Origin of the sequence: Pseudomonas sp. GM_Psu_1, assembly GCF_026544185.1 — a bacterium.
GTDB classification, from domain to species: Bacteria; Pseudomonadota; Gammaproteobacteria; order Pseudomonadales; family Pseudomonadaceae; genus Chryseomonas; species Chryseomonas oryzihabitans.
Map to the genome: position 1 here is coordinate 1 of NZ_JALNUX010000007.1, position 57129 is coordinate 57129.

General features: G+C 65.7%; 49 protein-coding genes and 1 tRNA gene (1 of these 50 only partly in view). 15 read left to right on the forward strand and 35 right to left on the reverse strand.

Features of this window, described 5'->3' with window-relative positions:
• Positions 1-46: 46 nt before the first annotated feature.
• Entirely contained in the window at positions 47-1276 is a 1230-nt protein-coding gene (gene entS / locus OXS31_RS13730; RefSeq protein ID WP_007160302.1) for an enterobactin transporter EntS, read from the reverse strand.
• Positions 1277-1402: 126 nt separating this feature from the next.
• On the opposite strand from entS, the gene fepD reads away from it, so the two are divergent.
• Genes fepD through OXS31_RS13745 form a run of 3 tightly spaced genes read left to right on the forward strand, consistent with a single transcriptional unit; the run spans position 1403 to position 4187 of the window.
• A complete protein-coding gene (fepD, locus tag OXS31_RS13735) occupies positions 1403-2398 on the forward strand; it encodes a Fe(3+)-siderophore ABC transporter permease (protein WP_144959306.1) in 996 nt (331 codons plus the stop codon).
• Positions 2395-3393 (forward strand): iron-enterobactin ABC transporter permease, encoded by a 999-nt coding sequence (fepG, locus tag OXS31_RS13740; protein WP_144959308.1) that lies wholly within the window; start codon positions 2395-2397, stop codon positions 3391-3393. The genes fepD and fepG overlap by 4 nt, the downstream gene beginning before the upstream one ends.
• Complete coding sequence (locus OXS31_RS13745; RefSeq protein WP_042133240.1) at positions 3390-4187, forward strand: ATP-binding cassette domain-containing protein; 798 nt, start codon at positions 3390-3392, stop codon at positions 4185-4187. The genes fepG and OXS31_RS13745 overlap by 4 nt, the downstream gene beginning before the upstream one ends.
• Here the strand turns inward: OXS31_RS13745 and OXS31_RS13750 are convergent.
• The 13 genes from OXS31_RS13750 to OXS31_RS13810 all read right to left on the reverse strand — a co-directional run bounded on the left by OXS31_RS13750 (position 4184) and on the right by OXS31_RS13810 (position 20179).
• A complete protein-coding gene (locus tag OXS31_RS13750; RefSeq protein WP_267399598.1) occupies positions 4184-5314 on the reverse strand; it encodes a M20 family metallopeptidase in 1131 nt (376 codons plus the stop codon). The two genes, OXS31_RS13745 and OXS31_RS13750, sit on opposite strands and share 4 nt — an antisense overlap.
• A gap of 27 nt (positions 5315-5341) precedes the next feature.
• Positions 5342-6097, reverse strand: coding sequence for a glutamine amidotransferase (locus OXS31_RS13755; protein WP_144959312.1), 756 nt, complete (start codon positions 6095-6097; stop codon positions 5342-5344).
• Between the two features lie 20 nt (positions 6098-6117).
• Positions 6118-7203, reverse strand: a complete 1086-nt coding sequence (locus OXS31_RS13760) for a phosphotriesterase-related protein (RefSeq protein ID WP_267399601.1) — start codon at positions 7201-7203, stop codon at positions 6118-6120.
• On the reverse strand, positions 7200-8219 hold the full coding sequence (locus OXS31_RS13765) for an ABC transporter permease (RefSeq protein ID WP_027599920.1): 1020 nt from the start codon (positions 8217-8219) through the stop codon (positions 7200-7202). The genes OXS31_RS13760 and OXS31_RS13765 overlap by 4 nt, the downstream gene beginning before the upstream one ends.
• Before the next feature lie 13 nt (positions 8220-8232).
• Positions 8233-9009 carry an ATP-binding cassette domain-containing protein gene (locus OXS31_RS13770; RefSeq protein ID WP_027599921.1) on the reverse strand — a complete coding sequence of 259 codons (777 nt, stop codon included), beginning with the start codon at positions 9007-9009 and terminating at the stop codon, positions 8233-8235.
• 12 nt (positions 9010-9021) lie between these two features.
• On the reverse strand, positions 9022-9963 hold the full coding sequence (locus tag OXS31_RS13775) for a substrate-binding domain-containing protein (protein ID WP_267399610.1): 942 nt from the start codon (positions 9961-9963) through the stop codon (positions 9022-9024).
• 243 nt (positions 9964-10206) lie between these two features.
• Positions 10207-11223 carry a LacI family DNA-binding transcriptional regulator gene (locus OXS31_RS13780; protein WP_144959314.1) on the reverse strand — a complete coding sequence of 339 codons (1017 nt, stop codon included), beginning with the start codon at positions 11221-11223 and terminating at the stop codon, positions 10207-10209.
• Positions 11224-11336: 113 nt separating this feature from the next.
• Positions 11337-15275, reverse strand: coding sequence for an enterobactin synthase subunit F (locus OXS31_RS13785; protein WP_267399616.1), 3939 nt, complete (start codon positions 15273-15275; stop codon positions 11337-11339).
• A gap of 11 nt (positions 15276-15286) precedes the next feature.
• Positions 15287-15493, reverse strand: a complete 207-nt coding sequence (locus OXS31_RS13790; RefSeq protein ID WP_267399618.1) for an MbtH family NRPS accessory protein — start codon at positions 15491-15493, stop codon at positions 15287-15289.
• 22 nt (positions 15494-15515) lie between these two features.
• Positions 15516-16769 carry an enterochelin esterase gene (gene fes, locus OXS31_RS13795; RefSeq protein ID WP_267399620.1) on the reverse strand — a complete coding sequence of 418 codons (1254 nt, stop codon included), beginning with the start codon at positions 16767-16769 and terminating at the stop codon, positions 15516-15518.
• Between the two features lie 83 nt (positions 16770-16852).
• A complete protein-coding gene (locus tag OXS31_RS13800) occupies positions 16853-19042 on the reverse strand; it encodes a TonB-dependent siderophore receptor (protein WP_197851302.1) in 2190 nt (729 codons plus the stop codon).
• 287 nt (positions 19043-19329) lie between these two features.
• The gene (locus OXS31_RS13805) at positions 19330-19593 is read right to left on the reverse strand and encodes a hypothetical protein (protein ID WP_007160310.1); all 264 of its coding nucleotides are present in this window, start codon (positions 19591-19593) and stop codon (positions 19330-19332) included.
• A gap of 304 nt (positions 19594-19897) precedes the next feature.
• The gene (locus OXS31_RS13810; protein ID WP_027599928.1) at positions 19898-20179 is read right to left on the reverse strand and encodes a hypothetical protein; all 282 of its coding nucleotides are present in this window, start codon (positions 20177-20179) and stop codon (positions 19898-19900) included.
• Positions 20180-20581: 402 nt separating this feature from the next.
• On the opposite strand from OXS31_RS13810, the gene OXS31_RS13815 reads away from it, so the two are divergent.
• Both OXS31_RS13815 and OXS31_RS13820 read left to right on the forward strand, forming a co-directional pair.
• Entirely contained in the window at positions 20582-22567 is a 1986-nt protein-coding gene (locus OXS31_RS13815) for a methyl-accepting chemotaxis protein (protein WP_267399628.1), read from the forward strand.
• A 14-nt stretch (positions 22568-22581) separates the two neighbouring features.
• A complete protein-coding gene (locus OXS31_RS13820) occupies positions 22582-23502 on the forward strand; it encodes a substrate-binding domain-containing protein (RefSeq protein WP_267399630.1) in 921 nt (306 codons plus the stop codon).
• Between the two features lie 100 nt (positions 23503-23602).
• Here OXS31_RS13820 and OXS31_RS13825 read toward each other — a convergent pair whose 3' ends face one another.
• The 3 genes from OXS31_RS13825 to OXS31_RS13835 all read right to left on the reverse strand — a co-directional run bounded on the left by OXS31_RS13825 (position 23603) and on the right by OXS31_RS13835 (position 27725).
• The gene (locus OXS31_RS13825) at positions 23603-26650 is read right to left on the reverse strand and encodes an autotransporter domain-containing protein (protein ID WP_267399632.1); all 3048 of its coding nucleotides are present in this window, start codon (positions 26648-26650) and stop codon (positions 23603-23605) included.
• A 231-nt stretch (positions 26651-26881) separates the two neighbouring features.
• Complete coding sequence (locus tag OXS31_RS13830; protein WP_267399634.1) at positions 26882-27412, reverse strand: GNAT family N-acetyltransferase; 531 nt, start codon at positions 27410-27412, stop codon at positions 26882-26884.
• A gap of 70 nt (positions 27413-27482) precedes the next feature.
• Positions 27483-27725 (reverse strand): DUF1654 domain-containing protein, encoded by a 243-nt coding sequence (locus tag OXS31_RS13835; protein ID WP_100168972.1) that lies wholly within the window; start codon positions 27723-27725, stop codon positions 27483-27485.
• Between the two features lie 447 nt (positions 27726-28172).
• Between OXS31_RS13835 and OXS31_RS13840 the strand changes: the two genes are divergently transcribed.
• Together OXS31_RS13840 and OXS31_RS13845 are read left to right on the forward strand one after the other, a co-directional pair.
• Positions 28173-30089, forward strand: coding sequence for a methyl-accepting chemotaxis protein (locus tag OXS31_RS13840; protein ID WP_077172443.1), 1917 nt, complete (start codon positions 28173-28175; stop codon positions 30087-30089).
• A 183-nt stretch (positions 30090-30272) separates the two neighbouring features.
• Positions 30273-32264 carry a GGDEF domain-containing phosphodiesterase gene (locus OXS31_RS13845; RefSeq protein ID WP_267399639.1) on the forward strand — a complete coding sequence of 664 codons (1992 nt, stop codon included), beginning with the start codon at positions 30273-30275 and terminating at the stop codon, positions 32262-32264.
• Positions 32265-32318: 54 nt separating this feature from the next.
• Here OXS31_RS13845 and OXS31_RS13850 read toward each other — a convergent pair whose 3' ends face one another.
• From OXS31_RS13850 to OXS31_RS13860, 3 genes are all read right to left on the reverse strand, one after another.
• Positions 32319-32717 (reverse strand): hypothetical protein, encoded by a 399-nt coding sequence (locus OXS31_RS13850; protein ID WP_027599935.1) that lies wholly within the window; start codon positions 32715-32717, stop codon positions 32319-32321.
• 224 nt (positions 32718-32941) lie between these two features.
• Positions 32942-33430 carry a hypothetical protein gene (locus OXS31_RS13855; protein WP_267399644.1) on the reverse strand — a complete coding sequence of 163 codons (489 nt, stop codon included), beginning with the start codon at positions 33428-33430 and terminating at the stop codon, positions 32942-32944.
• Between the two features lie 250 nt (positions 33431-33680).
• A complete protein-coding gene (locus tag OXS31_RS13860) occupies positions 33681-34073 on the reverse strand; it encodes a RidA family protein (RefSeq protein ID WP_042133280.1) in 393 nt (130 codons plus the stop codon).
• 315 nt (positions 34074-34388) lie between these two features.
• On the opposite strand from OXS31_RS13860, the gene OXS31_RS13865 reads away from it, so the two are divergent.
• From OXS31_RS13865 to mqo, 4 genes are all read left to right on the forward strand, one after another.
• Positions 34389-36014: a methyl-accepting chemotaxis protein gene (locus OXS31_RS13865; protein WP_267399646.1), complete on the forward strand. Its 1626-nt coding sequence runs from the start codon at positions 34389-34391 to the stop codon at positions 36012-36014.
• 620 nt (positions 36015-36634) lie between these two features.
• The gene (locus OXS31_RS13870) at positions 36635-37543 is read left to right on the forward strand and encodes an AEC family transporter (protein WP_267399648.1); all 909 of its coding nucleotides are present in this window, start codon (positions 36635-36637) and stop codon (positions 37541-37543) included.
• A gap of 96 nt (positions 37544-37639) precedes the next feature.
• The gene (locus OXS31_RS13875) at positions 37640-38035 is read left to right on the forward strand and encodes a cupin domain-containing protein (RefSeq protein WP_044340800.1); all 396 of its coding nucleotides are present in this window, start codon (positions 37640-37642) and stop codon (positions 38033-38035) included.
• Between the two features lie 16 nt (positions 38036-38051).
• The gene (mqo, locus tag OXS31_RS13880) at positions 38052-39563 is read left to right on the forward strand and encodes a malate dehydrogenase (quinone) (protein ID WP_267399653.1); all 1512 of its coding nucleotides are present in this window, start codon (positions 38052-38054) and stop codon (positions 39561-39563) included.
• 314 nt (positions 39564-39877) lie between these two features.
• Here mqo and OXS31_RS13885 read toward each other — a convergent pair whose 3' ends face one another.
• Entirely contained in the window at positions 39878-40801 is a 924-nt protein-coding gene (locus OXS31_RS13885) for a LysR family transcriptional regulator (protein ID WP_027599942.1), read from the reverse strand.
• A gap of 485 nt (positions 40802-41286) precedes the next feature.
• Here OXS31_RS13885 and OXS31_RS13890 point away from each other — a divergent pair, with 485 nt between their 5' ends.
• The 4 genes from OXS31_RS13890 (at position 41287) to OXS31_RS23390 (ending at position 46890) form a co-directional block, all read left to right on the forward strand.
• Positions 41287-42648 carry a dicarboxylate/amino acid:cation symporter gene (locus OXS31_RS13890; RefSeq protein ID WP_267399654.1) on the forward strand — a complete coding sequence of 454 codons (1362 nt, stop codon included), beginning with the start codon at positions 41287-41289 and terminating at the stop codon, positions 42646-42648.
• A gap of 110 nt (positions 42649-42758) precedes the next feature.
• A complete protein-coding gene (gene leuC / locus OXS31_RS13895; protein ID WP_169853535.1) occupies positions 42759-44177 on the forward strand; it encodes a 3-isopropylmalate dehydratase large subunit in 1419 nt (472 codons plus the stop codon).
• An 11-nt stretch (positions 44178-44188) separates the two neighbouring features.
• A complete protein-coding gene (leuD, locus tag OXS31_RS13900; RefSeq protein ID WP_267399655.1) occupies positions 44189-44857 on the forward strand; it encodes a 3-isopropylmalate dehydratase small subunit in 669 nt (222 codons plus the stop codon).
• Positions 44858-45576: 719 nt separating this feature from the next.
• A complete protein-coding gene (locus OXS31_RS23390) occupies positions 45577-46890 on the forward strand; it encodes a PAS domain-containing protein (RefSeq protein WP_276591398.1) in 1314 nt (437 codons plus the stop codon).
• Between the two features lie 583 nt (positions 46891-47473).
• Here the strand turns inward: OXS31_RS23390 and OXS31_RS13915 are convergent.
• The 14 genes from OXS31_RS13915 to OXS31_RS13980 all read right to left on the reverse strand — a co-directional run.
• Positions 47474-47549 (reverse strand) — tRNA-Lys (locus OXS31_RS13915).
• Between the two features lie 59 nt (positions 47550-47608).
• Positions 47609-48283, reverse strand: coding sequence for a 7-cyano-7-deazaguanine synthase QueC (gene queC / locus OXS31_RS13920; protein WP_042133038.1), 675 nt, complete (start codon positions 48281-48283; stop codon positions 47609-47611).
• Positions 48284-48285: 2 nt separating this feature from the next.
• On the reverse strand, positions 48286-48936 hold the full coding sequence (queE, locus tag OXS31_RS13925; protein ID WP_145248312.1) for a 7-carboxy-7-deazaguanine synthase QueE: 651 nt from the start codon (positions 48934-48936) through the stop codon (positions 48286-48288).
• Between the two features lie 71 nt (positions 48937-49007).
• Positions 49008-49835, reverse strand: a complete 828-nt coding sequence (gene ybgF / locus OXS31_RS13930) for a tol-pal system protein YbgF (protein WP_042133036.1) — start codon at positions 49833-49835, stop codon at positions 49008-49010.
• A 6-nt stretch (positions 49836-49841) separates the two neighbouring features.
• Positions 49842-50363 (reverse strand): peptidoglycan-associated lipoprotein Pal, encoded by a 522-nt coding sequence (gene pal, locus OXS31_RS13935; protein ID WP_007160328.1) that lies wholly within the window; start codon positions 50361-50363, stop codon positions 49842-49844.
• 59 nt (positions 50364-50422) lie between these two features.
• Positions 50423-51721, reverse strand: coding sequence for a Tol-Pal system beta propeller repeat protein TolB (gene tolB, locus OXS31_RS13940; protein ID WP_027597944.1), 1299 nt, complete (start codon positions 51719-51721; stop codon positions 50423-50425).
• Positions 51718-52824 carry a cell envelope integrity protein TolA gene (gene tolA, locus OXS31_RS13945; RefSeq protein ID WP_027597945.1) on the reverse strand — a complete coding sequence of 369 codons (1107 nt, stop codon included), beginning with the start codon at positions 52822-52824 and terminating at the stop codon, positions 51718-51720. The genes tolB and tolA overlap by 4 nt, the downstream gene beginning before the upstream one ends.
• A complete protein-coding gene (gene tolR / locus OXS31_RS13950) occupies positions 52821-53267 on the reverse strand; it encodes a protein TolR (RefSeq protein WP_007160331.1) in 447 nt (148 codons plus the stop codon). Before tolR ends, tolA begins: the two co-directional genes overlap by 4 nt.
• 11 nt (positions 53268-53278) lie before the next feature.
• Entirely contained in the window at positions 53279-53971 is a 693-nt protein-coding gene (gene tolQ / locus OXS31_RS13955; protein WP_007160332.1) for a protein TolQ, read from the reverse strand.
• A gap of 2 nt (positions 53972-53973) precedes the next feature.
• The gene (gene ybgC / locus OXS31_RS13960) at positions 53974-54423 is read right to left on the reverse strand and encodes a tol-pal system-associated acyl-CoA thioesterase (RefSeq protein WP_027601708.1); all 450 of its coding nucleotides are present in this window, start codon (positions 54421-54423) and stop codon (positions 53974-53976) included.
• Between the two features lie 51 nt (positions 54424-54474).
• Complete coding sequence (gene ruvB / locus OXS31_RS13965; protein ID WP_007160334.1) at positions 54475-55527, reverse strand: Holliday junction branch migration DNA helicase RuvB; 1053 nt, start codon at positions 55525-55527, stop codon at positions 54475-54477.
• A gap of 4 nt (positions 55528-55531) precedes the next feature.
• Positions 55532-56134, reverse strand: coding sequence for a Holliday junction branch migration protein RuvA (gene ruvA / locus OXS31_RS13970; RefSeq protein WP_007160335.1), 603 nt, complete (start codon positions 56132-56134; stop codon positions 55532-55534).
• Between the two features lie 46 nt (positions 56135-56180).
• On the reverse strand, positions 56181-56741 hold the full coding sequence (gene ruvC, locus OXS31_RS13975) for a crossover junction endodeoxyribonuclease RuvC (RefSeq protein WP_007160336.1): 561 nt from the start codon (positions 56739-56741) through the stop codon (positions 56181-56183).
• A protein-coding gene (locus tag OXS31_RS13980) for a YebC/PmpR family DNA-binding transcriptional regulator (RefSeq protein ID WP_007160337.1) crosses the window boundary here: on the reverse strand, positions 56741-57129 show its 3' portion. It continues 358 nt past the right edge of the window; the window shows 389 of its 747 coding nt (coding positions 359-747); the start codon falls outside the window, past its right edge; its stop codon occupies positions 56741-56743. The genes ruvC and OXS31_RS13980 overlap by 1 nt, the downstream gene beginning before the upstream one ends.

Consider the following 57129-nt stretch of genomic DNA (forward strand, 5'->3'; position numbering starts at 1 on the left):
TGATCGCCGTATGCACCCGTTAGAAACGCCGTGGCGGTTTTACACGCTAGGCGCCCAGGCTTTCCGCTCGACGCAGACCGCGGGCCAGCGCCCAGCAGAGGGCAGCCACCCCGGTGGCGACCAGACCGAAGACGCAGGCCGCCTGCGCCGGCAGCATCAGGCTGGCCAGACCGCCGAACAGCGCCGCGCCGATGGCCTCGCCGCCGATGTTCTGCGCCGTCCACAACGCATTGATCCGCCCCAGCAGGCGATCCGGCGTCAGGCGCTGGATCAGCGCGTACTGCACCAGGGAATTGAGCGCGCCCAGGTAGCCGAACAGCACCAGGCACAGCGCCGACAGCCAGAAGCCGGGCAGCAGCGCGAACACCGCCACCGCCAGAAAGGTCGCCACCGCGGTCATCAGCAGGGTACGCCCCGGGCGTGGCGCCTGGTTCAGTCGACCACTGGTGAGGGCGCCGATGGCCGCGCCCAGGGGCGCGGCGGCATAGAGCCAGCCCAGGTGGCCGGTATCCAGCCCCCAGTCCTCCCCCAGCGACGGATAGAGCACCCGCACCGCATTGGCCATGGTGACCAGGGCGCCGACCAGGGCGACTGCGCCCAGCAGGCGATTCTCGAAGAGGAAGGCGATGCCGCCGCCCAGCGCCTGCCAGGGCGTCTCGCGTGGCTGTTCCGGCGGGGGCAGCGGCGGCAGGCGCAAGAGCACCAGCAGGGTGATCAGGGTACCGCCGGCGGTCAGGCCGTAGTTCCAGGCCACGCCACTCTGGGCGATCAGCAGGGTGCCCAGCGGCGGGGCGACGATGGCCGCCACCCGCACGCTGAGCATGTTCAGGGCGCCGGCCTGCACCATGGATTCGCGGCCGACCAGGATCGGCGTGACCGCCAGCAGCGCGGTGACGCCCAGGGCGCCAAAGAAGCCGTCCCACAGCGCCAGCAGGTAGATGGCGGTCAGCGACGGCTCGGGCAGGCTGGCGTTGACCGCCAGCCCGATGAAGCCCAGGCCGCAGATGGAACGCGCGGCCAGGATCAGCCGGCGCCGCTCCAGGCGGTCGGCCAGCACCCCACCGGTGAGCAGGCCGACGAACATGCCGATGCCGGCCATGCTCAGTGCCAGGCCCACCTTGAGCGGCGAGTCGGTCAGCGCCTGGACCTGGATGGGGATGGCCACGGCCAGGAGGCCGAGGGACAGCACGGAGACCAGGCGGGCGATGAACAGGGTGCGAAAGGCGGCGTGGGACCTGAGCAGGCCGAAGTCGAGCAGGAAGGACGTCTTGGACATGAATCACCGGAAAAACACAGGGGACGCTATCGAGCCGCCGGGGCAAGGCTGTTAGCATGTAATACAGACTATCATGTGTTAATACGCCTTGTTCTCATCCACTCCCCTCGCCGTCGGTCGTCGCGGATGACCCCGCGCCGCCTCCTCATCCTCGGCTGCGCCGCCGTCCTGCTGCTCCTGGTGATGGCTGCCAGCCTGGCGCTCGGCGCCACCGCCATCCCGCTGGCCGATGTCTGGCAGGCGCTGGGCCAGGGCTGCAGCGAGCCGGCCTGCCTGATCGTGCGCGAAGCGCGGCTGCCACGCACCCTCGCCGGGCTGCTCGCCGGGGCGGCGCTGGGCGTGGCCGGCACCCTGATGCAGGCGCTGACGCGCAATCCCCTCGCCGATCCGGGCATCCTCGGCGTCAATGCCGGTGCCAGTTTCGCCGTGGTGCTGGGCATCGCCCTGTTCGGCGCCAGCGGTCCCGAGCAGTACCTGGGCTTCGCCTTCGGCGGCGCCCTGCTGGCCAGCCTGGTGGTGCTGCTGGCCGGCATCGCCGGTGGCGGCGGCTTCAACCCCATGCGCCTGGTGCTGGTCGGGGTGGCCCTGGGCGCCATGCTCGAAGGCGTCAGCTCGGGCATCGCCCTGCTCGATCCCCAGGTCTACGATCAGCTGAGATTCTGGCAATTCGGCTCCCTGGACGTGCGTCAGGTCGATCTGCTGCGCAGCGCCAGCCTGCCGGTGCTGGGTGGCGTGGCTATCGCCCTGCTGCTGGCCCCGGCGCTCAATGCCCTGAGCCTGGGCAGCGATCTGGCCGTGGCCCTCGGCACCCGGGTCCGCCAGACCCAGTTGCTCGGCCTGCTGGCCATCACCCTGCTCTGTGGCGCCGCTGCCGCGGCGGTCGGCCCTATCGCCTTCGTCGGCCTGATGGTGCCGCACCTGGGTCGCTGGGCCATCGGCGAAGACCATCGCTGGCTGCTGCCCTTCGTCCTGCTGTTCACCCCCAGCTTGCTGCTGACGGCCGATATCGTCGGCCGCCTGCTGGTGACCAACGAGTTGCGCGTCTCGGTGGTGACCGCCTTCCTCGGCGCGCCGCTGCTGATCTGGCTGGCGCGCCGTCAGCGCCAGGGAGGCCGGGCATGAACCGTCCCGGTCGCCTGCGCCTGCCCGGCGTGCTGCTCACCCTGCTCGGCGGCGCCCTGTTGCTCGCCCTGTTCGCCCTGGGCAGCGGCAGCCTGGCCCTGAGTCCCGCCCAGGTGCTGGCCGCCCTGCTCGGGGAGGCACCCCGCGGCATCGAACTGGTGGTCACCCAATGGCGCCTGCCGCGGGTGGCCCTGGCGCTGCTGATCGGCGCCGCCCTGGGCCTGAGCGGGGCGCTGTTCCAGTCGCTGCTACGCAACCCTCTCGGCAGTCCGGACATCATGGGTTTCAACACCGGTGCCTACAGCGGCGTGCTGGTCGCCCTGGTGCTGTTCCAGGCCAGCATCCTCTGGAGCACCACCGCCGCCCTGATCGGCGGCCTGCTCAGCGCGGCCCTAGTCTATGCCCTGACCTGGCGCGGCAGCGGCGTGGATACCCTCAGACTCATCATCGTCGGCATCGGCGTACGCGCCCTGTTGATGGCGCTCAACACCTGGCTGATCGTCCACGCCTCCCTGGAAGCCGCCTTCAGCGCCGGCCTGTGGAGCGCCGGCTCGCTCAACGGTATCACCTGGGCCAAGGCCTGGCCGGCGGTGGTCTTCATCCTGCTGGCAGGTGTAGCCAGCCTGGCGCTGAGTCGTCGGCTGTTCCTGCTGGAGATGGGCGACGACACCGCCTGCGCCCTGGGCGTGCCGGTGGAGCGCACTCGGCTGTCGCTGCTGGGCCTGGGCGTGGTGCTCACCGCAGCCGGCACCGCGGTGGCCGGACCGATCTCCTTCATCGCCCTGGCCGCGCCGCAGATCGCCCGCCGCCTGACCGGCACCCAGCGCCTGGCGCTGCCCGCCGCCGCCCTCACCGGCGCGGTCCTGCTGCTGGGCGCGGATCTCATCGCCCAGCGCCTGTTCCTGCCCTATGTCCTGCCGGTCGGCCTGGTCACGGTGAGCCTAGGTGGGCTCTACCTGATCGGCCTGCTCATCTGGGAGTCCCGCCGCTCATGAACGACGCCCCCGCTTCGCGCCTGCACGCCGAGCGCCTGACCCTGGGCTACGGCCGCAAGCTGATCGCCGAAGACCTGTCGCTGACCATCCCCGATGGCGAGCTGACGGTCATCATCGGCCCCAACGGCTGCGGCAAGTCGACCCTGCTGCGCACCCTAAGCCGGCTGCTGGCGCCCAGCCAGGGTCAGGTCTGGCTGGACGGCCAAGCGATCCAGAGCTATCGCACCAAGGAGGTGGCCCGCCGCCTGGGCCTGCTGCCACAGAGCTCCCAGGCCCCGGGCGACATCTCGGTGCGCGACCTGGTGGCCCGCGGACGCTATCCGCACCAGACGCTGTTCGGCGGCGTGCGCGCCGACGACGAGCGCGCGGTGACCCACGCCATGCAGGCCACCGGTGTCTTCGAACTGGCCGACCGGGCGGTGGACACCCTCTCCGGCGGTCAGCGCCAGCGGGTCTGGATCGCCATGGCTCTCGCCCAGGAAACCCCGCTGCTGCTGCTCGACGAGCCCACCACCTGGCTCGACATCACCCACCAGATCGACCTGCTGGAATTGCTGGAAGACCTCAATCGCCAGCAGGGCCACACCCTGGTGATGGTGCTGCACGACCTCAACCACGCCTGTCGCTACGCCACCCACCTGGTGGCCATGCGCGACGGCAAGGTGCTGGCCACCGGCCGCCCGCGCGACGTGGTCACCCCCGCGCTGATCAAGGCGGTCTACGACCTGGACTGCCTGATCATCGACGACCCCGTGGCCGGCACCCCCATGGTGGTACCCCTGGCGCGGCGCTAGCGTCCGGCGAGCATCCAGTCCCGGAGCAACTGCCCGTAGAGCTCGGTGCCCTCCTCCAGGCGTTGCACCTCGCAGTATTCGTCCACCTTGTGCGCCATGCTCGGTTCTCCCGGCCCCAGGATCAGGGTGGGCGGATCGTTCAGCGCGGGCAGCAGCACGGCGGCATCGGTGAAATAAGGCACCACGCTGGCGGGCAGCGCCTCGCCGTGCAGGGTGGCGCAACGGTCGAAGACCTGCCGCACCCAGGCGTCGCTCCTGTCGGCACAGACCCCGGGTAGATCCACCAGGACCTCCAGCTCCAGATCGCTGCCCAGGTGCTCGGCCAGACGCCGCTGGATGTCGGCATGCGCCAGGTTCGGTGCGGTCCGCAGATCGAGGGTGAAGGCTGCACGATCCGGCACCGAGTTGATGTTCAGCCCACCGCTGACGGTCCCCACGTTGAGCGTGGGTTGGCGCATGAGCGGATGCGGCGGGCCGACGGCGAAGGTGCGCGCCTGGCCAATGGCCTCGGCCAGGCGGTAGATGGCGTTTTCCCCCTCCTCGGGCATGGCGCCGTGGGCCGTGCGGCCATGGGCGGTGCAGCGGAGCCAGAAGGCGCCCTTGTGTCCCAGCACCGGCCGATTGGCGGTGGGTTCGCCCACCAGCAGCGCGCCCAGCTCGCCGAGCAGGTGCGGCGCGTCCCGGCACAGCGCCCGGGCGCCGTCACAGCCGGTTTCCTCACCGCCGGTGAGCAGCAGCCGGACGCCAGGCCCCTGGGCGATGACTTCGCGATTGCGCTGGCAGGCGACGATGAAGGCGGCGATGCCCGCCTTCATGTCGCTGGCGCCGCGGCCATAGAGGCGCCCTTCGGCCATCTCACCGGCGAAGGGCCCGTGGCGCCAGATGCCATTGCCCAGGGGCACCACGTCCAGGTGCCCGGTAAAGCCCAGCGGCTTGCCGGCCCCGCGCCCCGGTAGCCAGGCCACCAAGTTGCAACGTCGTTCGCCGAAATGCTGCAATTCGCAGTGGAAGCCCGCCTCGCGGAGCGTCGTGACCAGGAACTGCGCACAGGCTTCTTCATCGCCCGGCGGATTGAGCGTGGGAAATCCCAGCAGCGCTCGGGTCAGGGCCAAAGGATCGTCGAGCATGGTGATCTCCAGTCGGACTGCGGGTGATCAGGCGCGCCGCGAGAGCCAGTCCAGGCAGTTGAGCCAGAAGCGCCGATAGGCATCGCCGGCCAGGAAGTCGTCGGGCATCCAATGCATCGACATGTCGCTGGTCCAGACCAGGGTACGCCCCTGGCCGACTTCCCGGGTCGCCAGCAGCGGATGACCGCTGCCCGCGACGCTCGCCACGAGCTGGGCCTCCGGGTGCAATTCCACCTCGTTGTAGCCCAGCAGATAGGACCAGTCCTGGGGCAGGCCACGCAGCAACTCATGCTCGCCGTGCACCTCTGGCGTGAAGCCCTCGGGCACCTCGATGCGGTCGTCATAGGGCAGGCAACGCACCGGCAGCACCTCTTCCACCGCAGTTCCGCGATAACGGGCACCCCCGTTGATGCCCTGGAAGCTGTAGTAGCCACCGACCATCATGAGCGCGCCACCCTGCAGCACGTACTCGCGCAGCGCCGTCAGGCGATTCGGTGTGCGGCGGCTACGCAGCCAGGTATCCGGATGCAGCAACAGGCTGTTGGCACCGATATCCGACAGGATGATCACCTGGTAGTCGCGCAGCGCCTCCAGCGTCGCCGGAAAGTCGGTTTGCGCCTGGTCGGCGCACATCTGGGTGACGGCATAGTCGCTGTCGGCCAGTGCGGTCAGCAGGCGCTGGGCGCCATTGTGGGCGGTGACGGAGGCGAACTGGTCGAAGCCTTTGATATGGGTCGCGGTGCTGACCCAGGATTCGCCAGCGAGCAGAACGGACTGTTTCATAGGTTCTCCGGTTGCGGACGTTAGGCCGATCGAATGCGCTGGAAGACGCGGCGCGGGTTGTCGATCAGCAGGGTTTCCAGTTGCGCCCCCGTGACGCCATGGCGGCGCAGACGCGGGACGAAGTGCTTGAGCAGGTAGCCATAGCCGTGGCCGCCGTAGCGGGTGAGCATGGTCTTGAGAAAGACGTCCTGGGACAGCAGCAGGCGCTCGCCGTAGCCGGCCTCCAGCAGACCGACGAGGGCGCGGGCGTTGTCTTCGTCGGACGGCGACTGGGCGGCCTCGTCGGCGAAGTAGTAGCCCATGCCGATCATGTCGTATTCGAGGAAGGCGCCCCGCTCTGCGAGTCCGTGCTGGTAGTCCAGGTCGCGATGACTGGGATTCATGTGGCAGAGCACCACGTGGTGCAGGTCGGCGCCCTCGGCGGCGGCGATGTCCAGCACCCGGTGACCCAAGCGTTCCCAGCCGGGCAGATGGACCGCCAGGGGCACCCCGGTGAGGCCGCTGGCCCGGGCGGCGGCGCGCAGGGATTTTTCCTCGCTGGCGGTAAAGGCGGCCGACACCCCGATCTCGCCGATCAGCCCGGCGATGACCTCCGGCTTTTCCGCCGCTCCGCCCACGTCGTGGACGATCTGGGCGGTCAGTTCCTCCACCGAGCGCTCCCTGACATAGGCCGGGTGCGAGGGCTCCAGGTAGAAACCGGCACCCATGATGATGTTGAGACCCGTGAGCCGCGCGATGCGCTGCAGCGCCTGGGGATCGCGACCGATGCCGAGGTTGGTGGGATCGACCACCGTCTCCCCGCCCAGGGCGCGATATTTCAGCAACTCGGCGCAGGCCAGCTCCACGTCGAACAGCTGGCAGTTGTCGCGGCTGACCAGCGGATTCATATGCAGCTCGCCGAGCAGTTCGATGCTCACCGGCTGCTCGGCCAGGTGTCGCTCGCCGCAGCAACGGGGTGGCACCCATTTGCCGGAGGCGTCGAGCAGAATGTGCTCGTGCATCAGGGTCACGCCCAACCGGTCCACCGGCAGCGGGCCAAGCACCGTCATGGCATGGCCGCTGTCGACCCCGACCGGAAGCGGCTCGGGATGGCGAAACAGACTCATCCGCCTACCCTCCCCAGCGGGCGGCCGGTCTTGAGGATGCGGGTGTTGAGCCAGATGGCCAGAAGCACGATGGCCCCCGTGGCGATCTGGGTATAGAAGGGCGACACATGGGCGAGGATCAGGCCGTTCTTGATCACCGCCATGGTCAGCACGCCCAGCAGGGTGCCAAGGATGGTGCCGAAGCCGCCGAACAGACTGGTGCTGCCCAGCACCACCGCCGCGATGACCTCCAGTTCGAAGCCCTCCCCCTGGTTGGAGGAACCACTGCCCAGTCGGGCCGTTACGATCATCCCGGCCAGCGCCGCCGCCATGCCGCTCAGGACGTAGACGCGCAGCAGCACGCCGCGGGTATTCACCCCTGCCCGGCGGACGCTTTCGGCATTGGCGCCAATCCCCGTGAGATAGCGCCCGAAGCGCATCCTGCCCAGCAGCAGCATGCCGCCCAGCACCGCGAAGAGCGCGAGCCATACCGCCAGCGGCAGTCCGAGCACCCAGCCGCGACCGAGCGCGAGAAAGGCGCTGAATTCACGGGGAACCGGAATGGAATAGCCCTGGGTGATGAGCAGCGCCAGGCCGCGAATGATGGTCAGGGTCGCCAGGGTCACGATGAACGCCGGGATTCCCGCGTAGGCGATGAAGTAGCCGTTCAGCGCACCGATCAGCGCCCCCACCAGCAGGCCGCCGGCCAGCACCACCGGCCAGGGCAGCTGCCAGGTGTTGAGGCCGAGGGCGGCCAGGGCGCCCACCAGGGCCAGGGTGGAACCGACCGACAGGTCTATGCCACCGGTGGTCACCACCAGGGTCATGGCCACGGCCACGATCAGCAAGGGCGCGTTCTGGCGAATGACGTTGAGCAGGTTGCCGCTGCTGAGGAAGTTGTCGGTCACCAGCGCGAACAGCAGGCAGCAGAGGGCGAAGAACAGCGCGATGCTGGCGACGCCGGGATAGTCGTGCAGCAGGCGGCGCAGCGGTGACTGCACCACCACGCGCTGTCGGGTCAGGTCGAGGGTATTCATGAAATCCTCCGATTCAGGCGCAGGCGGAACGGGCGGTGAACTTGTGGCCGACGATCAGCTCGACGATCTCGCCCAGACTGGTGTCGGCCACCCGGCGCTCGGCCAGGTTCTGGCCCTCGTACATCACCATGATGCGATCGCAGACCAGGAAGAGATCCTGCAGCCGGTGGGTGATGAGGATGACGCTCACCCCCTGGCGGCTGATGGTGCGGATCAGCTCCAGCACGGCCTCGACCTCGGCCACCGCCAGGGCGGCGGTCGGCTCGTCCATGATCAGTACCCGGGGTTCGAAGGCCGCGGCGCGGGCTATGGCCACGGCCTGGCGCTGGCCGCCGGAGAGGTGGCGTACCTGGGCGCGGGTATCGGGCAGGCTGATGCCCAGCCCCTCGAGGATGCGGCGCGCATCGGCGTGCATCTTGCGCTCGTCCAGCAGCGGCAGCCCGAGCAGCCGGCGGCGGGGCTCCCGCCCCATGAAGAGGTTGCCGGCCACGTCCACGGTGTCGCACAGGGAGAGATCCTGATAGACCATCTGGATCCGACAGCGCTGGGCATCCGCCGGGCCCTGGAACACCTCTTCGCGGCCGTCGATGCGGATGCAGCCACTGGTGGGCAGCACCGCGCCGGAAAGAATCTTGGTCAGGGTCGATTTGCCGGCGCCGTTGTCGCCGACCAGCCCCAGGACCTCGCCGGGCTGCAGGGCGAGGTCGACGCCGCGCAGGGACTGGATGGAGCCATAGCTCTTGGTGATGCCGGTCATGCTGACCCGGGGAACCGTCGTCGCAGTGTCCATGCTCGGTCTCCGCTACTTGAAGTCGGCGCGATAGGCATCCAGGTTTTCCCGGGTGACCAGGGTCACCGGGATATCCTGCTGCTTGGTGACCTGCTGGCCGGCGAGCAGCGCCAGCGCCGCCTCCACCGCCGCCTTGCCCATGCCGCGGGTGTTCTGCTGCACCACCACTGCCACGGAGCCGTCATCCAGGCCCTGGACGGCCTGGGGCGACAGGTCCCAGCCAAAGATCCGGGTGCGCTCGCCGCTGCCCTGGGCGACGCTGGCCGCCACGGTGCCAATCAACGCCGGCTCGCCGGTGGCATAGACGATCTGCAGATCCGGATTGGCGGTGAGCAGGTTTTCCGCGGCGCTCTGCGCGGTGTCCTGCACGTTGTTGCCATCCACGGTACCGACGATCTTCGCCTTGGGCGCGCGCTGGGCCAGCCCCTCGCGGAAGCCGTCCAGACGCAGGTTCTGCACGTAGGAACCCAGGGCTCCCACCACCCCGACCTCGGCCTCGCCACCCAGCTCTCGGGTGATGTAGTTGCCGGTGTATTCCCCCAGCTGGCGAGCCGCGGCGCGGTTGTCGACGCCGACCTGCACCTGGTTGTCGCCATTGAGCACGGCGTCGATGGCCACCACCGGGATACCGGCCTGGACCGCCGCCGAGACCGCCGGCTTGATGCCGTTGACGTCGATGGCACAGACCAGGATGGCGTCCACCCTGTCCTGGATGTAGGCCTCGATGGCGTCGTTCTGGGCGGAGGGGTTGTCGTTGGCGTTGAACACCACCAACTCGGCGCCCGCCGCCTTGGCGGCGGCCTGGGCACCCTGGGTGATCTGGGTGAAATAGAGCGCCTGCTGATTCACCTGGACCAGTGCCAGCCGCTTGGCCGGTGCCGCCTGGGCACTACCGGCCAGGCCCAATCCGAACACCATCAGCATGGAAGCGAACGTCTTGCCGAATCGAAGCATCTCCATCCTCCTCTACCCTGCCAACGGATATGGCAGCGGTTAGTAAACCGGTTTACTAAATGGGCCAAAAAATAGAACCGGGAAGGTTCTGCTGGAAAGGAAACAGCACAAGGCGTGCCAGCAGCGACTGGAGGACCTTCTTCCACTGCCAATTCAAATGGTTACTCAAACCCCCTGCACAGAGCCTCTGGCCGGACAGCCACCGGAGTGCTCCACGACTGGGCAGAATGGAAACGCCAAGTGCTACCTTGGGGCAGGCGCTGGGGCGACCGAGCCGCGTTCCACCAGGGTCACGGCGACCCGCTGCTCCCCGACTACCGGCTGCCCGGCAAGCACCGCCAGCAGGGCTTCGATTCCCTGGCGACCCAGGTCCCGCGCCGACTGGCGCACGGTACTGAGCGGCGGCGTGAGCAATTCCGCGTAGGGCGCGTCGTCGAAGCCGACCAGGGACAGGGCACCGGGAACTGCCAGGCCGCGTTCGCGCAGGGTATCGAGCACCCCTACCGCGATGAAGTCGCTGGCGGCGAAGATCGCCTGAGGCGGCTCCGGCAGATCCAGCAGGGTCGCGGCCGCCTGACGCCCGAAGTCGCGGCTGTACTCCCCCAGCAGCAGATAATCGGGACGCAAGGGTATTCCGGCCGCGGCCAGGGCCAGCTCATAGCCCTCGCGCCGCTCCCTCACGCTCATCACCGCTGCCGGTCCGGAGACATGGGCGATGCGCCGATGCCCCTGGCGGATCAGATGCTCGGTGGCCAGTCGGCCGCCGGCGACATTGTCGGCGAAGACCTTGGGCATCGAGGTACCCGGGACATCCTCGTCCAGCAACACGATCTCCCGGTAGGCGCCCAGTTGCGCCGCCAGCGTCCCGTCATCCGCGCGGTTGGTGATGAACAGCAGACCATCCACGCGGCGCGATCCCTTCCAGTGGACGTACTGGATTTCCCGCGCCGGATCGTTGCGCGTCAGGCAGAGCACCAGGTTGTAGCCATGGGCGAAGGCCGTGGCCTCGGCGGCGTCGGCCAGCTCGGCGAAAAAGGGGTTGGCGATGTCCGGCAGCACCAGCCCGATGGTCTCGCTGCCGCCCTTGCTCAGGCGTTGGGCCAGGCTGTTGCGCCGAAAGCCCAGGGCCTCGATGGCCCCTTCGATACGCTGCGCCGTGGCGGGTGGCAGGCTCAGACTGTGATTCAGGTAGCGCGAAACGGCAGACTTGGACAAGCCTGCCTGCCGGGCGACATCCTGAATGGTCACGCTTTTCGCCATGGGTCCACCTGCAACGAGAGAAGGAGCGGCCTGGCCGATCATCTCTCCTGCCCCGCCCAGGCTTCACACCTTGCCTGAGCGGGGAGTCGCCGTCGAGCCGAACCCGCGAGCCGTCACAGCGCCTTCAACGCCCGATTCAGCACCGGGCCGATCTGCGCCAGCTGGGCCGGGGCGATGATGTCGACGTGGGCGCAATCCACCTCGTGGGCCTGCAGGCGGGTGATCCAGGGCGCCCAGGTGGCCTTGACGTCCATTCCCGCCGGCAGCGTGCGCCGGGCGACGAACATCAGCGCCTCGCCATCGAAACGCGCGCTGCACGCCGTGGCCAGCAGCCGCACCGAGTCGGCGTAGTTGCCTTCGATGGTGGCGAACAGCTCCGCCCCCTCCCCCAGCGCGGGATCGGTCAGGCCCTGCTGGGCCGCCAGGAAGGCCTCGCGCTCGCGATTGACCTCGGCCAGCACCTCCGGGTCCAGCTCGCGCTGGCCTTCGCGTTCTTGCCAGTTCTGGGTTTCCGGCGGATAGGTGTCGAGCAGGCCAAGGAAGGCGACCTGCTCTCCTGCCGCCTGCAGCCGCGCCGCCAGGCCCTGGGCCAGGGTGCCACCCAGGGAATAGCCGAGCAGATGATAGGGCCCCTGCGGCTGCACCTCGCGCAGGGTGCGCAGATGGCGCTGGATGACGGCTTCCAGGTCGGCGCCCTGGGCCAGGGGGCCGTCCGGACGCGGCGACTGGATGCCGAGCAGCGACCAGCGCGGATCCAGGTGGCGCGCCAGCACGCTGAATTGCCAGGCGAAGCCCGAGGCCGGGTGGAAACAGAACAGCGTGGGGCCATCGCCCGGGCGCAGCGGCAGCAGGGTCTCGAAGCCGGCGCGGGTCGCGCTGGCCGCATCCTGCTCCAGCTGCCGGGCCAGGCGGGCGACACTGGAGGCAACCATGATCTGGCCGATGGACACCGGCTGCCCCAGGCGCCGACGCAGCGTGGCGGCCAGGGTCATGGCCAGCAGCGAATGACCGCCCAGGGCAAAGAAGTCGTCGTCCGCACCGACGATGGCGCAGCCGAGCACCTCGGAAAACGCCGCGGCCAGATCGCTTTCCAGCCCCGGCGACAGGGGGCGACTGGCGGCCCTGGCCACGCCCTGGGGCGCCGGCAGGGCCTTGCGATCGAGCTTGCCGGTGGCGCCCAGGGGCAAGGCGTCCAGCTCCACCAGGGCCACCGGCACCAGGTGCGGCGGCAGGCTTTCGCCCAGGCGCGCGCGCAGGCGCTCCAGGTCCAGCGCGGCGCCCGGCTGGGCGACGAGATAGCCCACCAGTTGGCGGGCATCGCCGCCGGTGGCGGTGGCCGCCTCGCCCAGCACCCGGGCATGGGTGACCGCCTGGGCCACGCCAGGCAGCGCCAGCAGGGCGTGGTCGATTTCCGCCAGTTCGATGCGCTGCCCGCGCAACTTGACCTGGTCGTCGCTGCGGCCGAGGTATTCGACGACGCCCTCGGGCAGCCAGCGCGCCACGTCACCGGTGCGATAGAGGCGCTCGCCCTGCCCGTCCGGCGCGGCGATGAAGCGTGCGGCGGTCAGCTCGGGACGGCCCAGGTAGCCATCGGCGAGTTGCACCCCGCTCAGATAGAGCTCGCCCGCCACACCCGGCGGTACCGGGCGCAGACGCTCGTCGAGGATGTGCAGCCCGGTGTTCCACACCGGCTTGCCGATGGGCACGCTGCTGCCGCTGACAGCCGCCAGGGCGGCGCCATGGGCCGGATGATAGGAGACGTCGACCGCAGCCTCGGTGGGGCCATAGAGATTGTGCAGGGGCGCGCCGACCCGGCGCTCCCAGGTGCGAGCCAGTTCGGTGGGCAGCGCCTCGCCACTGCAGAACACCTGGCGCAGGCTGGCGCAGCGGGCCACCGCGGCCGGCTCGTCCAGACTGGCGACGAAGGCCGCCAGCATCGAGGGTACGAAGTGTACGGTGGTCACCCGCTCGCGGGCGAACAGCTCCTGCAGCGCCAGGGGATCGCGATGGGCCTCGGGTGGCGCCAGGTACAGCCGGGCGCCCACCAGCAGCGGCCAGAAGAATTCCCAGACCGAGACATCGAAGCTGCTCGGCGTCTTCTGCAGGACGGTGTCACCGACGCCGATGGGGTAGCTATCCTGCATCCACAGCAGGCGATTGACGATGGCCGCATGGCCGACCACCACGCCCTTGGGTCGGCCGGTCGAGCCGGAGGTATAGAGCAGATAGGCCGGATCGCCGGGGCGCGGTCCTTCGAACACGGGAGCCTGGTCCAGCCCCTCCAGCGGCGCGTCGAGAATCAGCACCTGCTCCTCGCACAGCCCCGGGAAACGTCCACGTTGACTGGCATCGGTCACCAGCACCCGGGGCCGGGCATCGTCGAGCATCAGCTGCAGGCGCTCGTCGGGATAGCCGCTGTCCAGCGGCAGGTAGGCCGCGCCCAGCTCGAGCGTCGCCAGCAAGGCCAGGGACAGGAACACCGAGCGTGGCAGGGCCACCGCGACGATGTCACCGCGACCGACCCCGGCCTGGCTCAGGCGCTGGGCCAGGGCCAGGACCTGCTGGCGCGTCTCCTCATAGGTAAAGGCGTGCTGCAGATCGGCCAGTGCCGGTGCCGCGGGCGTCCGCGCCGCCTGCTCGGCCAACAGCGCGGCTAGGGTGGTGGCGGGCAGCGGGCGCTCAGTGGCATTGATGGCGGCCAGCCAGTGCTGGTCCGTGGGCGCCAGCAGATCGGCTTCGCCCAGGGTGAGCCCAGGTTGAGTGGCAAACTGCTGCGCCAGCAGGCCGAAGCGCTCGGCGTGGCCCTGCAGCAGGTCGGCGGTATAGCGCTCGGCGTTGCCCAGCAGCTTGATGTCCAGGGCGCCGCTCGCTTCTAGATAAAGAGCGATTTCCAGATCGCGCACCGGCCCCGAGGCCAATTCGTGGGTGATACCGGGCACCCCGGCGAAATCCAGGGCGAAATCGAACAGCTTGAGGTTGATGACCGGTCCGGTCAGGGGCTCGGCATCGCCTGGCCGGCCAAGATCGCGGGCGATCTGCTCGGCGTCGTAGCGCTGGTGCCGGCGCACCTTCTTGAGCTCGGCGGCCAACACGGCGGCGAGTTGCGGCAGCGTCTGGGTCGAGTCGGTGCGCACGCCCAGGGGCAGGACATTGAGCGTCGCGCCGCCGGATTTCAGCGCCACCGACCCCATGCGTCTCATGAAGATGAAGCCGGCGCTGAAGGCCGGCTGACCGCTGAGACGGGCGAACCAGGTGGCGGCCAGGGCCACGGCCAGATCAGCCGGCGTCACGCCCTGGGCCTTGCCCTGCTCGGCCAGCCTGGCGAAGACCGCGGCGGGCACCCGGGCGCGTGCTTCCACCACCCGCGGCGTCGGTACCTGCCCCGCCAGGCCACCGGGTGCCAGGGAGGCGGCCGGCGGCAAGGCCGCGCCGCGCTCACGCCAGAAGGCTTCGTCACGCTCGCGCACGGCCGACCGCCGATAATCCTGGTATTCGCGCACCACCTCGGCAAAGGAGACGAACGGCGAAGCCTCGGGCGTCTCGCCGCGCACCACGGCGCTGTACAGGGCCGCTACCCGCTTGGCCAGGGCGGCGAAGCCATAGCCATCGATCAGCAGGTGGTGATAGCGCTGGTACCAGAACAGGTGATCGTCACCCAGCTGGTAGATCCGGTTGAGCCACAGCGGCCCGCCGCTGGTGGCTCTCAGGTCGCCGTCGAGGTCGACGCGGATGGCCGCCCGCGCCGCGCCTTCCGGATCGGCGGCCCCGCGCAGGTCCAGCCACTCGGGGGCAGGCGTGGCCGCCTCATCGTCGATCCACTGCACCAGCTCGCCCTCGCGCTCGGCAAACTTCAGTTGCAGGCTGTCCAGCTCGCCCAGGCCCTGGACGATGGCCGCCTGCAGCGCCTGGGCATCGATCGACCCGCGCAACTCGACCAGATGGGCCACGGCGAAGGCATTGGCATGGGGCGACAGCTGATCGGCCATCCAGATACCGGGCTGGGCGGCGACCAGGGGCAGTGGGCGCGAAAGAGAAAGCGGCGTAGAGGACACAGGAACTCCAGTCAGGAAAGCAGGGAGGCGACCGGGCGGATATCGCGCCAGTGGCTGGCTAGCCAGTCGTCGCAGGCCGCGCGCGGCGCCGGTCCGAACACCAGCGTCCAGCCGGCGGGAACGGACATGGCCTCGGGCCAGAGGCTGCACTGACCCCGGGCATTGCGCAGGATCAGCAGCACCTGGGCGGGATCGTCGAAGGGATTGAGAGCGTCCATAGGACCTCCTGGCAAATAGGGGTTAACGCTGGGCGTCGGCGGCGACCCGGGGTCGCCAGAGCTGGACCAGGCCATCGAGCAGCCCGCCGCGCCACCAGAGGGCGTCGTGCCCCCCATCGATCTCGCGATAGTCGAGCACGTGGCCCTGCTCGCGCAGGCGCGGGACCAGGGCCCGGGAGGCCTCGAGGATGGCCGGCTCGCGCAACCCGGCCTCGATGAACAGCCGCAGGGGGTGAGTGCTCCCCTGCCCGCTCGCCAGTGCCTCGAACAGCCGTCCCGGCGCGCCACGCTGCGGCCACCAGAAGGACCCGGACTGACTCAGGGCGCAGCCGAAGCGCTCCGGCCAATGCAGCGCGGCATAGAGCGCCGCCAGCCCGCCAAAGCTCTGCCCGGCCACCACGGTCGTGGACGACGACTGCGCATGGGGCGCCCAGTCGCGCACCTGGGGCAGCAGTTCTTCCTGCAACGCCAACCAGAATTGTGGATTGCAGGGCAACTCGCTGCTGCGCAGGGCGCGGTCGCTGTTGTCGATCAGCAGATAGACCGCCTCCGGCAGTTGCCCGGCTGCGGTGAGCTGCTGCAGTGGCGCGCCCACGGGCATCGTCTGCGCCCAGAACTGCCCATCCAGCAGGATGGCCAGCGGCCGCTCCAGAGGGGTGGTATTACCAGTGGCGAAGACCCACACCGGACGGCTGTTGCCCAGCCGTGCACTCTGCCACTCGTACTGTTGCAGACTCGGCCAGGCCGCTGGCGCCAGGCTGCGGTCGGCATCGAAGGCGGCCCAGGCCGGCTGGGCAGGCGCCTCCGGCAGGTGCACGCCCGACACCGCCAGCCCGCGCCCACCCTGCCAGGCGCGTCGCGGATTGAGCCGGTCGGCCTGGGCCAGGGGAAAGACGCTGCGCCACCAGAGGCGGATGCCCTGGAGATCGGGTTGGGCTTCGCCTTCGAAGGGCGCCGGCTCCCCGCTGGGGATCAGGCAGTAGCTGCCGCGCCAGCGGCCATCCAGTTCGGTCTCCCAGGCCCAGACATCGGTGCCTGGCAGGCGCCGCAGACTCTGCGGCAGGCCCGGTTGATGATGGTCGGTGACCCCGGTGATGTTGAGCCAGACCCGCTGGGTGCCGGAGCGCCCGGCCAGCCCTTCGGGATCGCGCCAGACAAAGGTCAGGCGATAGCGTCCGTCTGCAGTGGGCTCGATCAGCGGCGTGCCACGACAGGCCACGGCTTGCCACCAGGGCTCGCTGCCCACGTCGTCTCGCTGGAAAAGTGAATCTTTCATCGCATCAAGGTACATCGTCGCAAGGATCGTCATGGCCTGCATCGCGCTGGCCGACCTGGGCCCTGCCCGGGTCGGCCTGGGACTCAGAAGTCGTAGCGCGCCCCGACCATCACGCTGCGCGAGGGGCCCTGGAAGTTGAAGGTGGAAACCGAACCTACGCGCGACCAGTATTCCTTGTCGAGGAGGTTGTTCACGTCCAGGGTCGCGGTCAGCTGCTTGGTGACCGGATAGGAGAACTTGGCATCCACCGTGGCATAGCCCGGCGCGGAGACGGTGACGCCGGAGGTCTGGTTGGTCTGGGAGAAATCGCTCATGGCGGTCACCCCGCCACCGATGCTCAGGCCGGTCAGCGGACCGCCCGCCAGGGTGTACTTGGTCCACAGCGAGGCCATGTGCTTGGGCATGGCTTCGAAAAGGGTGTTGCCATCGCCACTGAGGTTCTGGGTATCCATGTAGGTATAGCCGGCGAGCATTTCCCACTGCTCGGTGAGCTTGCCGCTGACCTCGATCTCGGCGCCCTTCACCCGCGTCTTGCCGGACGCTTCGGAATAGGTGGTGATCGCAAGACCATTGGCATCGAAGGGCGTGGATGCGCGGTTCTCATCGGTCAGCTGGAAGATCGACAGCCGCGCATTCATGTCGCCGTTGAAATAGCTGCCCTTGATACCGACCTCGTACTGGTCACCCTCGCGCGGATCGATGGCCTTGCCCTGGGCATCCAGCTCGCTCTGCGGCTTGTAGACCTTGGAATAGCTCGCATAGAGGGAATGGTAGTCGTCGAGATCATAGACGGTACCCAGATAGGGGGTGACGAAGCCGCTGTGCTTCTGGCTCTCCCCCGCCTCGGCCCCGCTGGCCAGGGTGGTGGTATAGGCCTCGCCCCTGTACCAGGAAACGCGGGCACCGCCGATCAGCGCCAGGCGCTCGATGGGGCGGAAGGTGACCTTGGAATAGAGGCCGAATTCGCGATCCTCGCCGCTGTAGTCGGTCTGGTAGACGCGCGCCGGCTTGGCGAAGCGGGTCGGCGAATAGCTGTTCACATTGACCGTACCCAGGACGCTGTTGCCGTTCTGGTAGTCGGTGTCGTAGTGCTTGTAGTCGGTCCCCACGACGAATTCGCTGACCTGACCCAGGGTCTCGAACGGCTGGCTGTAGCTGGCGTCGAGGGAATAGGCGTCCTGCTCGAAGTCCCGGGTGCTGGCGCGGATGCTGGTGTTGCCGTTGGCCTGCACCGCCCCGCCGGTGAAGGCATAGAGGTAGTCCGCCTCCCGATGCGAGGCCCGGGCGGCGAGGCGCCCATAGCCGCCATTGTCGAATCTGTGGGTCAGCTCGAAGATGCCGTCGGTGGTCTTGCCGTCGAAGTAGTTCCAGTCCGCCCCCAGGAAACGCGACTGGCTGAAGTCCAGCAGATTGCCCTGGGCATCGGTGGGATAGCCATTGTGCGGGGTGAGGTTCTTGACCTGATGGATCAGGCCAAAGGAGATCTGGGTGGCGTCGGACAGGTCGATGTCCAGGTCGCCGTAATAGCTCTGGTCGGTGTTGGCGTTGTAATCCACCTCGCCATTGGTGTCGGCGCGGGAGGCGACGAAGCGACCCCGGACATTCTTGCTCTCGGTGAGCGGACCGGCCAGGTCGATCTCCTGGTAGTTGGTGTCCCAGGAGCCGTAGCGCCCGGTGATATGCCCCTGGAAGTCCTCGGTGCCGCGCTTGCGCACCATGTTGACGATGCCGCCCAGTTCGCTGGTGCTGTTGAACAGCCCCGAGGGCCCGCGCATGATCTCGACCCGGTCGAAGGGCGAGAGGATGGGCACGGTGCCGAAGATGCTGGTCATGGGCGCCGGCAGGCCGTCGATGTTGTATTCGTCGTATTCGTAGCCACGCGAATAGATGGAGGAGCGCCCGCTGTCGTTGGTCAGCACCCGCAGGCCGGCGGTGGACTTGGCCAGCTCGTCCAGGGTGTTGAAGTTGCGATCCTTGATGTAGTCGCTGGTGTAGGAGGTGATCGACTGGGGAATGTCACGCAGGGCGGCCGGCGTCTTGGTGCCCACGGTCGCCGAATCCACGGTATAGCCGCCGGTCTGTTCCGAGGGTGCCATGTCGTAGAGGCGATTGCCTTCGATGGTCAGGGTGTCCAGTTCCGTGGCGTTCTGCTCGGCCACCGTGGCGGCCAGGGCCGTCAGCGGAAAGGGAATCAGCGCGCCGATCAGAAGCAGCTGACGGAGAGCCCCGCGGCGAAGGCGGACGGGCTGGCAGAGGGTTCCTTGGGTGTTCATGGTGATCCTTGTGACCGTGGCGTTGCAGCCGACGCCGTGCACTGGAAGGCTGCTGTTCGCGTCGTCGCGCGAGGGCCAGCACTTTAAATGATAAAAACTCTCATTATCAAATGTTACGTTAAGCAATAGCTGTTCGCATTGCCAACGCCAGGCAGCCGTGATCCACGCCCAGGGGCCAGGACGGCATCAGGAAAAGGTGCGGAAAAGCGGTATCGACCGGACCGGGAGGGTCCAGTCACAGGAGCAGGCCAGCCGTGAGCGGGCCGGAGGGAGAGGCCCGGCGGTCGTTAGAGACCGGAAACCGCCGGCGTCTTGGCCGCTACCTGGCCAATCACTGGACTGGGCAGCCGGCAGACGATTTCGCCGATGGCGTTCATCCGCGCCAGACCACCGTCACCCTTGCAGGCGTGGTAATCGGCGAGGTGCTCGGAGGGTGAGTTGCGCAGGCCCTGATCGAGCGCCACCACCAGGGCGATGACCCCCAGGCCCAGGGCGACGATTTCGAACGTGCTGCGGGCACGATACCAGTGGATCGGTCGCGAAGGGCTCATGGCGGCTCCGGAGGGTGGACGAATGATGGCGAAGTGGCTCCTACTCTAATCGTCCTGGCCCGGATGTAAACAGCCGTTGCTCGCCTGGACGACAGCTGTCGTCGGCTCGTCAACGGCCGCCGGTTTGAGGCCCGCCAGTACGCCACCGTGACCTTCCGCCCCGGGATCCCGGAGCACGCTAGCCAGCAGGCTTCGTCATCCGCCTGAGCCACCGGTAACCGTGGCCGCCCTACCCTGCGCCCAGCGGCCACGAGCAGCGCGGCAGTTCGCCTCCTGCCGGCCGGCAAGGGAGGCGGAGCTTAGGTCAGGGATTTTCCTTGCTGGGCGTCTTGATATAGCCGGGCACGGCGGAATCGGGGGGCGTATTGCGCCCTTCGGTGGCCGCGGCTTCATTGGCCTGGGCCCGGTCTTCCTGCGCCTTGGCCTGCTCCTTGGAGGCCCGCTCGACCTTGCCCTCGGCCGCCTTCTCCTGGGCCTTCTGGCTATGGGCCTGGGCATCCTGGGCATGGTCTTCGGAGGTCTTGTCGCACGCGGTCAGGGTTGCGGCGGTAGCCAGTACGAGGGAGCACAGCAGAGCTTTGGACATCGGATATTCCTGAAAAAAGAGACCTTTCAGGGACCTGGAGAAGCACGGGTTGGTTTCTGCCCCGCCGCGCCGGCTTTGCGACCTGAGGTGTCCGTCGCATGGCGACCACGGAGGAACGCGCGCCGCATGCCTGGAGGTGGCGGATCTGGGATCGCCAGGTAGCGCCCCTCGCGCCTTGCCCAAAGAGCGAACCGGCCCGCCAGCCCCTGGCACGGGTGGCGGACGCCACGGACGACAGCTGATCGCCTGGCCAAGGCCGCACGTCCGCGGACGATGCGGCCAGGTCCGGTGATAAGACTAGGCTGACAGCACGTTGGCCATGGACGGTAGCAGGACGCTCGATCGGGTCCCGGCGCTGATGGCCTCCTGCCTCGACACCGATAACAAAAGCAGGGAACCAGCATGACGATTCTTCAACGCGTGGTCGGCGGCATTGCACTTCTGGTGCTCCTGCTGCTGGGCATCGTCGCCGTGAGCTTCAACAGTACCCAGTCCATCCATGAGCGGCTGGCGGTCATCACCGAGCAATCCGCGCCACTTGGCCAGGCCGTTGGCGAGATCAACGTGCAGTTGCTGGGGGCCAACCAGACCCTGCTCGGCCTGCTGGCCGAGACCGACGCCGCGGCGATCGCCACGGGTGAAAAGCAATTCCAGCAGCAGTTTTCCGACTACCTGCAGCTGCACCAGCGCCTGCCGGCGCTGTTGCGCGACCATGACCAGCTGACCCAGGCGCTCGATCAGGAGCAGAAGCTGGGCAATGCCTATGGCGACCAGGCGAAGACCCTCATCGACAGCTACCGCCAGCTGGTCGCCATCCGCCGCGAAACCCGCACCCTGCAGGGCTATGCCACGCCGGAAGCCAATCGGCTGTCCAGCTATCTGCAGGCCTACAGCGCGCAACAGAAGGCCGAAGGCGCCACCGCCGCCGTCCGCGCCGCCCAGATGCTGCTGATCGAAACGGACAAGACCTACGCCGCCTTTGCCGCCCAGGCGGCACGCCTGGATCTGCCAGGACTGGATGTAGTGCTCAACCAGCAGCAGGATGTCATCACCGATCGCCTGCGCGCCCTGGCCGCCATCGACGAGCGCAGCGCGCGCATCGTCGGGGTAATGGTCACCCGCCTCCTGCACGAGATGACCGCGCCCGATGGCCTGCGCCAGGCCTATCAGCGGCAGGCCGCGGCCGAAGGCCAGTTCGACGCCCAGCGCCAGCGCACCGGCACCGCCCTGCAGGCGACCCTGGACGCCCTGCGTACCCTCAGCGCCGGCGCCGTGGCCGTGGCCCAGCAGGCCAAGAGCGATACCGACGCCACCGTGGCCACCAGCCGCCAGGTGCTCGCCATCGTCACCCTGCTGGCGATCGGCGCGGCCCTGATCATCGGCTTCTGGGTCGCGCGTGGCCTGCGGCGCCCGCTGCTGGCCTTTCGCGAGTCGCTGCGCCAGGTCACGGCCGGCGATCTGCGGGTCCAGTTCGATGTGCGCCGCAAGGACGAATTCAGCGAACTCGGCGGCTATCTCAACGAACTGATCCGCTCGCTGCAGACCACGGTGCAGACCCTCACCCAGTCGGCCGACGACCTCCGGGGTACCGCCCAGGGCAATGCCGACATCAGTGCCAGCACCACCCGCGCCGTGGAAGAGCAGACCGAGCGTCTCGGCTCCGCCGCCTCGGCGATGACCCAGATGGAAAGCACCGTGGCCGAGGTGGCCCAGCGCGCCCTCGACACCAAGGATGCCGTCGACCACACCTTCGAATTGAGCACCACGACCGGCACCACCGTCGCCGAGACCATCGATAGCATCCAGCGCCAGGCGCGGCAGATCCAGGTCGCCGCCCAGGCCACCGATGAGCTGCAGGGCTATGGCCAGAGCATCGACGGCATCGTCGATGCCATCCGCAACATCGCCGAGCAGACCAACCTGCTGGCCCTCAACGCCGCCATCGAGGCGGCTCGCGCCGGTGAACAGGGGCGCGGTTTCGCCGTGGTCGCCGACGAGGTGCGTTCCCTCGCCAGTCGTACCCAGGCCTCCACCACCGAAATCCAGCAGCAGATCGAACAGATGCAGCAGAAGATCCATTCGGTGGTGGAAATCATGGGGGTGAGTCGTGCCCAGTCCGGCGAGTGCGTGCAACTGGCCTCTTCCGCCCGGGAAGCCCTGCAGAGCATGAGCCAGGCGGTCGGCACCATCCGCGAGATGAACACCCAGATCGCCGCCGCCACCGAAGAACAGAGCGCCACCGTCCAGGAGACCAGTCGCATGATGGTGCAGATCAACGACGCCGCGCTCCGCGCCGCGGAGGGCGCCGACAGCGCCGCCCGCAGCAGCGAGGACCTTTCGCTCATGGCCAGCCGGCAGCGCGAGCTGCTGCAACGCTTCAGTGTCTGATCGGGGACCGACTCATGTTCAAGCCCAAGCTTCGTCTTCTCGCCGGTCTCGTCCTGGCCGCCACCTGGGTCAACCTGGCCCAGGCCAACGCGCCGCTCATCGGTGTCCTGACCTCCAAGCGCGACAACTTCCGCACCCTGCTGATCAACAACGTCGAGGAGCGCGCCCATACCCTGGACGCGGACCTCTTCCTGGAAAACGCCAACAGTGACAGCGCCCTGCAGCTGCGCCAGTACCGCAACCTGATCGCCGCCCACGTCGATGCGGTCATCGTCAATCTCATCGACGACAGCAATACCCAGGAGATGCTGTCCCTGGCGATGAGCAGCAAGGTGCCGCTGGTGTTCATCAACTACCGCCCCAGCGTCTCTCCCCTGCCCGCCTATGCCGGCTTCGTCGGCTCCGACGAGGTGGAAGCCGCGACGATGCAGATGGAGGAGCTGGCCCGCCGCGCCGGTTACAAGGGCAAGGTGGCGATCCTCATGGGCGAACCGGGTCACCCGGCGACCAAGCTGCGCACCGAGAGCGTCGAGAAGGTAGTGGCCAAGTATCCCGACATGCAGGTGGTGGTGAAGGCCTCGGCCAACTGGCAGCGCAGCGAGGCGACCGAACGCGTCCTGCAGTGGGTCGACAAGGGCGTGACCTTCGACATCGTCGCCGCCAACAACGATGAGATGGCCATCGGTGCCATCCGTGGCCTGGAAAAGGCTGGCAAGCCGCTGGCGAAGTATCTGGTGGGCGGCATCGACGGCACGCCCGATGGCTTGCAGGAAATGCGCGAGGGCAAGTTGGCCGTCAGCGTGCTGCAGGATGCCAAGGGCCAGGGTCAGGGCGCGGTGGACATGGCCTTGCGCCTGGCCAATGGCTCCACCAGCAGCAATCTCACCCGGGTCCCCTTCCAGCTGATCACGCCGGACAACCTGGCGTCCTTCTAACCCGGAAAGCAGGCGAGGCCATCCGTCTCCGGTGGCCTCGCCCGTCTTCAGTACCCAGTACCAGATGCCCGATTCGCTCGCGCGCTCGGGACGCCTATCCTCAGAAGCGCCAGCTGAGTCGCGCGTCGAGGTCCTGGTCCCTGGTCCGACCGCTCAGTTGTCCGTCATAACCCAGGCCCAGCGAGACCGTCTCGCTCAGCGCCAGGTCCAGCGCCCCGCGCACCACCGCCGCGTCACGCGCGATGGGCGCCCCCACCACCTTGAACGCCGGGCCGCCAGCGAAGGCCGCCTCATGCTCGGGGGTGGTGTCGCCAAAGGCGTGGCGCCAGCCCAGGGTGGCACTCGGCACCAGCTTCCAGTCACCCAGCGGTTTGCTCGCCAGGCGCAGGCCGAGGGTGCTGAAGGTCACGTCGGTGTTCTGCCGCGGATTGTCCAGGTCCAGCGCCCCGCTACGCTCGTGGAAGCCGTCGGTCTGCAGGTGCACATGGGCCAGGTTGGCGAAGGGCGAAAGATTCAGCCTCCCCGCCTCGATCCGATAGGCCAGCTCGCCGAAGGCCTGGGTGGTGCCGGCGTCGTAGTCCGGCGCCAGGCGCTGGTCGGTGCCGAGGATCGCCAGGTTGCGCCGTGCCTCCACCTGGTGCCAGCTATGGGCCAGGCCCAGCTTGAGGCTGAGGGCATCCCACTGTTGGCCGGCATAGAGGCCCAGGTGGTAGTCGGTGCTGTCCGCCGAGCCGGATTCGCCGCGCAGGTCGAGATCGGTGTGGCCGAAGCCCACCAGCCCGCCGACGCGCCAGCCGCCGTCCAGGGGTACGTCGCTGCCGATCAGCAGGCCGCGGCTGTGGCTGTCCAGGCTGCTGGCGTCGTGACTGCCGTCGTTGTGGCCCCAGGCGCCGAGGGCCTGGGTCCAGACCAGTCCGCGCTCGCGACTGCCGGCCAGACCCTGGATGCCGGAGCTGGACGGGAGCTCGCTCTGGGCATCGCTCAGGCGATCGCTCATGGCAGTGCGCACCAGCCGGCTGTTTTCCACCAGCACGGTCTTGGTCGAGGCGTGCAGTTCGTTGCCCAGGCTCTGGAACGTCGAGCCTGCACCCGCGGCATTGGTCGCGGCGACCTGGTTCCAGAGTGCATTGCCGGCGCCGGCGCGATCCAGACCCGCAGCGGCAGCCCGGGCGTTACGGCCCTCGGCCAGGTCGGCGAAGGCCACGCCATTGCGCGCCAGGCTCAGGGTCGCCTGGTTGGCGCCATAGCTCAGGGTCGGGGCCAGGAAGGCGAAGTCGGACTGGATCGGGCCGAAGCGGCCGCTCAGCCCGTTGCCCGCGCTCAGCAGCTGATAGCTGCCCAGCGGCTGCCAGTAGGGACTGGAAACCAATGCCAGGGTGGCGCCATTGACGGTGATACCGCCCGTGGCCACCAGGCGATCGGCGCGGCCGCTGGCATCGGTCTCGACTTGGTAGACGGAGCCCTGGTCGAGGGTGACGTTGCCGTTGACGTTGAGCTGGCCCACCGAGTTGCCGGGCGCGAGGATGCCGCCCTGGGCCACGCGCAGGCTGCCGAGACTGCCATTGCCACCGAGGGTGGCGCCCGAGTTGACGGTGACCGCCGAATTGCCGAGGTTGCCGTTGATGGCCAGGCGACCCTGGTCGACGCGGGTGGTGCCGGCGAAGTCGCTGTTGCCGGTCAGGCTCAGGGAGCCGACCCCGGTCTTTACCAGGCTGCCGTTGCCGTGCAGGTTGTTGGCCAGGCTGTCGTTGACCGACTGATCCAGCACCAGGGTGGCGTTGTCGGTGATGTCGCCGCTGCCAAAGGCCCGGGCATGACCGCGCAGGGTACCGCCATTGATCAGCGTGCCGCCGCTGTAGGTGTTGAAGCCGCTGAGGGTGAGTTCGCCGCTGCCGTTCTTGGTCAGGCTGCCACTGCCGCCGATGTCGTTGCGCCAGGCGTCGCGGGCGTTGAAGCCACCCTGGCTCGCATCCATGTTCACGCTGACATTGCCATTGAAGGCGCCGTAGCCGTCGGCCGCGGCCATCAGATTGAGCCGGCCGTAGCCGTTGGATTCGTCGATGACCGCATAGCCCGAAGACAGCTCGGTGCTGGCCAGGATGTCGCGGCGCTGACTGGCGGTGAGATACGGAAAGCGCGTTTCCAGCAAGACCTCGGCGTTGACCGGCACCACCGGCGCCAGGTTGGTCGGGCCGACGGGGGCGAAGCCATAGGTCAGGCGGGCGGTGTACAGCGCCTTGTCCTGGGCATGCTGGGATTGCTGATCGGTGGCCGGATCGATCCTGTCCACGCAGTTGTTGATGTCGCCGCCACATTGCTGGGCGAAGTAGACCTGGGCCTGGGCGAAGGCATCGCTGCGCAGCTGGGCGTTGTTGACCAGGTTGTCGATGGCGAAATAGGTGGCGGTGATGCGCCCGCCAATCACGTCCAGCGGCGAGTGCATGCCGGCGACGATGCGGTTGTTGCCCAGCTCCGAGGCGCGGAACAGTTCCTCGCCCAGGCGCTGGGGCACGGCATAGCCGAAGCCGATCCCGGCGAGATAGGCGGCGTTGGTGTGGCCGCTGGGAAAGCCGCCGTCGCTCTGCGGTGTGGTGCTGAGGGCCGGGCGCAACGACAGCGGCACGATGTCCACGCCCGCCTGGCGCCAGGGCCGCGGATACTGGTAGGCATTCTTGGCCGGGGTGGTGGAGGCATCGTTGCGGATCGCCTGGACCAGTTGCACCACCTTGCCCAGCTGCGAATTGGCGTCGCCGGCACCGTTGCCGTTGTCGCTGTACTTGGTGGTCTGGGTGGAGGCATCGAACACCGGGATGGTGGTGAAGGCGCCGGAGCCGGCCAGGTAGCCATTGGCCAGGGAACCCAGGCCGCTGATCAGGCTGTAGCTCTGGTCGCGGCGGTCATCGTAGTAGGCCGCTATCTCCTGGGCCTGGGTGCGGGTCTTCGCGAGGTCGACCACGTACTGGATATTGCGCTGCAGGATGGGCGCCCCGAAGGCGGTGGGCGTGCCGGTGTTCCAGCTGGCGCCGGGCGTCCAGAGCTTGTTGTAGCCGGATAGCAGATCGACGCCATTGATGGCGTTGTTGCCCGAACGGCTGGCTGCCTGCACCGAAAGTGCCAACAGCGACGCCGCGAATGCGATCGTCAACACCGCGGGTTTGTTACCTGAACGTTTCACCAGCGCTTCCCCTTGGGCCTGTGGATACAACTTGTTACAAGCTGTCTTGGGGCGGCGAGCCTAGAGCGGTGATGTGACGGTGATGTGACGGTGATGTGACGGTGTGGCGGCGGTTCGAAGGCAGTTTTACGACATCTTATGAAGCCCAGCACCACGACTCGCAGGCCGCAGCGGCAACGGTGCTTCGTATGTGGTGAGCGGGTCCTAACCGAGGCGCAACCTGTCCAGATCGCACCAGAGGTGCAGCTTGGTGAACCAGGTATCTCCCACGGCGACCGCCAGCGCCTCTCTGCCGAAGACGCTGAAGCCTGCCTGCTCGTACAGCGCCAGAGCGGCCTGATTGCCCTCGGTGACCGTGAGCTGGACGACCCTCAGGTCGGGCCAGGTCGCTGCCTGGGCCAGCAATTCGCCGAGCAGACCTTTCGCCAGGCCCAGCCGCCGGTGCCGATCGGGCACGTACAGGCCGAACAGGGTGGCCTTGTGCCGAGCCTTTTCCCGCGTCTCGCGGCTCAGCCCCACCACGCCCAGCAGCTCCGCGCCCTGGGTCGCGCCCCAGACCCGCTCCCCTGCTCCGTCACCCTCCTGCAGACGACGCTCCCACCACCCGAGCGGCAGCCCGGCCCGCTCTGCAGGACTGGAGGTGAAGGCTTCCGGATGCCTGGCATAGGCGTCCAGCATCAACTGGCGATAGGCGGGAGCCCAGGTCGGGCCCAGACGCTGGATGTTCATTGCCAACCTCCCTTTCAATCGACAATCCGCCCACCGAAGCCAGGGCGGATGCACTGGACGAGCCTGTCGCGTCCGCTCAGAAATCGTCGTAGCAGACCTTCCAGAACAGGTCGATGCTGCCGTCATCACGGTGGGCCACGATCAGCCCCTCGGTCTCCTCGAAGGCCTCGAGCAACAGCGCCCAGTCTTCGCTGCTGGCCTCCAGGCGCTCCACATGGACGTGCCTGTCGAGGACCCCGCGGGCGTTGTTGACCAGCCGCGAGACCCTCATCGTCAGACGGTCATAGGAAGTCAGCTGAGACGACTGGCTGTATGCCATGGGCGCAGCCTCCATACCTGTTTTTTTATACAGTATTTCCCGATTCGGGTAATTGGCAAGTTGCTGTCCGCTCCGGTCCATCAGCGAACAGTCCACACCCCGTCCCTGGACCCTACCCGGCTTGTATCCGGCTGACCAGGCGGATACCCGAGCTCCCCTCGGCAGACCAGGCGCCGTCCATCCATAAATTGGCACCAACCATCCCCGGGAAAGATGTGACATGGATCACTTTTTCGCTGTTATGGTCAGACTTACCCGCTATGTCCAGGTCGCCCCTGGCGGGCACTCGCACCTGCCTTCGCCTCGGCGATTAACCGACGGCCCTGGAGGCTACGTCCAGGGTGGCAGGTATTCAACGTCCGTCCGCGGGCGAAAAACTATCGCGATAACAATTACCGCATGTCCGCCGGAGACTCGTCCTCGCCGGCCTCTATCCAGGTAGTCCTCATGCAGCACAATGGCTGGAATTTCCTCAGCAACATCAGCGTCCGGGCCAAGCTGGCGCTTGGCTTCTCCCTGCTCATCGGCATGATCCTGCTGGTGGCCTACACCGGCTGGCAAGCCACGGACGCCCTGCGCGATCGCAGCGAACGAATCGGCGACATCTCCGGCTACAGCACCCTGGCGCGCGACATGCGCATCGAGCGCCTCGTCTATATCGTCAAGGCCGACGATGCCCAGGCGGCAAAATGGCTGGCCGCACTGGACAAGATCGAAGCTCAATTGCAGAGCATCGTTCCCAACTTCAACTCGAAGGCCAACGAAGCCCTGCTGAGCGAAGCCCAGGGCGCACTCAAGCGCTATCGGGACTTCTACACCCAGGTCGTGACCGCCACGCGGGAGCGTGCGGCGATCCAGCAGGCGGCGACCGCCACGGCGGAAGCGGCCAACACCTATGTGCTGGCCTTGGCCACGGCGGCCAACGCCCCGGATGGGCGAGTCGAAGACCGCCAGCAGGTGGCGGCCCTCTTCATCGACCTGCAGCAGATGCGCATTGCCCTGCGCAGCTATGCCACCACGCCTACCAAGGAAAGCGAGGCCGCGGCCCAGGGTGCCCTGGACGGTATCCAGGCAAAGGTCAAACGACTCGCCACGACCAGCGCCTTGCCGACCGAGACGCTGCAGACGCTTGGCAAGGAACTCGCCGGCTACCAGCAGCGCCTGCAACAGCTGATCACTGCCCAGGTCCAGGTGGATCAGGGCCAGGCCGGTATCACCACCACCATCACCACGCTGCTGTCGGTGGCCGACAAGCTGACCGCGATCCAGAAGGAATTCCAGCTGGCGGATGTGAGCGGTGCACGTCAGCTGTTGCTGGTATGGCTGGCCATCGCGATCGCCCTGGGCCTGCTGGGCGCCTGGCTGATCACCCGCTCCATCGTCCGCCCCCTGAAGGACACCGTTCTGCTGGCCCAGACGGTCGCCAACGGCGACTTCACCCATCAGCTGGAGGTGACCCGCAAGGATGAACTCGGCGCGCTGCAGCTCAGCATGCTGCAGATGACCACGAACCTGCGTGGACTCATTGGCGAGATGAAGGACGGCGTCGTCCAGGTCGCCAGTGCCGCCGAGCAGCTGTCGGCGGTAACCGAGCAGACCAGCGCCGGCGTGCAGGCGCAAAAGATCGAGACCGATCAGATCGCCACCGCGATGCAGGAGATGACGGCGACCACCCACGAGGTGGCGCGCAATGCCGGGGCAGCCGCCCGCTCGGCACAGGAGGCCAGTCAGCAGGCCCAGCAGGGCGACCAGGCGGTCGACAAGGCCGTCGCCCAGATCGAACTGCTGGCGCAGGAAATGGCATCCACCAAGGCGGCCATGGCCACCCTGCGCGGCCATGCCGACAGCATCGGTGGCGTGCTCGACGTGATCAAGGCCGTCTCCGAGCAGACCAATCTGCTGGCGCTCAATGCGGCCATCGAAGCCGCTCGGGCCGGCGAGGCGGGCCGCGGCTTCGCGGTGGTCGCCGACGAAGTCCGCGGCCTGGCCCAGCGCACCCGCTCCTCGACCGACGAGATCGCCCAGCTCATCACCGGCCTGCATCAGAGCACCGATCGCATGGCGGCCGTGCTCGACCACAACGTGCAGTTGACCGACAGCAGCGTCGGCCTGTCGCGCGAGGCGGGCGAAATGCTCAAGCGCATCACCCGCTCGGTCAAGGACATCGAATCGATGAACGATCAGATCGCCTGCGCCGCACAGCAGCAGGGTGCGGCGGGCGAAGAGATCAGTCGCAACGTCACCAATGTCCGCGACATTTCCGACCAGACCGCTGCCGCCAGCGAAGAGACGGCGTCCTCGAGCATGGAGCTGGCCCGCATCGGCGTACGCCTGCAGGAGATGACCACCCGCTTCAAGGTCTGAAAAACGCCCAGCCCCCTGCCACAGCGGCCTGTGGCAGGGGCTCGGACCGTCAGGTTCTCCAACTCAACCACTGGTCATCTGGGACGAATCTCCAAACGAGAAGGCGGTCACAGAATGCCATCATATTGACATTACACGTCTATCCGCGGACGTCGCTATCCACCCTGTCAGCCCGGGCTTGCCATGAAAACCTCCCCAGAGCTGGGTCGGCTCGTCGATCAAACGCTTGCCCAACCGGTCGGGCCCTTTGCCTTCACCCCGGTGCTGGAGCGCCTGTTTCAGCTGGACATCCACAAGCAGCGCACGCGTCACCTCACGCGCTGCCTGCTCATCGGCACCCTGAGCTACAACAGCTTTCTGATCTGGTGGTGGCTCCTGCTGCAAGACGCCCTGCCCTGGGCGGCCGCCCAGATGCTGGGGATCGCCACCCCCTTCGCGCTGTTGGTCGTGGTGCTGCTGCGCGGGGTACCTACGCGCTGGCGCGAAACCCTGGCCTCGCTGCCGTTCTACGTCGGCCTGCTGGTGGTCTACAACCTGGTGATCAACGGTCCCTCGGGCAGGGAGATGAACCAGACGCTGTTCATCTTTACCTGGCCGCTGATGCTGGCCTTCGTCAACACCTGCATGAAGAGTCCGCTGCTGCCGGCCCTGCTGTTCAATGGCTTCGCCCTGTCGGTGATCGCCCTTGCCGTCCATGAAGCGCCGGTGTCACCGATCGTGGGTGGGCTGATGATGACCAACGCCATCGTCATGGCCTTCTTTTCCCTGTTGGCCAGCTACTGGCTGAACGTCGAAGGGCGCCGCTCCTATCTCTACAAGCTGCGTGAAGAAGTCCGCCTGGCGTCACTCAATTCGGCCAACCAGGATCTGCAGATCCTCTCGGAAACGGATTCCCTCACCGGCCTCGCCAATCGGCGTCAGCTCCATCTGCTGCTGGAGGCCTTCTGGCAGCGGCGCCTGGCCGGCGAACAGGGGGCCGTGCTGCTGATCGACGTGGATCACTTCAAGCGCTACAACGACTACTACGGCCACCTTGCCGGGGATGATTGCCTGCGCACCGTGGCCAAGGCCCTGGCGGTCGGGTTGGGCCCGGGTGACAGGGTCGGTCGCTATGGCGGCGAGGAGTTCGTCGTGCTGCTGGAGCGGATCGGTCCGGCCGCCGCGCTGGACGTCGCCAAGACCATCCTGCAGCGCGTTCGCGACCTGCGGATCCCGCACCAGGGCCGCCAGGATGACAAGACCCAGGTCACCGTCAGCATCGGCATCGCCCGCAGCGGTCTTGCCGGCCTGAACACCGCGGAGGACCTGCTCGACTGTGCGGATCGCGCCCTCTACCGCGCCAAGCGCGATGGTCGTGACCGGGTCTTCGAGGGCGGCATCGATGCCATCCTCGGCGCGCCCCTGGACCATGCCGAGCTGCTCACGCCGGAAGATGTCCGCAAGGGGCTGGTGGGCAACGAATTCCTGCTGCACTACCAGCCCATCTACCGCGTCGAGCCCAGGCAGGTGACGGGTTACGAGGCGTTGCTGCGCTGGCAGCACCCAACCCTGGGCCTGGTCTCGCCCGAGGTGTTCATCCCGCTGGCCGAACAGGGCAACTTCATCATCGCCCTGGGCGAATGGGTGGTGAAGGAGGCCTGTCTCGCGGCCAGTCAGTGGCCCCCGCACCTGAGCGTCTCCATCAATCTCTCGCCGCTGCAATTCGCCGATCCCATGCTGCACGAGCGGGTGTCCGCGGCCCTCAGACTCTCGCGCCTGGCGCCGAATCGTCTGGTGCTGGAAGTCACCGAAGGGGTGGAACTGGTCATAGATAACCGGACCCGCCAGTCCTTCGCCCTCCTCCAGCTGCTGGGCATCCGCATGGCCCTGGACGACTTCGGCAGCGGCTTCGCCGGCCTGGGCCCCATCCTCGAACTGCCCTTCCAGTTGATCAAGATCGATCGGCGGATCCTGGCGATCCAGGATGAGGAACAGCGCGGCGAGGTGCTGAGCTCCCTGTTGCTGCTGGGCAAGGCCATGAAGCTGGAGGTGCTCTGCGAAGGCGTGGAAACCCCGGAACAACTGGCGCTGCTGCAGCAGCTGGGGGTCCGGCTAGCCCAGGGCTATCTGCTGGGCAGGCCGGCGGCCGCGCCGAGCGGTCAGCAATTGCAGCTGATGGCGTCCCTGGAAGCCTGAGGCCCGGCCGCTGGCCGCCCATGACGGCAGCCTGCAGAGCGGCCACCGGCCCGTTTAGAAGATCGCCAGGCTATCCAGGACCGCCGTGTAGAGCGCGGTCCCGTAGGTGACCACGCCGAGCGGCACCCCCACGGCGGCGCCCAGGATCAGGGCGCAGACCAGCAGCGCCACCAACGGTATCCCGAACACGGGCTGCACCAGAAAGTGGTCAGGGTCGGTCTGCCCGGCCGCCTTGGCCTTGGACGCCGCTGCCGGGTTGCCGGCGTCGGAACGGGAGCGCGTGGCGGGCGCAGGCTGCTCACGCCCGGGCCTGGCCTTGCCTTCCATCTCGATCAGGTTGGCGATATCGGCGAGGGTGCCGCTGTTGCGGGTGATCTGCTCATGAGCAGCGCGGAGGGAATCGGGCTTGGCCGTGCGGCCTGCACCGCGAGGAGGTCTTCGTGAGGCGGTCATAGTGCAAGAAACGGCGGAGAAGGCGCTTAGAATGACACAGACTGAGGTTAGGGTTGTTAACCTTAATCGCGTGCATGGCTAATTGCCACCACCTCTTTTCCTGCAGCAAGCCCTGGGTGCGCAATGAGTGCCCAACGGCCCTGGTTCCGGCAAGTCAGAGGCGGCCTGGGTACGAATCTGCCTGAGCGCCTTTCGACAGACCGACAACCCGCCTCAGGAGGACCTCAGGGTGCTGACTTCGCCGGTACCTGCTTGAGCAGCGGAACGCTGATTTCTTCTTCGGCCTCGAGCGCGGCCAGCGCCAGGTGAATGGCGTCGAGCCGCTCCTGTGCCGAGTAGTCTTCCCCGTCGTCAGGCAGCTCCAGCTGTGGTTCAGCGCCGCCAAGGGACGGCAATTCTCGGACTTCAGCGCGGTCCTCGGCGAAATGGTGGGCCAGGGTTTCCAGCGAAGGATTGGGCTGAGGTTCTCCCGCTTCATTCGGCCGAGCGGACTCGCTCGGGCCCGGCTTGTACCCGGGTTCGGGCGCAGCGTCCTGCTGGACGTATAGAGCTACCGCTGTCCCCTCGCCCTGACCCTTGGCGGTCAACGCCGCCTGGGTGCGCGCCAGTTCGAGGGTGGGCACTATCCCGGCCTGGTACAGGGCCAACAGCTCGGCATCGACATAGCCCAGCAAGAGGTAATTCGTTGACGTTTCACTGCCATCTGCCCGCATCTCAGTGCTTCCTGAATCGGTTGAAGAATCGCGCTCGTGGGCCGCGCGGTGAATGCTACGGCCGATATTCTGCCGGCGCTGTCGATCGCTAGGCAGGAAGGATCGCTCGCGCGAGCAGACCGGTGCTCTCGAGGCAGTTGAACGCAGCAAATTCGCTTGTGGAAACCGCACCTGCCGTGACGTGTGAAGTGGAGGCGGTAAGGCACAGATCACCCCGAATGCCAGCCCCATCTGCCGCAGCCGGCCAGGTCTATCGCTGCACGGCGATGCACTTGATCTCCGCGAGGAGTCCGGCATGGGCCAGTTCGGCGACGCCGATGCAGGTCCAGGCGCACGTCCCCCTGGGAAAAAGCGCATCCTTCACGCGCCTGAACACTGGCATGTGCCTGGGCAGGTCGACGTGGAACGTCGTCAGCTCGACCACGTCCTGGAAGGTGCAGCCACCCGCGGCCAGGACAGTGCGAAGATTTTCCCAGGCTGCCCGGAATTGCTGCTCGGGGTCCTCGATCACCTCCAGGTCCGGCGTGCGGCCCACCTGCCCTGCGCAATAGAGCGTCTTGCCGACCTTCACGGCGGGGACATAACCCGCACGCTCCACGAGCAGGCTCATGCTGTCAGGGATGATCAACTGGCGGTCTGTCATCGTCTTCGCGCTCACGGCCATAGCCACAGAAAGCACAGGCTAACAACAGCCGCGGTCCGCGGCCTAGCCCCGGCCTTTCCTGGGCTGCCTCGAGCGTCTGTCCTTTCGGGCGCCGTCCCAACCCCCTGGAGTGACGGTCAGGGTCACTCATCCCGCAGACGACTGTCGCTCTTCCGGCGGAAGCCCGTACCGACTGCCCGGATTCAAGCCCTCACAGCGAAAATCGGCTGAAACACGCGTTCTAGACAGCTTTTTTCTCAAGTTACCGCAACCCTTGCCGTTACCTTTCTCACACTCCTCAACCGGTACATGGATATGACCCTTCGCGCGTTCAACATCGCCACCCGCAGCCTGCTGTGCTTCGGCCTCCTCGCCTTGCTGGTAGCCGGGCTGGGTATTTTCGGCATCACCCAGATGTCGCAGATCAGGGACCAGAGTCTGGTGATCGAAACGAGCAGCATCCCGGGGATCGTGGAAGCCGATAACCTGGCCCTGCAACTGGCCCGGACCCGCATCGAGGTGCTGCGCCTGCTGGCCATACCTGATGCCGCTACCGTCGCCAACACGCGCAAGAAGATCGAGAGCATCAGTGGCGAGGTCGCCGACGCCTTCGGCCGCTATGCCGGCATGGTCAGCTCCGACCGTGAGCGCCAGGCCTTCGAGACCCTGCGCCAGGTCCACCGGGACTACCTCAACAATGTCAACAAATTGGCCGATCTGGTCGCCGCCGGCAAGGTGGAAGAAGGCCGGGCCCTGGTGCAGGCGGCCATGGCCCAACTGGGCACCAAGATGAACGAGAGCACCGAGGCCCTGCGCAAGGTGAACCAGGAGGACGTCAAGGCAGCCACCGAGGACGCGGGCATCACCTATAGCCACTCCAAGACGATCACCTGGCTGTCCATCGGCCTCGCGCTGGGCCTGACCCTCCTGCTGGCCTGGCGCATGACGGTCAGCCTGACCTACCCCATAGCCACCGCGGTGGCCGCGGCCAGGGTCATTGCCAGCGGCGACCTGACCCAGACCCTGGACGCCCGTGGTCACGATGAGGCTGCCCAACTGCTGCAGGCCATGCAGCAGATGCAGACCAATCTGCGCGATACCCTTAGCCATCTCGGCCAGTCGGCCACCCAGCTGGCCTCCGCCGCCGAGGAAATGACCGCCGTCATGCAGGAGAGCGCCAACCGCCTGCAGCAGCAGAACAGCGAGATCGAGATGGCCGCCACCGCGGTGACCGAGATGAGCCAGGCGGTCGAGGAAGTGGCCGGCAACGCCACCTCCACCTCCACCGATTCGCGCCAGGCCGCGGCCAGCGCGCGTGACGGCCAGCAGCAGCTGGGCAATACCCTGGTTGCGATCGAGACCCTGACCGACAACGTGATGAGCGCCAGCGATCGCGCTCGCGAGCTGGCCGAACAGACCCGCAATATCAGCCAGGTCCTCGACGTCATCCGCTCGGTGGCCGAGCAGACCAACCTGCTGGCGCTCAATGCGGCCATCGAGGCCGCGCGGGCAGGCGATGCCGGTCGCGGCTTCGCGGTGGTGGCGGACGAGGTCCGGGGCCTGGCCCAGCGTACTGGGGACAGCACGCGCGAAATCGAGAAGATGATCGGCAGCATCCAGCACGGTACCGGCCAGACCGTGAATGCCTTGCTGACCAGTGCCGACCAGGCGCGCCAGACCCGCGAACAGGCGCAGGCCGCCAGTGGCGCCCTGGAGACCATCGCCCAGTCGGTGTCGGGTATCGATGAGCGAAATCTGGTGATCGCCAGTGCCGCGGAGGAACAGGCGCAGGTGGCCCGTGAGGTCGACCGCAATCTGGTACGGATCCGCGATCTGTCGGTCCAGACGGCGACCGGCGCGGAACAGACCCGCGCCGCCAGCCAGCAGCTGTCTGAACTGGCGGTTGAGCTGAATGGGCAGATTCGGCGATTCCGCGTGTAGATGTCGCCGACCCTCCAGATACCACCTCCCCTCCCGGGTCTTGTCGGCAACCGGCCGGCAGGCTGACGCAGGGTTGCGACCCGTCGAGTACGACCCGATCCGGGTGATACTCGACGGGCTCCGAGCGGTACCGAGCGAGCGCTAGGACGGAGTAACGATGACGTCGTTCGAGTGAGAGGACGGCGTCGCCGTAATCGGCGGAGCGCGCCAACCTGACTTCTGGACCTCTAGCCCTGCGGAACGCAGCGTCAAGGACCTCGGGGCCATCTAGACGGCCTGCATAACGTCCTAACTCCTCCCGGCCAGGCCGTCGTACGGTGGAATATCTATCTGCCTGATATTGAAATTAGACCAAGGTCTAATTTCGACGAACGGTCATTCATCTCTGTAAACGAATGTGTCCCTTTGCCATCATAGAAAAGGCAGAGGGTCTTTGTAGAGCCTTTCAAACGCAGCGGATCCTGTTGTATCGCTTACCTGCGTGCCTACACCACCTTGCCCTCCTCCACTACCGACAGCCTTACGCGGAATTGGGAGTTTCGGATGTCAAGCCGTTCATTCGCTGATCCAAGGCACTTTGGCAATGCGCTTCCTGTCTCTGTGACGGCGAGGCAGCGGCCATGATCGAAACCATTTCTCAGGCACTCGCCCCCATCATCTTCGTCACGGCCCTGGGCTGGTGCGCCGGCCGCTGGGGCATCCTGCAAAAGACGGCGAGCAAGCCCCTCGCCACCTTCGTGGTCACCTTCGCCCTGCCTATTGCGCTGCTGCTCGCCGCCGCCAAAACCCGTCCCGAGCAGATTCTCAACCTGCCCTATGTGGCAACCCTGGCGTCCGGCTTGATCGGGATCTGGCTGCTGGGCCTGCTGCTCGGTCGCTACCGAGGTGGGCACACCTGGCGCGAAGCGACCATGCGCGCCATCACGGTGTCCTTTCCCAACATGGCCTACTGCGGGCCGCCAGTCCTGATCGCTGCCGTCGGTCCCTCCGCCGTGCTGGCGGTGATCGTCGGCAACCTGATCTACACCCTGCTGGTGCTCCCGCTGTCGCTGGTGCTGTTGAGCGGCGGCGGCGCGCGCCAGGCGCTCGGCAAGGCCCTGCGTCAGCCCCTGGTACTGCTGCCCCTGCTGGGCCTCGCCTGCGCGCTGCTGGGTATCCGGCTGCCGCAGCTGCTGGTGTCGGCGACGGACGAGATCGGCCGGGCAGCCGGCGGCGTTGCCCTGTTCACCCTGGGCCTGATCCTGTCCGGCATCCGGCCGAGCCTTGATCGCGACATCGTCCTCAACCTGGGGCTGAAGAATCTGCTGCAACCGCTGGTGATGCTCGCTGTGGGCCTAGCCGTCGGCCTGCAGGGCGAGCTGCTCCAGCAGGTGTTCCTGCTCGGCGTGCTGCCTGCCGCCACGGCAGCGCCTACCCTGGCCATGGCCCATGGCGTCTACAGCGAGGACGCGGCGCGCAGCGTGTTGTTCAGCACCCTGCTGGCCATCCCGGGCATAGCGTTGGGCATCGTGCTGGCCGCCCATCTGTAGCAGGCGGCGCACCCGCATTCAGGGCCTGGCGGATGCCCTGTGTCATCCGGCAAATCCGCCCACTCCGATCACTCACCCAGGCTTTAGGAGACGGAAATGGCTATTCGATGTGTACGGCTCTGGACCGGCAGCGAGGGTGATTCGCTGTTCGAGGAAGGCCATCTGGAATTGGGCGAAGGCCTGCACGGCAAGGCGTCGGGCCTGCCGATCGCGGTCACCGAACTGTCCTTTCAGGAAACCACCGCGGGGGGCTCCTTCGCCTGGCACCAGGACCCGCAGCCCCAATTCGTCATCACCCTCACCGGCACCCTGGAATTCGAGGTGAAGTCAGGCCAGACCTTCGTGCTGCGGCCCGGCGACGTGTTGCTGGCCCAGGACGACACCGGCTCCGGGCACCGCTGGAAGCTGCTCGGCGACGAGCCCTGGCGTCGTGCCTATGTCATCTACGAACCCGGCGCCGACCTGCGCTTCGTCCCCCATACCGCCGCCTGACCTGGAGCAACCGATCATGTCCCTGTCTTCCACGGATTCACCCGACGTCGTGCTGATCGGCGCCGGCATCATGAGCGCCACCCTGGGCATCCTGCTCAAGGAGCTGGACCCCACCCTCAGCGTCACCCTGTTCGAGAGCCTGCACGATTGCGCCCAGGAGAGCTCCCAGGGCTGGAACAACGCCGGCACCGGCCATGCCGCCAATTGCGAGCTGAACTACACCCCGCAACGGGACGACGGCAGCGTCGACATCGCCAAGGCGCTCAAGGTGAACACCCAGTTCGATGTCTCGCGCCAGCTGTGGGCCCACCTGGTCCGCAAGGGCGCCATCCCCGATCCGCAGGCCTTCATCCACGCCTGCCCGCACCTGAGTTTCGTCTGGGGTGCGGACAACGTCGCCTTCCTGCGTGAGCGCTACCGCACCATGAGCGCCCACCACTGCTATCAGGGCATGGAATACAGCGAAGACCGCGCGCAGATCGCCCAGTGGGCACCGCTGATCATGGAAGGGCGCAGCGCCGACGATCCGGTGGCCGCGACCCGCATGGTCACCGGGACCGATGTCGATTACGGTGCCCTCACCCACCTGCTGGTGCGCCAGCTCAGCCAGCAATCGGGCTTCGCCGTGCACTACCACCAGCGGGTGGTCGACCTGGCCCGTACCGACGGCGGTCGCTGGCGGGTAACGGTGGAGGACGTCGAGCACGGCGGCCGGACGGAGGTCACCGCCCGGTTCGTCTTCATCGGCGCCGGTGGCGGTTCGCTGCCGCTGTTGCAGAAGTCCGGCATCCCCGAAGGCCATGGCTTTGGCGGCTTTCCCATCTCCGGCATCTGGCTGCGCTGCGATGTCCCGGCGCTGGCCGAACGGCACCAGGCCAAGGTCTATGGCAAGGCACCCTCGGGTTCGCCGCCGATGTCGGTACCGCACCTGGATACCCGCATCGTCGGTGGCCAGCGCTCGCTCCTGTTCGGACCCTATGCGGGCTTTTCCACGCGCTTCCTCAAGCACGGCGCCCTGACCGATCTCTTCACCTCGCTGCGCCACGACAACATCCTGCCGCTGCTGAACGTGGCCAAGGACAATATGGACCTGACCGAGTACCTGATCGGGCAGATCTTCCAGAGCGCCAACCAGCAGTTCGCCATGCTGCAGCAATTCTTCCCCCTGGCGCTGAAGCGCGACTGGCAGGAAGCCGTGGCCGGGCAGCGGGTGCAGACCATCAAGCCCACCGGCCAGCACGGCCTGCTGAGCAAGAAGGGTGAGCTGGAATTCGGCACCGAGCTGGTGAGCGCTGCGGATCGGTCCATCGCCGCGCTGCTGGGCGCCTCGCCCGGTGCCTCGACGGCGGCGGCCATCGCCCTGGAGGTGCTGGAAACCTGCTTCCCGGAGCGCCTCACCGAAGACGCCTGGCTGCCGGCGCTGCGACTCATCCTGCCCACCTACGGCCTCGATCTGAAGACCGATGCGGCGGCCTGCCGGCAGAGTCGCGCCGAGACCGCCAAGGTCCTGGGGATCGTTGACGTCTGAGACAGGCCAGCCTCAGCCCATCCCTGCCCAGCAGCAAGGCGGCTGGGCGTTGCCAGCGTGGCGGTAGCGCAGCGCAGTAGTCAGTGTCTCCGCTACCGCTACCTTCTCGGGCATCGAGTAATGACCTGGGCAATACCCGCGGCAATGCCACCCTATTGTTCGCCGTCGGGCTTGGAGCGGGCGCGACGAGATCCTTCGGGAGATCTGCGGCAGCCAGTTTGAGATTCGGCGCCCTGGCGCTGACCACTTGGAAATCCCTGCTTCGGCGAAGGCGGCCATCCTTCGCCACCTGGCCGGAGTTCAGCAGGATGTAGTCAGTCTTCGGGATGGCCTGAATCTTCACCCATGGCGTTGATGTTGGAGAAACGCTCGACCAGGAAATCAATCAGGCTGCGCACTCGAGCCGACAGATGCAGTTGTTGCGGATACACCGCATAGATATCCGCCTGCTCGGTGTAGTCTTCCAACACGACTTTGAGGCGACCGCTGCGTACATAGCGGGCCAGATCCCATTCGGAACGCTGCAGAATCCCATACCCTTCCAGCGCCCAATTCAGGGCCACCTCGCCGTCGTTACAGCTCAGTACGCCATGGACCTTAACATTCTGGGTTCGCCCGCCATGATTGAAGTTCCAGACGCCGTAGGTCGCCTCATTCTGGCGTAGAAAGATACAGCTATGGTTCTGCAGGTCCGCGAGTCGGGTCGGGGTGCCATGCTTTTCCAGATACAGGGAAGAGGCGCATAGCAGTCGGCGATTGGCGGCTATCTTGCGTGCGTGGAAAGCCGCATCCGGGAGGTTGCCGATGCGGATGGCCAGATCGAAACCATGGGTCGCAAGATCCAGAGGGTGATCGCTGAGCTCGAGTTGCACCTTCACTTCCGGATAACGGGTATGAAAGGCCGCTAGGGCCGGGCCGATATAGCGCCGGCCAAAACCCAGGGTCGCATTGACGCGTATCAGGCCCTTGGGTGTGGCGCGACAACTGCTGACCAGCTGCTCCACCTCATTGATCTGAGTGAGGATGCGTTCGGCGTGGCTGAAATACATCTCACCTTCGGCGGTCAGGCTCATGGAGCGGGTGGTGCGGTTGACCAGGCGAATGCCCAGGCGTGCCTCCAGCGCGCTCAGACGTTTGCTCACCGCCGGCGGCGTTACGCCCAGATCACGGGCTGTCGCCGCCAGGCTGCCCTTCTCCGCGAGCAGATGGAAGAAGGCGAGATCGAGGGTCTGACTCATTGTTAACCCAGAGTTAATTAAGTAGTAATTTCTAAGCACTCACACTGTAGCGATCACTATATATACTCCTATCACCTTCTGCTGAACAGCCTGCGGCCAGCCAGGTCACGAGCCTGCTGGCGAGCCAGATCCTGTTATCGGGACAATTACGACCGAAGCAGCTTTCAGGCGTGCGTAGCGAACTAAGAACCAGGCCACCGGATCATAGGCCCGCCTATTCCGGCGAAGAAAGTCAGCGTCGAAATGTGCCTGTTATAACCAGGTTATATCCAAACCCTTGATATCAACCGAGGAGATAGCTGCAGCCATTCCGCTCGTCCGTAAGAAGCCTGAAAGCCCAACTCGCATTAGACGAACGCATTACTGAAGATGATTGATCGCTGATCGGCTTGATTGCCTCAAGTGATGATTCAGACATCCCGCAGCCGGACAGAAAACTGTTCTCGCGATGTCTCCTGACAAAAATAACAATGCAGGATTCCATAATGAAAAAAGCGCTCGGAAAGCTATATGTACAGGTATTGCTCGCCGTAATAGCCGGCTCCCTTGTCGGTGTACTGTTTCCCGAAACGGGCGCCGCGCTGAAACCTCTGGGTGACGCCTTCATCAAGCTCATCAAGATGCTCTTGGCGCCGGTCATCTTCCTCACGGTCGTGACCGGTATCGCGGGCATGGAAAACATGAAAGAACTGGGGCGGGTCGGTTTTCGCGCCCTGATCTATTTCGAAGTGGTTTCCACCCTGGCGCTTGTCGTCGGTCTGGTGGTGGCCAATGTATTGAGCCCCGGCAGTGGAATGAATGTCGACGTCTCGACCCTGGATACCTCAAGTCTCAGCGGCTATGCCACGGCGGCCAAGCATACGTCGGCCATGGACTTCTTGATGGGCATCATTCCCCACACGATCGTCGATGCCTTCGCGAAAGGCAACGTGCTGCAGATCCTCCTCTTTTCCGTCTTGCTGGGGGTAGCCCTGGCCAATGCCGGGCACCGGGCGAAGCTCTTCGTGGACACGCTCGACAGCCTGACGCAAGGCATGTTTCGGATCGTCAGCATGGTGATGCGCCTGGCGCCTATCGGTGCCTTCGGCGCGATCGCCTTCACCATCGGCAAATACGGATTCGGCTCGCTGTTTTCGCTGGGCAAGCTGGTGGCCTGCGTCTATCTCACCTGCGCCCTCTTCGTGATCTTCGTGCTGGGGCCGATCTGCCGCTACAGCGGCTTCAGCCTCTGGAAGTTCCTGAGGTACATCAAGGAAGAACTGTTCACCGTGCTGGGGACCTGCTCCTCCGAATCGGTGTTGCCGCAAATGATCTCGAAGATGGAAAGAGCGGGTGTATCCAAGCCGGTGGCAGGACTCGTCATCCCATCGGGCTTGACCTTCAATCCAGATGGACAGGCCATCTATTACACCATTGCCGCCATCTTTATCGCCCAGGCGACCAATACGCCTCTGACACTGACCGATCAGCTGATCGTGCTGACCGTTCTGATGTTTACCTCCAAGGGCTCTGCGGGCGTGGCCGGCGCAGGCTTCATCATCCTCACCGCGACCCTGGCCTCGCTCGACACCATCCCGGTGGCCGGCATGGTGCTGCTGCTGGGCGTGGATCGTTTCATGTCCGAGGCGCGGGGGATCACCAACACGATCGGCAATGGAGTAGGAACCATGGCCATCGCCAAATGGGTAGGCGCCTTGGACACCGCCAAGATGAATAGAGCCCTTGATGGCGAAGACCTGGAAGAACCCCGTGATGCTGCACGATCCGAGACCGCCAAATCGGCCACGTCACCGAGCGAGACTCTCGTGCAACTGCCCGATGTTACAAGTCGGGCGCTCAAACACTGATAAAGATTCAGTTTTGTTCAGTACCTGTAGATGAAAAACACGCACTCGTTGCTCGACTCGATCTAAGAGCCAGTTTCCTGGCAGACAAAAACTCAAAGCAGGATATTGCGATGGTTAGCAAAACGCTTTACGACAAACTCTGGGATTCGCACCTGGTGAAACAGCGCGACGATGGCTCGGCGCTGCTCTACATCGACCGTCACATCATTCACGAAGTGACTTCCCCGCAAGCCTTCGAAGGCCTGCGTCTGAGTGGCCGCACGCCATGGCGAGTCGATACCAACATTGCGACCCCGGATCACAACGTGCCGACTACGCCGGAGCGCAAGGGCGGCATCGCCGCCATTACCGATCCGGTTTCGCGTCTGCAAGTGCAGACCCTCGACGACAACTGCGATCAGTACGGCATCACCGAATTCAAGATGAACGACGTTCGCCACGGTATCGTCCATGTCATCGCACCGGAACAGGGCGCCACCCTGCCGGGCATGACCGTGGTCTGCGGCGATTCCCACACCGCCACCCACGGCGCCTTCGCTGCGCTGGCACACGGTATCGGTACCTCCGAGGTCGAGCATGTGCTGGCGACCCAGTGCCTGGTCGCCAAGAAGATGAAGAACATGCTGGTTTCCGTCGATGGCCAATTGCCGTTCGGCGTCACCGCCAAGGACATCATCCTCGCGGTAATCGGCAAGATCGGTACCGCCGGGGGTAACGGCCACGCCATCGAGTTCGCGGGCAGCGCCATCCGGGACCTGTCCATGGAAGGCCGCATGACCATCTGCAACATGGCCATCGAGGCCGGCGCCCGCGTCGGCCTGGTAGCGACGGACGAAAAGACCATCGCCTACGTCGAGGGTCGCCCGTTCGCCCCGAAAGGCGTGGAGTGGGAGATGGCCGTCGAAGCCTGGAAAGATATGGTGTCTGACACCGGCGCCCATTTCGACAAGGTCGTCGAGCTCGACGCCGCGCAGATCAAGCCACAAGTCAGCTGGGGCACTTCGCCGGAAATGGTCCTGGCCGTGGACCAGAGCGTTCCCGATCCTGCCCAGGAGCTGGACCCGATCAAGCGCGATTCCATCGTCCGTGCCTTGAAGTACATGGGCCTGACCCCTAACCAGGCCATCACCAACATCCAGCTCGATCGCGTGTTCATTGGCTCATGCACCAATTCGCGGATCGAAGACCTGCGTGCTGCGGCCGTGATCGCCAAGGGCCGCAAGGTGGCTTCGACCATCAAGCAGGCCCTGGTCGTGCCGGGCTCGGGTCTGGTGAAAGCCCAGGCCGAAGCGGAGGGCCTGGACAAGATTTTCCTCGAAGCCGGTTTCGAGTGGCGCGAGCCAGGTTGCTCGATGTGCCTGGCAATGAACCCGGACCGCCTGGAGTCCGGCGAGCATTGCGCCTCCACCTCCAACCGCAATTTCGCCGGGCGTCAGGGAGCCGGTGGTCGTACCCACCTGGTCAGCCCGGCCATGGCCGCCGCCGCGGCGGTGAACGGTCGTTTCGTCGACGTCCGCGATCTGATCTGAAGGAGACAAGCATGAAAGCCTTTACCCAGCACACAGGACTCGTCGCCCCTCTGGACCGCGCCAACGTCGATACCGACCAGATCATTCCCAAGCAATTCCTGAAGTCGATTTACCGGACGGGTTTCGGCCCCAATCTGTTTGATGAATGGCGCTACCTGGATGAGGGACAGCCGTACCAGGACAATTCCAAGCGGCCACTGAACCGGGATTTCGTCCTTAACGCCGAGCGTTATCAGGGCAGCAGCGTCTTGCTCGCCCGGGAGAACTTCGGCTGTGGCTCCAGTCGCGAGCATGCGCCCTGGGCATTGGAGGAATACGGTTTCCGCAGCATCATCGCGCCGAGTTTCGCCGATATCTTCTTCAACAACAGCTTCAAGAACGGCCTGCTGCCGATCGTTTTGAGCGATAGCGAAGTGGACGAGCTTTTCAAGCAGGTTGAAGCCAATCCGGGCTATCGGCTGCACATCGACCTGCAGGCCCAGACCGTGACCCGCCCCGATGGCAAGATTCTGAGCTTCGAGATCGACGGCTTCCGCAAACACTGCCTGGTCGAAGGACTGGATGATATCGGCCTGACCTTGCTGGAAGCCGATGCGATCCGAGCGTTCGAGGTCAAGCACCGTGCCCGTCAGCCCTGGTTGTTCAGAAATGCTGAAGAGCTGGCACCAGCGCTTGGGTAACGGCCATGAACCTCTGATCACCCTTGTTTCAGTGACATTAGCTTCACCTTGAGATAAGCCAATATCCCCTCTCGCTCTGGTTTCAAAGACGACCTGGCGGACGACCACTCATCGCTCCGTTAAGGTCGGCTTTCGGAGAGAGAGGGGTCCCAATGGGGCCGTGGTTGCGCTGTTTGGACCCTCCTTGTGTCCAATTACACCGGCGTGAAGACTGCATAAGCGATGCCGCCGCGTCGACAGATCAATGGCATCTCGAGCAGCACCCGTTCGCCCTCCTCCATATCCATCTGCTGGCCATCGTCAGGCAGATGGAGGCTGCGCGCTGCCCTCACCTCAACGCGGCCTTTCGCGTCTTCCCGCTAACGGCTGTGGGCCGCCCGACCACGTTACGCAGCACCGCCGGCGGTCAAGATCCCGTTGATGAAGCTCAGCATCGATCCGCAGCTGTGGCGAATGCTGTAGTACAAGCAGCGGATGGTTCAGGGCCGGGTGCAGCTGGCCCATTCAGTAATGGACTCGCTGGGCCGTTTGAAACCGCCCTATCGTCTGTGTTTTACCGATGGGCCTCCGCGAGTCTCTGCGCCGTCGCCACACATTGACCGCACGTTCGATCTGCAACCCAGCTTTAATATCGCGTTAAAGATAATTGCGCTCGTGCCGACATTTGATATCAAACAGACATCACATGTCCGGCCATACCACCTACCTGGAACCGCCCTATGTCCATCCTTCAGCATCTGTCCATCATGCGTGGTCTCGACGTAATCGCTTCCGCTGTCGAGCGTCCCGAGGCCGCAGCCAGGCTCGATTCGCTCACCGGGCCAGCCCCGGTGCGCAGGGTAGCTGAAGGTCTGAAGGTACTGCTGGCTCGCCAGGGAACACTCGACGCCCAGTTGCACGAGATGCAAAGCGAGATCGAACAGCTGACCGCTCGCCTCGCCGAGCGCGAAGCCGCGGCTGACCGTTTGGCAACCCGCTTCGACCTGGTCAATCGTGCTACCAGTGAAGGCCTGTGGGATATGGAAGTGGTCGCCGGAGATCCGGTCAACCCGCGTAATGCGTTCTGGTGGTCGGATCAGTTTCGTGCCCTGCTGGGCTTTCGCAACGAGCAGGACTTCCCGAACGAGCTCGGAAGCTGGGCCAATCGGCTACACCCGGAGGACAGCAAACCGACTCTGGACGCATTCGCCCGGCACCTGAATGATCGCAGCGGCAACACCCCCTATGACATCGAATACCGGGTAGCGACCAAGAGCGGCGAATATCGCTGGTTTCGTGCGAGCGGCGAGACCCTCCGCGACGCCAAGGGTACGCCGCTGCGTGTGGCGGGCTCCCTCAGGGACATCCATGATCAGCGCCAGCGCGATGCTGAACTCGAGGTGACCCTGACGCGTTTCGAGCTTGCCCGCGAAATGCTCAACGATGGTCTCTGGGACATGGAGGTGATAGCGGGCGATCCGGTCAATCCGCAGAATCCCTTCTGGTGGTCGCCCCAGTTCCGCCGCCTGCTGGGATTCGAGACGGTCGAAGAATTTCCCGATGTTCTCGACAGCTGGGCGTCCCGCCTGCATCCCGAGGACAAGCAACGCAGCATCGAGGCCTTTGGTGCCCACCTCAACGACCGCAGTGGCAAGACGGGCTTCGATATCACCTACCGCCTGAAATTGAAGGATGGCAGCTACCGCTGGTTCCGGGCGCGGGGTCAGACCCGACGCGCCCATGACGGAACGCCCCTGCGGGTGGTGGGTGCCCTGACCGATATCCATGCCACCCATGAGCAGAATGCCCTTCGCGATTCTCAGCAGGCCCAGCATCGCGAGATGGAAGAAAACCTGAAGAACGTCACCGATATCGTCAGTTCGATCCAGGGCATCGCCGCCCAGACCAACCTGCTGGCGCTCAATGCCGCGATCGAAGCGGCACGAGCCGGCGAGGCCGGACGAGGCTTTGCGGTGGTAGCCGACGAAGTTCGCAAGCTGGCGACGCGCACGTCCGAAGCGACGCAGCGGGCTGCCACCATGATCCAACAGTGACGGTGCGCACGCCTTGGCTGCCTGGCCTGAACCGCCAACTGGCGGTGCAGTCAGCTTGAGAGAGTGCTCCAGCTCATCTTTCAGGTTGGCTTATCTGAAGGCTTCATACTGAATCTGCCCCCGCCCTGCGCGGGGGCTTTTTTTTGCCGATATGAAGCCAACCGTTCGCCACGCCAGGGCGCATGACGCTTCCCCTACCGAACACCTCTCCCCTGTGGCAGTCGAATCCGTGCCCACCGGCGTGGCGCTGACATCCGCGCCGGTTCAGACGCCCGAGGTGACGCTGCCTGTCCGGCAATCTCCAACCGTCCCTCAGGCGCCGGGCACCTTTTCGGCGACTACCGTACCGGTAGCCGTTCCACCCCAGGCGAGGGGGGCACCCTCTGAGGGTCTAGTGCGGGATACGTTTCAGCGTTGGCAGCAGGCCTGGCCTTCTAGCGTACAACCCAAGGCCGGCGGCACGCCTGACTGGACGATTACACCTCAGGGCAAGGACTCCTAGCACCCTGAGAGAGCCTTTTAGTTTTCTTGGACATAGGCCTGAAACGCAAAAACCCTCCTTGCGGAGGGTTTCTGGTGAAGATGGTGGGTCGTGTGGGATTCGAACCTACGACCAATTGGTTAAAAGCCAACTGCTCTACCGACTGAGCTAACGACCCGTTAGTGGGCGCCATTCTAGCGATTTTCTCAGGAGAATCAACACCCTAGATGAAATTTTTTACTGGTAGCGCGTAGGGTCGGAAATTCCCGCCGCCTTGAAGCCTTCGGCGCGCAGGCGGCAGCTGTCGCAGCGACCGCAGGCCTGGCCTTCATCGTCGGCCTGGTAGCAGGAGACGGTCAGGGCATAGTCGACGCCCAGCTGGCTGCCAGCCTGGACGATCTGCGCCTTGGAAAGGAACTGCAACGGGGCTTCGATCTTGAAGGTATCCCCTTCCACACCGGCCTTGGTGGCGAGATTGGCCAGGCGCTCGAAGGCTTCGACGAACTCCGGCCGGCAATCCGGATAGCCGGAGTAGTCCACCGCATTCACCCCGATGAAGAGATGACGGGCACCGAGCACCTCGGCCCAGCCCAGGGCCAGGGACAGGAACACGGTATTGCGTGCCGGCACGTAGGTGACCGGGATGCCCTCGCCCGGGGTCTCCGGGACGGCGATGTCCGGGTCGGTGAGCGCCGAGCCACCGATGCCATTGAGATCCAGGCCGATCACCTTGTGCTCGACGACGCCCAGCTGGCGCGCCACGCGTTCGGCGGCTTGCAACTCGGCGCGATGGCGCTGGCCGTAGTCGAAGCTCATGGTGTAGCAGGCGAAGCCCTGGGCCTTGGCCATGGCGACGATGGTGGCGGAATCCAGGCCGCCGGAAAGAAGGATGACCGCTTTAGGCTGACTCATGCTCAGTGTCCCGGTTCGTCGTTCCAGAGAATCTTGTGCAGCTGCAGCTGGAAGCGCACCGGCAGGTTGTCCGCCACGATCCACTCCGCCAGCTCACGCGGCACCACCTGGCCATGGCTGGGCGAGAACAGCACCTCGCCCGCCCGTTGCTCCAGGCGATACTCGATCAGCTTGGAGACGGCCCAGTCATAGTCCTCGCGGGAGCAGATGACGAACTTGACCTGATCGTTGGGCGTCAGGTGGTCGAGGTTGGCGTACAGGTTGCGCCCCACCTCCCCCGAGCCCGGCGTCTTGAGGTCGACGACCTTGCTGACACGCCCGTCCACGCCACTGACATCCAGGGCGCCACTGGTTTCCAGCGACACCTCGTAGCCGGCGTCGCACAGCCGCTCGAGCAGCTTGAGGCAGTTGGGCTGGGCCAGCGGCTCGCCGCCGGTCACGCAGATGTGCCGCGGCCGGTAGCTCGCGACCTGCTCCAGGATGGCATCGAGGTGATGGATCTCGCCGCCAGTGAAGGCATAGGCCGTGTCGCAATAGTGGCAACGCAGCGGGCAGCCGGTGAGCCGGACGAAGACGGTAGGAAGACCGGCGGTGCGGGCTTCACCCTGGAGCGAATAGAAAATCTCGGTAAGACGTAGGGTATCTTTTTGCATGGAAGCCACGGGCGTGACGGCTACACAGGCCATCCGCCTCCGTTGCGGTAGATAGAAAAAAAAAGCCTGCGCTAGGGCAGGCTTTTCAGATCCCGCTGCGCCAGTTGCGCAGCGGAGGTTCCGGGATACTGGCTGATGACCTGCTGGTACATGCCCTTGGCCCGATCGGTGCGGCCGAGCTTCTGCTCGACGCCACCCAGTTTGTACAGCGAATCCGGCACCTTGTTGCTGGTGGGATAGGCCTGACTGACCTTGGCGAAGGCCTGGCCAGCAGCCTGCAGATCGCCCTTGGCCAGATTCACTTCACCCAGCCAGTACTGGGCATTGCCCGCATACTGGCTGTTGGGATACTTGCGCAGGAAGGCATTGAACGCCTGGCTGGCCTTGTCGAAGTCCTTGGCCTTGATCAGATCGAAGGCAGCGTCGTAGTACAGCTTTTCCTTCGCCGGATCACCCGGTTCACTGCTGGCGGCCGGTGCCCCTGCGGAAGCAGGCGGCGTCGGCGCATTGTTGGCCGCGATGGCGCCACCCTGGGCAGCACCGGCAGCGGCTCCGGCGCCCGCATTGGCAGGCGCGGAAGAAAGCTGGGAAATACGGCCATCCAGATCCTGGTAACGATCCAATCCTTCCTGCTTGAGCTGGCGGATCTCGTTTTCCTGAACCTCGACCTGGCCACGCAGGCGAGCGATATCGTCCTGCATCTGTTGCAACTGCATGAACAGTTGACCCATGCCGGAAACGGGAGCCCCGTTTCCGGCACTGGCCGCGCCTGCGTTGCCATAGCCTTGCCCAGCGGACTGGGCAACGCCATAACTACCATCCTGTACGGGAACCTGAGCCCCGGCGACAACCGGTACACCAAGGGTCAGGGCGATCAAGAACTGCAGGCGCTTGGACATCGTTTATTACTTCTTCAGCTCGACGCGACGGTTCTGAGCCCAGGAAGCTTCGTCGTGACCGACGGCAACCGGACGCTCTTTACCGTAGGAAACCAGCTCCAGCTGAGCCGGGGACACGCCCTGCAGCACCAGGTAGCGCTGAACGGCCTTGGCACGACGCTCGCCCAGAGCCAGGTTGTACTCGCGGGTACCGCGTTCGTCGGTGTTGCCTTCCAGAACGACGCGCTGGCCGCTGGCCTTCAGGTCACGAGCGTGAACGTCCAGAGCGCGCATGGCTTCCGGCTTCAGGTCGGAGCTGTCGTACTCGAAGTAGAAGGTGGTGATGGCGCGCAGAGCGGCTTCGTCGCCCATGCTGCCGTCAACGGCACCCGAGTTGGCGCCGTAGCCAGCGTTCGGGTCGACAGCACCGGCGCCAGCGCCAGCACCAGCGCCTTCACCGGAGGCGTCGCCGCCCTTGGAGGAACAGCCCACGGCCACGGCCATGGCCAGAGCCAGTGCAGCGAACTTGCCGAATTTCAGCATTTCCATCATGTAACTCCTAAAAGAACCGCAATGTTGGTGTAACTAAGGACTTTTCTAATTAGCCGTCAGTTCAGGTAAGGAGACCAGGAAGGCTCGCGCACGTCACCCTGGGCGGTGGGAATCGGAATCCGGACGCGACCATTGATGGAGACAAGCATCAGGACGCCTCGGTCCTGCTGGCGGGTGGCGTAGATTAGCATGGTGCCATTGGGCGCAACAGTGGGCGAGTCGTTGAGGCTGGTGTTGGAAAGTACCCGCACAGAGCCGCGTTGGAGGTCTTGCGCAGCGATCTGGAAGTTGGTGAAACCTTCCTGGCGATGCACCATGACCAGCGTCTTTTCATCCGCCGAAAGTTTCGGGTTGGCGTTGTAGTTACCGACGAAAGTCACGCGCTCAGCACCCCCGCCATTGGCGTTGGTCTTGTAGATCTGCGGCTTGCCGGAACGGTCTGAGGTGAAATAGATGGTCTGGCCATCCTTGCCCCAGAAGGGCTCGGTATCGATGGCCGAGTCATTCGTCACACGACGAATGGCACGCGAGCCGAGGTCCATCACGTAGATCTCGGGGTTGCCGTCCTTGGACAGCACGAAGGCCAGGCGATTGCCGTCGGGCGAAAACGCCGGCGCGCCATTCAGGCCTTCGAAGTTGGTCAGCTGCTCGCGGCGACCGGTGTCGATGTACTGCATGAAGATGCGCGGGCGCTGCTGCTCGAAGGAAACATAGGCGATGCGCTTGCCATCCGGCGCGAAACGCGGCGACAGGATCGGCTCGCGCGACTGCAGCAGGGTAACGGCACGGGCACCGTCATAGTCGGCGCGCTGCAGGGTGTAACGGGTGTTGGTGGCGGAGAAACGCTCGGCGGTCACATAGAGGATGCGCGTCGAGAAGGCACCCTTCACACCGGTCAGCTTTTCATAGGCCTGGTCGGAGATGAAGTGGGCCATGTCGCGCAGCTGATCGGTGCCGCCGCCGACGTTGCCGGTCAGGACCTGCTGTTCGGTGGAAACGTTGAACAGGGCGTAGTTGATCTGCAGCCGACCGCCATTGGGCACGATGTTGCCCACCAGCACGTAGTTGGCACCCAGGGCCTTCCAGTCACGGAAGATGACTTCGCTGGCCTGGCTCGGCTGGCTCAGCATGTTCTGGCGCGGAATCGGCGAGAACACCCCGGAATTGCGCAGGTCGTCGCTGACGATGTTGGCCAGGTCTTCCGGCAGTGGCTGACCACCCTGCCACCCGAAGGGCACGACGGCGATCGGGATGGCGCGATCACTACCGCTGGAAATCACCAGCGGATCGGCCGCCTGGGCGGAGCCCACCACCAGGACCAGGCCCAGCAGGATGTAACGGATCAGGGTGTTCACAGACTCAGGTCCTCCGGTTTGAAGATCATGCGGCGCTGACGATACAGCTGATCGAAGGTCTTGCGATCCAGCTGCTGCAGCTCACGGATACGACCGACGTTACGCACGGCCGATACCGCTGAATTATCGAATTCCTTGTTGCCACTGGAGCGGGTCACCGTCGCGCTGGTGATGGTGCCGTCCGGCAGCATGTTGATCTGCACCTCGACGCTCATGCCGTTGCGCGCCGACTGCGGACGCGTCCACTGCTCGCTGACCAGCCGCACGATCAGGTCATCGAAACTCGATGCCACCTCGTCGCCCTGCTCTTCGGCCAGTGCCTGCTGCCGCTGGGTATCATCGGACAACAACTCGGCGAGGGCCTGCGCCTTCTTGTCTTCCGCTGCCTTGCGCGCAGCCGCCTGGGCAGCCTTCTTCTTGGCGTCGTCCGCCGCTTTCTTCTTGGCGGCCTCCGCAGCAGCCTCTTTCTTGGCCGCCTCGGCTGCAGCCTTCTGCTTGGCTTCTTCGGCCGACTTCTGCTTGGCTGCCTCTGCCGCAGCCTTCTTCGCGGCTTCCTCAGCCGCTTTCTGCTTGGCTGCTTCGTCAGCCTTCTTCTTGGCGATGTCCGCCTGCTTCTTCTGCTCGGCGGCCTGCTTGGCTTCCGCAGCCGCCTTGGCGGCCTCGGACTGTTTCTCGGCCTCGGCCTTGGCTTCGGCGGCCTTGGCCGCCGCTTCCGCTTGCTGCGCCTTTCGAGCGTCGTCGGCTTTCTTTTGTTCCGCGGCCTGTTGCTGGGCTTCCTTCTGTTGCTGAGCCGCCTTGGCCGCCGCCGCTTCGCGCTGGGCTTCCTGTTGCTGACGACGCTGCTCCAGTTGTTCCTGCTCGTACTGCTTGGCCGCGGTCTTCTTCGCCTCCCCCGCCAGTTTCTGCTCGGTCTGCACCTGCGCCGAACTCTTGGATTTGAGCTGGACCAGGGTCGCCTGGACGACCGGACGCGACTGGGGCAATTCAGGGGTGAAGGCGAAGCTGACAAACAGCAGGCCGAAGATCAGCACATGCAGGGCGACTGCCCAGATGACCGGCCAGAAATAACTTTCGGACGACGAACGCTCGCGGTGTCGCATCAAGGCGCCTCGGTAATCAACCCGACGTTGGGGACGCCGGCCTGTTGCAAGGCACCCATGGCGCCGGCGACGACGCCATAGTTGGCGGCCTTGTCACCGCGGATGAACACCTGGGTGTCCGCACGCTGACGCATGATGGCACCGACCTGCTGACTCAGTTGCGGCAGGGACACCGCGGTGGAGGACTTGGCCTTCTGATCGGTATCCACCTCGGAACCGACGTTCCAGTAGTAGGTACCGTCGGCTTTCACCGAGACGGTGAGGATCTGCTTGTCGTTGTCCTGCGGCAGGGCCTGGCTGTCGACCTTGGGCAGGTCGACCTTGACGCCCTGGTTGAGCATGGGCGCCGTCACCATGAAGATGACGAGGAGCACCAACATCACGTCGATGTAGGGCACCACGTTCATCTCGGCGACGGGCTTGCGTTTCTGGCGGCGAGGGACCATGGGATACCTCTTTATTCGTCGCTGGTGTGGACTTTGCGGTGCAGGATGGCCTGGAATTCATCCGCAAAGGTGTAGTAGCGGTTGATCAGCATTTCCGAGCGGGCGGCGAAACGGTTGTAGGCCACGACGGCAGGAATGGCGGCGAACAGACCGATGGCGGTAGCGATCAGGGCTTCGGCGATGCCGGGTGCCACGGTGGCCAGGGTCGCCTGCTGGGCGGTGGACAGGCCGCGGAAGGAGTTCATGATGCCCCAGACGGTACCGAACAGACCCACGTAGGGGCTGGTGGAGCCGACGGTGGCCAGGAACGGCAGGGCCTGTTCGAGCTTTTCTTCCTCGCGGGAGATGGCCACGCGCATGGCGCGGGAGACACCTTCCATGACCGCATCGGGATCCACGCCGGGCTGCTGACGCAGACGGGAGAATTCCTTGAAACCGGCGCGGAAGATCTGCTCGACGCCGGAATCCGGATCGGGGTTGCTGCCAGCCTGGCGGTACAGCTTGGACAGATCGATGCCCGACCAGAATTTCTCTTCGAAGGCATCCAGGGAACGCTTGGCGGCGCGCATGGCGTTGCCACGCTGGATGATCATGATCCAGGACGTGACAGAGGCTGCGACCAGGATGAGCATCACCAGTTGCACCACCAGACTGGCGTTGGCGATGAGGCTCCACATGGACGTATGGTCGACGTTGGGTTGCACGCTTAATCTCCTGATTGAATTGACGCCGGACTTCCGGCAAGAACCGTTCGCATGGCTTCGGGCATGGCCCTCGGCCTGAAGCTGTCAGCACGCACGCAGGCGACCGTTACCCACCCTTCGCAGAGCAGGACATCGTCCTTAGCACGCCGGACCTCCTGGTGAAACCTTAGGCTGGCGCGCTTCGCTTCGACCACCTCGGCACCGATCAGCAACTCGTCATCCAGCCGCGCGGGCGCATGGTAGCGCGCTTCGCTGCTGTGGACGACGAAGAGCAGACCGTCCCGGGCGAGTTCGGACTGGGCATAGCCCAGCGCGCGCAGTCGCTCGGTGCGGGCGCGTTCCATGAACTTGAGGTAGTTGACGTAATAGACGATGCCGCCGGCATCGGTATCTTCGTAGTAGACACGACACCTGAGGACGGACGGCGACGGGCTCCGCGATTGCGCGTGCATACTCTAGAACCTAGCCTCGCCGTTGCCAATCAGAAATGTTCGCAACTGCATTTAGTTACCATTGACCTCGAACAGATCGGGCGTACCGCCCTGGGCCAGACGCGTCGGCAGGTTGAGTCCGAAGTGCAGATAGGCATGCCGGGTCACCACCCGCCCGCGCGGCGTGCGCATGATATAGCCTTGCTGGATCAAATAGGGTTCCAGCACGTCTTCGATGGTGTGACGCTCTTCGCTGATGGCCGCCGCCAGGCTGTCCACACCCACCGGACCGCCGTCGAACTTGTCGATCATGGTCAGCAGCAGCCGGCGATCCTGGTGATCGAAGCCCTGGGCATCCACGTCCAGCAGGTCGAGGGCGCGACTGGCGATGTCGTGGCTGATATGGCCCTGCCCACGCACCTCGGCGAAGTCGCGCACCCGCCGCAGCAGGCGATTGGCGATCCGCGGCGTGCCCCGTGCGCGGCGGGCGATTTCCATCGCGCCCTCGGCTTCGATGGCGAGGCCGAGGATGCCGGCGGAGCGGGTGACGATGGTGGCCAGGTCCGCGGTGCCGTAGAACTCCAGGCGCTGGACGATCCCGAAGCGGTCGCGCAGCGGATTGGTCAGCATGCCGGCACGGGTGGTCGCGCCGACCAGGGTGAAGGGCGGCAGATCCAGCTTGATGGAGCGCGCCGCCGGCCCTTCGCCGATCATGATGTCGAGCTGGTAGTCCTCCATCGCCGGATAGAGGACCTCCTCGACGATGGGCGAGAGGCGATGGATCTCGTCGATGAAGAGCACATCGCCGGCTTCCAGATTGGTCAACAGCGCGGCGAGATCGCCCGGGCGCTCCAGTACCGGACCGGAGGTGCTCTTCAGGGACACCCGCATTTCCTGGGCGATGATGTTGGCCAGGGTGGTCTTGCCCAGACCGGGCGGGCCAAAGATCAGGGTGTGGTCGAGGGCCTCGCCCCTGCCCTTGGCCGCCTGGATGAACAGGCCCATCTGGTCGCGTACCACCGGCTGACCGATGTAGTCCGCCAGCCGCACCGGGCGAATGGCGCGATCCTGGACTTCCTCGCGGTCGCGGCCACCGGCCGAGATGAGACGATCGGTTTCTATCATGGGATCAGACCATGCCCTTCAGGGCGCGACGGATGAGTTCCTCGCTGGAAAGGTCTTCCCCTTCCACGGCGGCGACGGCGCGGCTGGCTTCCTGGGGCTTGAAGCCCAGGGCGACCAGGGCGCTGACCGCGTCGGCCTCGGCGCTGGCCGCGACGGCGGCCTGGTTCGGCAGGACCAGGGGGGCGATGGCGGGCAGATTTTCCCAGGCCTTGAACCTGTCCTTGAGCTCGACCAGCAGACGCTCGGCGGTCTTCTTGCCCACCCCGGGCACCTTGACCAGGGCGGCCGTGTCCTGGGCTTGCACACAGCGAACCAATTCATCCACCTCGAGACTGGACATCAACGCCAGGGCCAGCTTGGGGCCGACACCATTGAGTCGGATCAGCTCGCGAAACAGCTCTCGCTCGCGTTTTTCCCCGAACCCATAGAGCAGGTGCGCATCTTCCCGTACCACGAGGTGGGTATGCAATGTGACGACTTCGCCCTGGGCCGGCAGCCGATAAAGGGTCGTCATGGGCACTTCGACCTCGTAGCCGACTCCGCCCACGTCGAGCAGGAGATGGGGCGGCTGCTTTTCCGCCAGGGTGCCACGTAGACGACCGATCACTGGGATACCTTCCTAACGTTGGAGCGAGATGAGAGAGCGGATGGCGCTAGAGACGCAGGCGACCGCCACGGCGGCGGGTCGCCAGCAGGCCATGGGGAACCAGGCTCTGCCGGGTGTGGGCATGGCACAGGGCGATGGCCAGGGCGTCGGAGGCGTCGATCTGGGGTTTCTCGGTCAGGCGCAGCAGGTGCATGACCATCAGCATCACCTGCTGCTTGTCCGCCCCACCGTTGCCGACCACGGCCTGCTTGACCTGACTCGCGGTGTATTCGGAAATCTCCAGACCACCTTCGGCGCCGGCGACGATGGCCGCTCCCCGAGCCTGACCCAGCTTGAGCGCCGAATCGGCGTTGCGCGCCATGAACACCTGCTCGATGCCCATGGTGACCGGCCCGTACTGGGCGATGACGTCGCGCACGCCGCGATAGACGATCTGCAGCCGCTCCGGCAACGGACCGTTACCGGTCCGGATGCAGCCGGAAGCGACGTACTCGCAGCCGCGCCCGGTGTCGCGCACCACGCCGAAGCCGGTCAGCCGCGAACCCGGGTCGATGCCCAGCACCAGGGTACCGGGCGCATCGGGCGGCAGGCGCTCGTAGAGGGACATCAGCCGAGCTGCGCCATGACATCCTCGGGGATGTCGGCGTTGGAGTAGACGTTCTGCACGTCGTCCAGGTCTTCGAGCATGTCGATCAGCTTGAGCACCTTCTGCGCGGTTTCCAGATCCAGGGTCGCGGAGGTCGAGGGGATCATGGTCACCTCGGCTTCGTCGGCCTTGTAGCCGGCGGCGGTCAGGGCTTCATTGACGGCGATGAAGTCGGCGAAGCTGGTGAAGACGTCGATGGAGCCATCGTCGTTGGCGACCACGTCGTCGGCACCCGCTTCCAGGGCGGCTTCCATCAGGGCGTCCTCGTCCAGGCCGGGGGCGTAGCTGATCTGGCCCTTGCGCTCGAACAGATAGGCCACCGAACCGTCGGTGCCCAGGTTGCCACCGC

Bases quoted from the DNA above. Each gene is read 5' to 3' on its own strand.
- OXS31_RS13835 (WP_100168972.1), bottom strand. From the start codon at position 27,725: ATGGCATACAGCCAGTCGTCTCAGCTGACTTCCTATGACCGTCTGACG.
- OXS31_RS13845 (WP_267399639.1), top strand. From the start codon at position 30,273: ATGAAAACCTCCCCAGAGCTGGGTCGGCTCGTCGATCAAACGCTTGCC.
- OXS31_RS13760 (WP_267399601.1), bottom strand. From the start codon at position 7,203: ATGAGTCTGTTTCGCCATCCCGAGCCGCTTCCGGTCGGGGTCGACAGC.
- OXS31_RS13865 (WP_267399646.1), top strand. From the start codon at position 34,389: ATGACCCTTCGCGCGTTCAACATCGCCACCCGCAGCCTGCTGTGCTTC.
- ruvB (WP_007160334.1), bottom strand. From the start codon at position 55,527: ATGATAGAAACCGATCGTCTCATCTCGGCCGGTGGCCGCGACCGCGAG.
- OXS31_RS13820 (WP_267399630.1), top strand. From the start codon at position 22,582: ATGTTCAAGCCCAAGCTTCGTCTTCTCGCCGGTCTCGTCCTGGCCGCC.
- OXS31_RS13875 (WP_044340800.1), top strand. From the start codon at position 37,640: ATGGCTATTCGATGTGTACGGCTCTGGACCGGCAGCGAGGGTGATTCG.
- OXS31_RS13855 (WP_267399644.1), bottom strand. From the start codon at position 33,430: ATGCGGGCAGATGGCAGTGAAACGTCAACGAATTACCTCTTGCTGGGC.
- leuD (WP_267399655.1), top strand. From the start codon at position 44,189: ATGAAAGCCTTTACCCAGCACACAGGACTCGTCGCCCCTCTGGACCGC.
- OXS31_RS13775 (WP_267399610.1), bottom strand. From the start codon at position 9,963: ATGCTTCGATTCGGCAAGACGTTCGCTTCCATGCTGATGGTGTTCGGA.
- OXS31_RS13840 (WP_077172443.1), top strand. From the start codon at position 28,173: ATGCAGCACAATGGCTGGAATTTCCTCAGCAACATCAGCGTCCGGGCC.
- OXS31_RS13850 (WP_027599935.1), bottom strand. From the start codon at position 32,717: ATGACCGCCTCACGAAGACCTCCTCGCGGTGCAGGCCGCACGGCCAAG.
- OXS31_RS23390 (WP_276591398.1), top strand. From the start codon at position 45,577: ATGTCCATCCTTCAGCATCTGTCCATCATGCGTGGTCTCGACGTAATC.
- OXS31_RS13885 (WP_027599942.1), bottom strand. From the start codon at position 40,801: ATGAGTCAGACCCTCGATCTCGCCTTCTTCCATCTGCTCGCGGAGAAG.
- queE (WP_145248312.1), bottom strand. From the start codon at position 48,936: ATGCAAAAAGATACCCTACGTCTTACCGAGATTTTCTATTCGCTCCAG.
- entS (WP_007160302.1), bottom strand. From the start codon at position 1,276: ATGTCCAAGACGTCCTTCCTGCTCGACTTCGGCCTGCTCAGGTCCCAC.
- leuC (WP_169853535.1), top strand. From the start codon at position 42,759: ATGGTTAGCAAAACGCTTTACGACAAACTCTGGGATTCGCACCTGGTG.
- OXS31_RS13745 (WP_042133240.1), top strand. From the start codon at position 3,390: ATGAACGACGCCCCCGCTTCGCGCCTGCACGCCGAGCGCCTGACCCTG.
- fes (WP_267399620.1), bottom strand. From the start codon at position 16,769: ATGAAAGATTCACTTTTCCAGCGAGACGACGTGGGCAGCGAGCCCTGG.
- OXS31_RS13770 (WP_027599921.1), bottom strand. From the start codon at position 9,009: ATGGACACTGCGACGACGGTTCCCCGGGTCAGCATGACCGGCATCACC.
- ruvC (WP_007160336.1), bottom strand. From the start codon at position 56,741: ATGTCCCTCTACGAGCGCCTGCCGCCCGATGCGCCCGGTACCCTGGTG.
- ybgC (WP_027601708.1), bottom strand. From the start codon at position 54,423: ATGCACGCGCAATCGCGGAGCCCGTCGCCGTCCGTCCTCAGGTGTCGT.
- OXS31_RS13765 (WP_027599920.1), bottom strand. From the start codon at position 8,219: ATGAATACCCTCGACCTGACCCGACAGCGCGTGGTGGTGCAGTCACCG.
- OXS31_RS13755 (WP_144959312.1), bottom strand. From the start codon at position 6,097: ATGAAACAGTCCGTTCTGCTCGCTGGCGAATCCTGGGTCAGCACCGCG.
- fepD (WP_144959306.1), top strand. From the start codon at position 1,403: ATGACCCCGCGCCGCCTCCTCATCCTCGGCTGCGCCGCCGTCCTGCTG.
- OXS31_RS13860 (WP_042133280.1), bottom strand. From the start codon at position 34,073: ATGACAGACCGCCAGTTGATCATCCCTGACAGCATGAGCCTGCTCGTG.
- OXS31_RS13780 (WP_144959314.1), bottom strand. From the start codon at position 11,223: ATGGCGAAAAGCGTGACCATTCAGGATGTCGCCCGGCAGGCAGGCTTG.
- OXS31_RS13870 (WP_267399648.1), top strand. From the start codon at position 36,635: ATGATCGAAACCATTTCTCAGGCACTCGCCCCCATCATCTTCGTCACG.
- OXS31_RS13815 (WP_267399628.1), top strand. From the start codon at position 20,582: ATGACGATTCTTCAACGCGTGGTCGGCGGCATTGCACTTCTGGTGCTC.
- fepG (WP_144959308.1), top strand. From the start codon at position 2,395: ATGAACCGTCCCGGTCGCCTGCGCCTGCCCGGCGTGCTGCTCACCCTG.
- ybgF (WP_042133036.1), bottom strand. From the start codon at position 49,835: ATGTCCAAGCGCCTGCAGTTCTTGATCGCCCTGACCCTTGGTGTACCG.
- mqo (WP_267399653.1), top strand. From the start codon at position 38,052: ATGTCCCTGTCTTCCACGGATTCACCCGACGTCGTGCTGATCGGCGCC.
- OXS31_RS13750 (WP_267399598.1), bottom strand. From the start codon at position 5,314: ATGCTCGACGATCCTTTGGCCCTGACCCGAGCGCTGCTGGGATTTCCC.
- queC (WP_042133038.1), bottom strand. From the start codon at position 48,283: ATGAGTCAGCCTAAAGCGGTCATCCTTCTTTCCGGCGGCCTGGATTCC.
- OXS31_RS13790 (WP_267399618.1), bottom strand. From the start codon at position 15,493: ATGGACGCTCTCAATCCCTTCGACGATCCCGCCCAGGTGCTGCTGATC.
- OXS31_RS13800 (WP_197851302.1), bottom strand. From the start codon at position 19,042: ATGAACACCCAAGGAACCCTCTGCCAGCCCGTCCGCCTTCGCCGCGGG.
- OXS31_RS13805 (WP_007160310.1), bottom strand. From the start codon at position 19,593: ATGAGCCCTTCGCGACCGATCCACTGGTATCGTGCCCGCAGCACGTTC.
- OXS31_RS13810 (WP_027599928.1), bottom strand. From the start codon at position 20,179: ATGTCCAAAGCTCTGCTGTGCTCCCTCGTACTGGCTACCGCCGCAACC.
- OXS31_RS13890 (WP_267399654.1), top strand. From the start codon at position 41,287: ATGAAAAAAGCGCTCGGAAAGCTATATGTACAGGTATTGCTCGCCGTA.
- pal (WP_007160328.1), bottom strand. From the start codon at position 50,363: ATGGAAATGCTGAAATTCGGCAAGTTCGCTGCACTGGCTCTGGCCATG.
- tolR (WP_007160331.1), bottom strand. From the start codon at position 53,267: ATGGTCCCTCGCCGCCAGAAACGCAAGCCCGTCGCCGAGATGAACGTG.